Genomic DNA, 57,671 nt, shown 5'->3' with positions numbered 1-57,671 from the left:
TGTCGGGGTCTGCCAAATCACTTGCCGTAATCGTTGCAACATTCAAATATTCATCGACAGTTCCAGTTGGTACATTTACAGTTGCCAATACCACCAAACTTTCTGTGTTTTGGTTGAATATTGTTCCATTGATGCTCCAAAGTCCGGTGTTTGCATCATAAGTCCCTGCGGTTGTTACATGGGATTGATAGGTATATCCTGATGGTAATAAATCGGTTATCACCACTCCTGTGGCATCACTTATTCCATCGTTTGTTATACTTACAGTAAATTCAATTACGTCTCCAACATTTGGAGTGGAATTGTTAACGGTTTTTGTTAATGAAAGATCAGCTAAACCATTAGGTACGGGTACAACAGTGTCTTGGTCATCTTCGGAACTCAAACGGTTATCCGGTGTTGAATCAGGATCAAACGTATCTAATCGAATCAGCTCGGCAGTGTTGCCATATTCTCCAGAAGCGAGTACGGTAGCAGTAATTGTAAGTATTTCAGACATTCCGTTGGCAATTGTTGGAACCGCCCAAGCTCCTGTAATTTGATCATAGGTGCCCGATGTAACCACAGCCGAAACCAAGCTATATCCAGTGGCTAAAGCATCTTCAATCACCAAACCGGTAGCCACATTGGGCCCTGAATTGGTAACTGTTACAGTAAACACGATTTGCTCACCCACTGAAGGGCTTAAGTTATCTGCCGTTTTTGAAACAGAGATATCAGTTACCGATCTTGGTGTAACCGATTGTTCATCTTGATCATCTTCAGAAAGTATATTGTTCCCGGGTGTTGAATCTGGGTCTAACTGGATAGTGGCTATTACTTCAGCTACGTTGTTATAATCCCCGGAGCTATTCACCTGTGCTGTAATATTTAAAATGGCATTACCTCCGCCGGCAATAATGCCAACATTCCAAAGTCCACTTGCATCACTGTACGTTCCACCTGAATCATCCGATAGGTAAATATAACCTGATGGCAATGCGTCTGAAACCACCACATTGGTCGCATCGCTTGGACCGTCGTTGGTCACCGTAATTGTAAAGGTTACGTTGGAGCCTACATCAGGGAATTCGTTATCCACTGTTTTGTCCAACGCCAAATCTGAGGCTGGAATTGGTGTGGTCCCTGCACTATCCTGGTCATTTTCAAATATGTTGTTGTTATTTGGGGTTGAATTGGGATCCAAGTTACTGGATGAGAAAACTTCGGTGACGTTGAAATAATCTCCTGTAGGATTCACCGTTGCCACAATATTCATGGTCTCTGTGGTTCCATTCGGGATTACTCCGTTCAATTCCCAAATACCTGTTCCCGGGTCATAAACCCCAGCTGTTCTATTGTTGGAGACATAGGTATATCCGGAAGGCAATAAATCTAAAACTTCAACTCCAATAACATCGCTTGGTCCATTGTTTGTAATGCTGATATTGAAAATCACATCTTCCCCAACCAATGGACTCAAAATGTTAACTGATTTACGCAATACAAGGTCTGAAACCAGAACAGGGATCGGTTCAATGGTCTGTTGATCGTCCTCAGTATCATCATTATTGGAAGGTTCCGAATCTACATCAGTTTCCGTCAAACCTGTCAATTCTGCAATATTGGTATAGTCTCCATTAGCCAATACATTGGCAGTTATTACAATATTTTCTAAAGCACCATTCGCAAGGTTTCCAACAGTCCATGAGCCATTTAAAGATTCATAAACTCCGGTAGACGGAACTGCACTTACAAATCCGTAGCCCGCTGCCAATACATCGGTAACCACAACATTGGTCGCGTCATTTGGGCCATCATTTTGAACGGTTATCGTAAATTGGATTGGATCACCCACGTTCGGGGTAAGATCATCTGCTGTTTTTGTAACAGAAATGTCTACAAGCGGTGCCGCATTGATTACCACTTGATCCTGGTCATCTTCTCCGACAACTCCATTGTTTGGAGTGGAATCGCTGTCCGTTTCTCCTTGGGCCGTAATTTCTGCAATATTGGTATAGCTTCCGGTTGGATTTACGGTAGCTGTTATGTTCAAGCTAGCGTTCCCTCCATTAATCAATGCTCCAACATTCCAAATGCCGATTGCGTCATCATAATTTCCACCTCCATCATCTGAAACATAGGTGAATCCTGATGGCAATTGGTCCGTGACTTGAATAGCCGTGGCATCACTTGGTCCAGTATTGGAAACGGTCAAGGTAAACACCACGTTTGTATTGACCACTGGGTTTGCATTGTCTACATTTTTGGTCAACGAAAGGTCTACCAAAGCACTCGGGATAATTGTCACCTCGTCTTGGTCATCTTCTGCAGAAACTCCGTTGCTTGGTGTTGAATCAATATCAAAAGCATCTGAAGCTGTAATCTGAGCGGTATTGACATAGTTCCCTGTTGCATTGACCAATACATCAATGATCAAAGTCTCGGAACCTCCTCCGCTAACAGTTCCAACTTGCCACTCCCCAGTGGTGTCATTATAGACTCCAGCTGTTGCGCTATATAAAACGTAATCAAATCCTGTAGGAAGCAAATCCGTCACTATGACATTGGTTGCATCATTTGGCCCTGTGTTTGAAATGGTAATTTCAAAACTTATTTCATCCCCCACATTTGGGGTAAGATCATTATCAACCACAATTTTGGTCAAAGAAAGATCGGCCTGTTCTGGTGCAGATGTGATTGCATCTTCGTCATCCTCACTTTGGTCGCCATCGTCATTATTGGGTGTGCTATCTGAATCAAATTGATTGCTAAATGTTACTTCGGAAATATGGGTGAATTCACCTAAGGCACCTGTAGGAGTTCCCACTGTTGCATTAAATGTCAGTACGGTTGTATTTGTTCCTACAGGAACCGTAAGACCGGTCCATGTAATAATCCCTGATCCAAAATTGAACGTTCCACCATTGTTTATTCCTACGATTGTTCCAAATCCTACGGGCACCAAGTTTTCAACTGAAACTCCGGTTGCAGCATCTGCCCCTGTATTACTCAAGTTAATAGTAAAAGCGACCACATCACCTACATCAGGTGTGGTATTACTGGCTAAAATATCCAATTCAATATCCGTGACTTGTGGGATAACCACAAAGAAGTCTTCATCGTCTTCGTCTTGATCACCATCGTCATTGCCCGGTGAACTATCTGGATCAAATTGATCTACGGAGGCAATCTCAGCTGTATTCAAATACTCATCGGCTGATCCTGTTGGGGCATTCACGGTCACCTCATAGGAAACTGTTGTGGATCCTACTGGTAAAGTGGCAATATTCCATGTGATGAAGGTTCCTGCAATAGCACTTCCGCCATTATTTACCGTTCCCAAGGTGTATCCTGAAGGAACAATATCTTCCAATACTATATTGGTAGCCGTGCTTGGACCTGCATTGGCCACTGTCAATTCGAACACTACAGTATCTCCGACATTTGGTGTAGTTGATGATGCAACATTGATATCCTTTACCAAACTTAAATCGGAAGCTGTTGGGGTTACGATCTGTGCATCTTCATCATCCTCACTTTGATCGCCATCGTCATTATTGGGTGAGCTGTTGGGGTCAAATTGATCTACAGCGGTTATTTGTACAATATTTTCGTATTCCCCTGGTGCTCCCGTAGGTGCATTTACCGTAGCTTGATAAGTCAAAGTTATTCCTGCCAATGGTACTGAAACCAAATTCCAAATAACTTCGGACCCTCCTAAATTGAAGATTCCACCATTGGAAACACTTCCACCAGCTATAGTATAGCCTGATGGAACTGCATCTTCAATAGCCACATTGGAGGCTACATCCGGTCCAGCGTTGTCCACTTGAACTGTAAAGGTTACCGTATCACCAACATCCGGAGTAGCATTGTCAACTGACTTAATTACCGAAAGGTTGGCCGTTTGAGGGGTAATTGTTAAGCTTGTTTCGTCATCATCGGCAATAGCATCCCCTAAATCATCAGCTCCTGGACCAACAGTTGGATCACTGTCCGGGTCCGTTTGATTACTGGCGGTAATCTGAGCACTATTGGTATATTCTCCTGGTGTACCCGTAGGTGCATTTACATTTGCTTGATAGGTCAGCGCGATATTTCCTCCCGACGGAATGAACAATCCTGACCAGCTAGCTGTATTTCCGCCTGCGGTACCTCCACCATTAACTGTGGTAAGAGTAAACCCTGCAGGAAGGACGTCTTCAACAGAAACTCCAGTCGCATCATTAGGGCCAGCATTGGAAAGTACCAACTCAAACGTGAGTGTCTCCCCAACATTTGGAGTTATGGAGCCAACGATTATATTTTTGGCCATACTCAAATCAGCTTCTTCGGCTACCGTTATAGTCACTGAATCTTCATCATCTTCACTTTGATCTCCATCATCATTGTTGGGCGAGCTGTTGGGATCAAACTGGTCCGAGGTAGTTATTTCTGCAGTATTTACATATTCATTGGGTGTTCCTGTTGGGGCATTTACAGTTACTTCGTAGGATACTGTTGTAGCACCTACTGCTAATGATGCAATATTCCAGCTGATAGTACCCCCAGAATTCGTGCCTCCATTATTAATGGTTCCAATGGTAAATCCAGAAGGGACTACATCTTCTACAGTAATGTTGGTAGCGGTAACAGGTCCGGCATTGGTAACTGTGAGTTCAAAAACTACGGTGTCACCCACATTGGGCGTAAGGCTTGATCCGGCGCTAATATCTTTTGCCAGAGTTAAATCTGCAATGGTTACCGTTACCTCAGCGGTATCTTGATCATCTTCTCCGGCCAAACCGTTATTGACTGTAGAATCAATATCAAAAATATCATTTGCAGTTATTTCAGCGGTATTGACATAATTTCCAGATGCGTTTACCGTAGCATCGAACGTTAAACTTTGCGTGTTACCATTGGTAACGGACAGGTTGGACCACGTAATGGACAAATCTCCTGCATTGTAAACACCTCCATTGCTAACTGTTCCCGGAACCAAGGTATATCCTGTAGGGATAACATCCCGGACTGTAACTCCGGTTGCATCCGAAGAAGTTGATGCATCGTTGTTAAAAACATCTATTGTGAACGTGATTGTGTCGCCAGGGTTTGCAGAAGTTGGAAGTACGGATTTTGTCAATTCCAAATCAATTCCAAGTAAGGACACGTCTACCGTATCAAAAACATCAGCACATGTGCCATTGGATATTCTCCACTCAAAAACATAGGTTCCATTGGTTGCGCCGAAAACCTCTGTATTCGGGTCATTTTCGTTTACAAATCCAGCGGTTGTTGGACCTGAAATTTGAGACCAAGTGCCTAGTCCAGCGGTTGCCGGAATAGCAGCTAGGGTTACAGAAGAAAATTGGTCCAAGTTTTGGTCGGGGCCAGCATCTGCACTTCCAGGATCGGCATAATTAACCAATTCCATAATATCAACGAAAGTACAACCACCATTTACAACGGTCCATGTAAATTCGTATGTGCCCGGTTCTAAAGTATCTATAAGTGTCGTTTCGGTATTTGGTGCGACAATATTTGCGGGTGTTCCGGGAGTTCCTCCAACACCAGGACCTGCGGTCTGGGTCCAGGTTCCTGTTCCCACAACAATTGCAGTTGCTGCCATATTGGTCTGTGTAGCGGCACACAATTCTTGATCTGTACCCGCATCTGCACTAGAAGGTGCATCGGCCGGAAAAGTAATATCTATGGTGTCGGATGTTGGATCGCAGGCAGAGGGACTATCCACAAAAGCTACGCCGTTATGTGCTACTGTCCATGTTAGGGTATAGATTCCTGTTGTTGTAATGTTGGATATAGTTGTTGTAGGGGAATTTGGATTGTCAATTACTGCAGCACCTCCAGAAGGGTCAACAGTAAAGGTCCATGTTCCTGTTCCTGAAGTAGGAGGAACTGCATTCATTTGTGCATCCAATTGACAAGCATTTAGCTGATCCGGACCGGCATCTGCGGCGGATGGTGCCTCGTATACTTCTATACGGACTACATCTGATGTGGTAAAACAGAATCCCGATTCAAAATTCCACTCTAAAATATAGGTTCCGGGTACAGTCAATCCAGTTATTGTAGAAAGAGGATCATTTACATTAGTAATTACTGCCGTGCTTCCTGCTGGTTGTTCTGTAAAACTCCATGTAGCTTCATCTACATCATCTGGTGGGGTATTCCCCGCCAAAGTAGTTTGGTTGGGCACTACCAAATCTCCCAAACATAATAATTGGTCTGGTCCTGCATCTGGTAAAACAGTTGGTAATCCACTCGATTCTACCTGTACTTCATCTGAGGTATTTCCACAGCCTGTAGCACCAGGATAATTTGTAGTGAATTGAAATCTGTACACTCTTCCCAATTCAATATTACTTACTTCAGCAACATTGCTATCCACCGGATTTTGGGAAATTGTGGCAGGAGCCCCCGGAAGGCCTCCAACACCAGGACCAAAGGTTTGTACCCAAGTACCGGTTGAACCAAAGGTGGCTTCCAGCAAGAAATTTTGAACTTGACACAACTCTAAATCTGGACCTGCATCCGCTGGAACAAAAACATCTACGGTTTTGTCGGCAAAGCTAACTGGGCAATTGGTATCCCCAGCAATGGTCCATCTAAAGGTATAGGTCCCTGAAACCATTCCTGTAACGGAGGCATTAGGGTCATTTATATCTGAAAAAGTCGGTGTATTTGGTGCTCCCGAAAGAAGCGTCCAGTAACCGGTCTCTATATTGCTGTTAAAAACGTTTCCATCCAACACAATTGAAGTTGAAGAACATATGGTCTCCGCAGGGGTTGTAACAACCGCCGTTGTTGGAGGAATCCCAACATTCAAAGTTACTTGGTCAGTATCTGAGGAACAAGAGCCGTTGTTTGCTGTCCATTCGAAAACATATTGCCCTGAAAAGTTGAATGTAATTTGGGCTGTTTGACTGGTGTTATCATCAATAGTAAATCCACCTGGGCCAGAAATTTGGTTCCAGGCACCACTGCTCCCTACGGATCCGGTCGCATCCATGGTAAAAATAGATTGACAGGCTGTTTGATCGAGTCCCGCATCTGCCACAGCATTTGGGCCAACCGTTATTTCCGCTTCATCGGAAGTAGATTGGCAACCAGGAGCAATTTTAGATATGGTCCAAGTAAGCATGTAGCTCTGTTCTATGGTGATAGTAACATTGGTATCAAATTGATTGGGATCATTGAATGTTATTCCGGTGGCTGGGTCAGCAGTCCATGTTCCAATTTCGTCCACAGCAGGTTGATTTCCAGCCAAAGTTCCAGAGGAAGTACCTGTGGTTAAGCATTGGTCCGGGCCTGCATCGGCCAGTTGAGGTCCTTGCGTTGCATTTGTAGTAATGGTAACGGTATCTGTTCCAGGGTTTGGGCAGGTCGGGTCGCCCGGGTTATCAATTGTCCAAAGGAAAATATAAGTCTCGTTGGGATCGTTTAATCCTGAAACCAAGGTTTTAGGATCATTTGCATCTGCAAAAACGATGGTTGCTCCCACCGGAGCGGTGTCCACTGTCCATGTTCCTTCCAAATTGGTTGATGGTGGTGCGTTGGCATCCAACTGCGTTGGTGCTCCAAAGCAAATATTTTGATCCAACCCTGCATCTGTGGCCACTGGAGCATCTGAAGACACTACAACCTCCACGGTATCCTCCATTGAAGGAGCACAGGCACTTCCTCCGGATACTCCATACTGGAACACATAGGTTCCAGGAATTAAATTGGAAACATTTGTGGTAGTTGTATAGGGTGTTGCAATTGTAGCTGTATTTGGTCCGCTGATCTGCGACCAAAGTGAACTTCCTACAGTTACCGTGTTCCCGGTAATATCCGTACTGGTCACATTACAGGCCAAATTCTGATCCGTACCTGCATTGGATGCCGTCGGGGTCAGAGCAACGGTTACGTTTATGGCATCGGTTGCCACATCGCATCCTGTTTGTATGGTTCCGCTAAGCGCTCTTCTAAATAATATGGTATATGTTCCTTCAACATCAAAATCAATGTTCAAAGGTGTACCTCCAGTATTTGTAAACGTGCCCGGGTTCACCAAAGCTGAACCGCTTGGACCATTAATAATGCTGTATGTATTGGTTCCATTCCCTGTAGTGGTAAATGGAATATCAACACTTGTTACTCCACACGTTGCAACAATATCGCTGCCTCCGTTTGCCGAAATGGAAACAGGGTTGGTAGAATATCGAACGGTTGCCGTTGCGGAATCGTTACAAAGTGTTGTTGAATTTTCTATGGTATAGGTGAAGTTATAGGTACTACTTCCATCTAATCCCGTTATTTGGGTCGTTGGAGAATTAGGGTTTAAAATACTTGCTCCGCCAGGACCGGACGTTTGGGTCCAAGTAACCGTTTCTCCTGTAAACAGAGGTAGTGAACCTTCAAGTGTTACTGTGGTAATGCTTGCATCACAAAAACGAATATTGTCATCTTGGATTGAGGCCGTAGAAATGTCCTGTGTGGCAGCCGCCACATTGATTGTTACTGTATCTTCTCCAGTTGCACATGGTCCACTTACCGACCACCTAAAAACATAAGAACCTTCAACAAGGTTTGAAACGTTGGTGTTATTGTTGTTGGCATTCGAGATTGTAGGAGTATTGGGCCCGCTTACGAATGACCATGTACCTACCTGACCATTAATATTATTACCACCAAAACTGGCAGCCATCGAAGTGGACTGGGTTACTGTATAGCAATTGTCCAGATTCTGGTCTGGGCCGGCATCAATTACCGAAACTCCTCCGTAGTTGGTAACGGTTATCGTGTCGCTTGACTCACAAAATTGTCCAGGAGCATAATCAGGTCCCGTAATTGTCCATTGCAATGTGGTTACTCCTGCATTTCCCTCGACCAATGTCAAACTAGTCGTTGGGGAACTCGGCGAGTTTATGGTAACTCCAGCATTATTATTTCCAACAATGCTCCATTGTCCTGTTTCACCCCCATTGAGTGGTGTATTTGCATTGGTAATGATTGTTCCCGAATTATCTGGACATGAAGCGATATCACTTCCCGCATCGGCAACGGTGATTGGTTGAACGGTAATGTTTACATCTTGAAATTGTGTAGTTCCATCAGTACATACAGCGGTTAATCGAAATGTGTAGGTATTCCCACCAACAAGGCCATTAATTCCAGTTGTAAGGTTGGAAACATCATCTATTATTACCGACGGACCACCCACTTGAGACCAAGTAGGTCCGCTTTGAACCAAACCTGCCGAGGATCCCGATAAATTGAAAATTCCAACATTTTCACACACAGTTTCTGGTATCCCCGCATTAATGGAACAATTTTGGGCATGGCCCATTTGGATCATTCCAAGCAAAAACAAAAAAGACAGCAGAAAATTACTCTTCTTCAGGCGGGTTATCAGTGCAATCATAGTTTAGTAATGAGGTTGTTTTTCCTTGTAGGATTATTCAAACATATCTACAACAATCCGTTAAAAGGAAAATATGTTGTATTTCATCGATCATTTGTTGTGAAACATCGGATAAACGATGAAAGCATTTTCATTACTAGGCCCATTTTTACCAATAAACAGTAAGATTCCTTAATCAGTGTCTATTTATTTTATTTGAAAATAGTTGATTATTAAGGGGTTAACTTAGAAACACAGCAAGCGAAGATTGTTAATATCCACACCTATTCTTAACCTAAAAAATGATGTGAAATATTACAGCTAAAAAAAGTGATGGGAACATTGATCTACTTGTAAGAAAACATGTAAAAACAGATAAAGATCAATTGGATATTGTGCTGTGCTTGCAAGTGAATCTGAAAAGTAAAGTCCTAGGTTTTCATTTTCCCTTATTTGATTCAAAATCCAATAGTTTTTGCTTTAACGACACAATTTCGTTTTCCAGATTTTGAATATGACCTTCTCGTTCTTCATTCATTTTAGAAATATCCTCATAAGTATATCGTGGTGTAATATGCTGGGGGCAATTCCAATCAAAGGCCTTTATATGGAACACAAAAATCCGCTCAGCTTTATAGTTGTAATCTAGTTCCAATGTCTCCGCCAGTTCTTTGTTTTCATCCAGTGAAACAGTTTCAGCTTCGGCATAGATCTTTAATCGCGCACGATTGACATAATCCATAAAAATCAGCGATACTTTATTATGCGTTTGAACATTTCCTGTGGAGATGTATTGTTTGTTACCCGTAAAATCAAGAAACGCCAATGTTTTAACATCGATCATTTTTAAAAAGCCTTTGGGTCCACCCCTATGCTGAATATAGGGAAACCCATTTTCTCCGTAGGAGGCCATATAAAAACTATCCCGCTCTTTGATAAAACTCATCTCCCTAAAAGACAGACCATCAGGCAATTCCATACGTTCCATGCGCTCGTAGGAATGTCTACTGCCCTGTTCTTCTTGAAGTTTTTTAATCGTATCTGTAAAAGCTAATTTTGAATAGTTCATTTTATTCTTCTTCTAAATGAATACTGCGTACCGGCGCACCCCAACCCTTCGGGGCATTTTCAGTTACCAACAGATTATACGTGCTATTTGCACCACCCAATTCCATTGACTTCTCTTTGTAGACCACTGTGCCAATGCCATGAAACCTAATGGCATAACTACACATAACACAGGGCTCCTTGGTGGTATAGAGTGTGGCATTTGACATGTCTTTCCCCAATATTTTCCTTGCCGCCCGGACAACTTCCATTTCGGCATGACAGCTAATATCTTGTTTGGTCGCAACAGCCTCCTCTGCCTCGGCGACAATTTTATTATCAACAACAATCAGACTCCCCACCGCACTGTTTCCTTTAGCCATGGCTTGACTTGCCAGTTCTTCACACCGAGTCATAAAATATTGAGCGTTCTCCATGATATCCCCTTAGCCAATAAAACAGCAAAAACCTTACAAAAATGTCATCCAGATTTAATGGGATCAATAAACGTAAAAACCAATATCATGGATATTGGTTTTTACAGGATTTGAACGCTGAGGCTCATCCAACAAAAAACGATGATGGGTTTCATAACAGCTTGGCTTAGCTCCTTAAAACTAGAGCTTTAATCAGCGCGATAGATATGACTGACAATTGACAAATGGTTTTTAAATAGCTTCAATTTTAGAATTCAAAACTGCAAAATAAGCTATTCGAAAAAAAGTTGTATGTTTGTACTATATGTATAGTACATTAAAACAATGATTACTTTTAAATTAGATCCTAAGACCGGAATACCATTTTATCGCCAAATCATCGATCAGATAAAATTTGGCATTGCTTTCGGAAACCTAAAAACTGGAGAACAATTACCCACGGTAAGGTCTCTGGCGGTTGAGTTGAAAGTAAATCTAAATACGGTTGCCAAGGCCTATAAAGAATTGGAAATTCAAAATATTCTAGAGACACAACAAGGTACCGGAACTTTCATAAATGAAGCAAAAATCCAAATATCGGACAAGGAGAAGAGAAATAAACTAAATGAGATATGTAATGAATTTTCCACTATCGCATTTAGCTATGGATTTTCAGTAAACGACATAATTAATCAACTTAAAACTCAGAATTAAGATGAAAACTTCTATTAAAAAAATTGGGAATCCCATTTCCACAGCTATTATAGTATTTGCGATAGCACTTTGCGCCGGACTGTATTATTTTGATATACTAGATTTGATAGCGGCTTCTCTTTTATTGTTGCTTTCTCTCTTTTTTGCAAAGTCAATCCATATTGCTGACCAATGGGAAAAAGCAGTGGTTCTCAGAATGGGAAAATTCATAGGTTTAAGAGGCCCTGGGATATTTTTAATAATCCCAATAATTGATCAAATAGACAAATATGTCGACCAGCGTGTTCGCGTCACGGATTTTAAAGCAGAGCAAACTTTGACCAGGGATACGGTTCCAGTTAATGTTGATGCCGTGGTGTATTGGACTGTTTGGGATGTGGAGAAAGCAGCTTTAGAAGTACAGGAATACGAGAAGGCCATTTTCTATATCGCACAGACCGGGCTTCGCGATATAATTGGAAAACATGAGTTGGCTGATATTCTTCAAGACAGAGACAAAATAGCCGAAGATCTCCAAAAAGTGCTTGATCACAACACTAATCCTTGGGGCATAACATGCCAAAACGTAGGCATAAAAGACATCATTATCCCACAAGCATTGGCCGATGCAATGAGCAAAGAAGCACAGGCCGAACGGGAACGTAGGGCGAGAGTTATTTTAGGGACAGCCGAAACAGAAATAGCACATAAGTTTTCCGAAGCAAGTGAACAGTATAGTGAAAATCCTGTAGCCTTGCACCTCCGGGGTATGAACATGTTATTTGAAGGTCTAAAAGAAAAAGGATCTATGGTAATCGTTCCAAGTTCAGCCTTGGATTCGATGAATTTAGGAGCAATTGGTGGTTTAGTTTCTCTATCCAAAGCAAATGAATCGACCAAATCATAGCACTAATTCTTAAGATTAGAATCAAACAATTCAAAACTGTTGTGCCAAATAAAAAAGCCGAGACATAAAATCTCGGCTTTTTCTTTAAGTACTCGAGGTGGGAATCGAACCCACACTCCAAAGGAACTGGATTTTGAATCCAGCGCGTCTACCAGTTCCGCCACTCGAGCATTAATTTTCAAAAAGGACTGCAAAGCTAAAAAAATATTTTGTTTACCACCAAAAATACCTTCATTAATCCTTGAGCAACCCGAATTAATTTTTAAATTTGCACCTCTTTTAAGAAAAAGCACTTTAATAAGCTAGTTAACAAGAGATTGCAATGTCATACCAAGTTCCAGAACCTAAAATTTTCGCTTGTACCCAAAGTACAGTGCTTGGTGAGAAAATTGCAGCCTCCTACGGCGCTGACCTAGGAAAGGTAATTTTTTCCAGATATAGTGATGGTGAGTTTCAACCTTCTTTCGAAGAATCAATAAGGGGTACCCGTATTTTTATCATTGGCTCAACCAATCCTAGTTCAGAAAATTTAATGGAAATGTTGTTGATGTTGGATGCTGCCAAAAGAGCTTCTGCAAGACACATTACCGCTGTAATACCCTATTTTGGATGGGCCAGACAGGATAGAAAAGATAAACCACGTGTTCCCATTGCGGCCAAATTGGTAGCAAAAATGTTGGAAACTGCTGGTGCAACTCGAATTATTACCATGGATTTGCATGCAGATCAGATTCAAGGATTTTTTGAAAAACCTGTAGACCATCTTTTTGCCTCAACTTTGTTTTTACCTTACCTAAAGAACCTTAATCTAGACAATCTCTGCATAGCTTCTCCAGATATGGGTGGTTCCAAAAGGGCATATGCATATTCCAAAGCTTTGGAAAGTGACGTGGTCATTTGCTATAAGCAACGTGCCAAGGCCAATGTAATATCCCATATGGAATTGATCGGTGAAGTTAAAGGTAAAAATGTTGTTTTGGTAGATGATATGGTGGATACCGCCGGCACACTAACCAAAGCCGCAGACCTTATGATGGAGCGAGGAGCGCTTAGTGTCCGAGCCATTACCACTCATGGGTTATTGTCTGGGAATGCCTATGAAAGAATAGAAAATTCAAAATTATCAGAGCTTATCGTTACGGATTCTATTCCTGTTGAAGTGGATAAGAAAAAAATTAAGGTATTGGGTTGTGCAGACCTATTTGCAGATGTTATGCACAGGGTTCACCACAATACTTCTATTTCATCAAAATTTTTAATGTAAATCAATTTATATATATAATGAAATCAATTACTATCAAAGGATCTCAAAGAGAAAGCGTGGGCAAGGCATCGACCAAAGCCTTACGTAATGCTGGAAAGGTTCCTTGCGTGTTGTACGGAGGGGATAAACCATTTCACTTTTCAGCTAATGAATTAGCATTCAGAAATTTGGTGTACACTCCTAACGCACACACTGTTGTGATTGAGTTGGAAGATGGCCAAAAGTTGAAAGCGGTATTACAGGATATCCAATTCCATCCTGTAACCGATAAAATTCTTCACATAGATTTTTATCAATTGTTCAACGACAAGCCTGTAACCATGAATATTCCAATCCGTCTCGAAGGAAATTCTCCAGGTGTAAAAAACGGTGGTCGTTTGCTTTTCAGAAAAAGAAAACTTTCCATAAAGGCTTTACCAGATTTATTACCTGATTTTATCACTATTGATATATCTCAACTAAAAATTGGTGGAACCATTCCTGTGGAAACGCTTTTAAATGATGATTATACCATTCTTCACCCAGACAGCACAGCGGTAGTTCAGGTTAAGGCCTCTAGAACATCTGTTGATGATGAGGAAGAAGAAGAGGAAGAAACTGAAGGAGCAGAAGGAACTGAAGCAGCAGCAGAAGGAGCGGCGGCTGAAGGAGGCGCAGAAGCACCAGCAGCAGAAGCCAAAGAATAGTTTCAAAACACTATATCAAAGCATCCCGATTTTACATACGTGTAAAGTTTTGGGATGCTTTTGTATTTTTGAACAAATGGAGATCTTCCCATGTTCCAATTTATCAAAGCACTTTTTGGCAGACCACAGTACATTTTACAAGAAACTGACAGTATGAAAAAATTCCTCATCATCGGACTTGGAAATATTGGATCTGAGTACGAAGAAACAAGACATAATATTGGATTCAAGGTTTTGGATTTTCTTTCCGAAAAGGAAACTGCTTCATTTGAAAGTGCAAAGTTGGGAGCGATCATAACTTTTAAGCATAAAGGAAGAAGTGTGTTGTGCCTAAAACCTTCCACATATATGAACCTAAGCGGTAAAGCAGTTAAATATTGGATGGAGAAAGAGAAAATTCCTTTGGAAAATGTGTTGGTAATTACTGATGACATCAATTTACCCTTTGGAACGCTGCGTCTAAAGACGAAAGGGAGTGATGGGGGTCATAATGGTTTAAAGGATATTCAAAATACACTCCAAACTGTCCAATACAATCGTTTAAGATTTGGAGTGGGGGCAGAATTCTCAAAAGGCAGGCAAATAGATTATGTACTTGGAAAATGGAATGAGGATGAAATTAGCGCTTTGCCGGAACGATTGCAGAAATCCGTGGACCTTATCAGGTCATTTATCTTTTCCGGCGTAAAAAACACCATGAACCAGTTTAACGGCACCTAGTTTTAAAATACCCTAAACTCAAAAACACCCGAATCTGAATTATTCCCTTCGGCATCAGTGGTGATAACTTTCCAATAGTAAATCATTCCAGATTCAACGCCTACGCTTAGTTCCATGGTATTTGCAGCAGTTGTTCCCACAGAAGTAGTTGGCGGGTTGCTTGTTGAAAAGAAAACCTCAAACCCAGTAATATCATTCTCCACATCTGCGCCAAGCCAGACCAACATCACCTCATTATCAATATTTTTTTGCACCGTTGATCCCGAAACCGGACTAACCAATTGTGCAGGAAATGGCGCATAGGTAGTTTGTGAGCCAGCATTGTAAAACAACCATGTTTCACTGGTTGCAACCTGATCTGACTTCGAATTCAAAGAAGTTACCGACCAGGAATAGGGTGCCCCTTTAACAATGGATAAACTAGCAGAATTCGCTGCGGTTGAAATGGTCTGAGGAATATTGGTTTCCAAATTTACAACACTCAAGGTATAGCTATCGGTATTGGCAGAAGTCTGCCATTGAAAAGTGACCTGGCTCAGGGTTTCATTAACGCTGATTCCGGTTGTACATTCCGAATTCTGGTCTGGAAAGACCAAATTGGTTCCTCCTGGTGCCGGTGGTGGATCATCACTACCACAAGACCATAGTATAACAAGTAATCCCAAACTTTGAAAAATCCGCTTCATTCTTTAATCAATTTAAACTCCTCATATATTTCCGAACCTTGAATTCTCATAAAATAAATTCCGGTCTGCAATCCTGAAAAATCCATTTCAAGTTCATTTCCTTCCATCCTTCTTCTCGTTTTCATCACCATTTGTCCATTGGCAGAGAACACTTGAATATCCAAATCTCCAACAAAACCATTGAGAAACACTCTTGTATCTGCACCTACTGGATTTCGATACAAAATTGGTTTGGAAGAAATAAAGAAAGTATCCTCAAAAGAACCTTGACAACTGAGGTTGGTAAACACTTTGAGCGTATTTAATCCTTCTTTTAACTCTAGTTGAATTTCCGAATCTATCGTCTGCGTGACCAATCCATTCAACTCAACATTATATAATGAACCGCCCTCCATGGTCAAGCTCAACACATTCTCGTCAACGGTGGCGAAGGTAGAAAGCAAAGCTGGCTCCTCTATCACAACATTAAAACACACTTCTTGATAGGTAATGGAACCATCGGTGCCGGTGATACAGAGTGAGTAATTTCCCGCATTTAGATTTTGAAAGGTATGCGCATCTGTAAAATCCATGTTCAGGTCAGCACTCCCACCGCTCAAAACCGCAGTATAGGTAATAGAGGTATCCGAAGCAGTTATACCCACCGAACCATCGTTATTGTTTCTGCACGATTCACTTTGGATCTGCACGGTAAAATTATCAGAGGCAAATCTGTTTACGGGACAGCCATTTGTATCAACTTCCACTCCTTTTGGGGTCCCCAAACAAAGATCATCGCCATCGTCAAACACTCCGTCCTCATCATCATCTGGGCGGAAAGCTCCTTCGGCACATACTTCCAGTGAAAAAGCAACCAGCGAACCGCCATCATTTGCAAAAGTATCTCTAATTTCCAATGTCCATTCGCCCAATGTAGTTTCGCCATTTAAAGAGGACAAGGACCCTAGCGGAGCAACAGTCCCTGAAATAGCAGGATTGCCTCCACACACCAAAGCGGTTCCAGCATCATCGAAAACGGCATTCATATTGTTCGCATCTCCACAAGCATTGGAAATCAAGGTGACACGTGTGCCTGATGGTGAGATAAGATCTATGATCAAATCCTCAAGAAAGGTATGGGTAAGTTCAATGCTGACATTGACATCGGAAACTTGTAAATCTTCAAAAATTTGGACAGCAGATGTAACCGTGGGGGTTCCCAAGGCTGTTATTTCCAAAGGAAGACCACTCGGATTCAAATTTTTGCAGTCAACTTGATTGGTCGTAAAACTAAATGGTGTTCCGAATGTACCAGTTCCACAATTGTTGCTAGGTCTTACCCTCCAAAAGTATTCGGTTTCTTCGCTTAGGCTGGTTGTCTGGTAAAAATTAAAAGGTCCAGAGGCAGATTCCACAAGACTTGAAAAGCCAACATCCGTAGCAATTTCAACATCATAATTGGAGTACAACTCATTGTTCTCCCATTGTAACAAAGGGTGAACAGCAGTGTTCGCTTCAGTATCTATAGGTGAAGTAAGTACCACGTCAACAAAATTACCGTCGTTTATCACCAGCGTCAAGGGAACATTTTTTGTGATCGAGGTAGAAGTCGCAGTTACCGTAACTGCATAGGTTCCCGGCGTGGTCGCATTGGTATTTGAAATAGTTAAATTAACCGCGGTATCATCAGTACTTGCCTGAGTAGGCGAAAAAGATTCAGTTACTCCTGCGGGCAATCCTGTAACCGAGAAGGTAGAAGTTTCGCTAAAACCTCCAAAAGTTTCATAAACAAATGGAATAACACTGTTGCTTGGCTGGCAAACTTGATATGATAAATTTTGAAAATTCAGCACAATCGGTGACTCCTGAATTGTAAAGTCCGCAGCATTTACCGAAAAGAAGACATTATCGCTCGCTTTGATCATGATGCGGGCAGTGGTGGTCGCATCACCAGGAATCAATATTTCTTCACTCCCATCGTTCAGGGTGTCATCAGCAAGCGTTATGGGAAAGGTGTTGCCACCATCCAAAGACAATAGTATATCAACATTTTTGGCATCTATTGGCAACAAATTGGTATTGGCAACATCCCAAGTGACCTCTTGCGTGGAACCACCTTCGTAAACCACATTTGTAGCTTGTGATGTTACAGAGAAGGGACCTGCCGATTTCAATACTTGTACATCAAGAATATCCGAAACCACCTGCCCCCCTCCGGCGGCATTGTCCCTTACGGTGAGGGCAAACTTCATATTACGTTCTATATTGGATACGGTTTCCCAAGCATCATTTGTCTGTGGCATCGTTTGGGTAAGATTTCCCTGAACTACCCTTGATAGTCTTGGAAAATATCTTGTTGGGTCTGTTGTTGGAGGCAATGATCTAAAATTAGCCCCACTTGGATTATCTGGCCCAAAATTATTTGTTGTGACCACCCCATCATCGATTTGTTCCCATGCATAGGTAAGCACATCACCTAGGTCACTGTCCGTTGCCGACCCTTCCAGCATAAATGCTGTTCCTTTTGGAATGGTATAATCCCCCATTGGTGTAACTACAGGTGGAATATTGGTCAATGCAGTTGTTTGAGCACATGAAACGGTCTGCAAATAATTCGAAATTTGAACGATGCTGTGATAGTGGAAATAATCGTCCCCGTTGGGAGCCACATTGTTTCCCGGAACAATTCCTGCATAACCCATAATTGTGGTCCCACTTGCAGGTTCAGCTTGTACACCGGTTCCTTCAGATTCGAAGGACCATGTGTGGTTGGCTCCAAATTGGTGACCCAATTCATGTGAAACAAAATCAAGATCAAAAACATCACCCTGTGGCTCAAACGCAGCAGAAAACGCACTCCCTTTTCTATTGTCAACACAAACAGCTCCAATAAAACCAGCATTTCCATTGTTCTGAGCAACCGATGCTACTTTGTTGAAAAGGTGTCCTACATCATAATTGGCTTCTCCAATAGTAGAGGTCAAAGTGCTTTGTACTTGAGCATTTAAGTTTCCATTATATGGATCCGTTGCTGCATTAGTAAAAATAACCTGATCATTGTTTGCGACCAATTCCATAGTCACGCCTAAATCAGTCTCAAAAACCTCATTAATTCTAGTAAGGGTAGCATTTATTGCAGCTAGGGCATCGGCCACAGTACCTCCATGAAATTGGGCATATTCACCGGTTGTTGAAACAGCTATGCGATATTTCCGAAGTAATTGATCCCCAACCAAGGGCACAATGGTCTTTCCCGTACTTTGGTTTAATTTCTTTTCAAGAGTTTGTTGTAGTTTTTCCGTACCACATTCAAATCCAATTTTGGTCTGTTCCTTTTTATTGTAAATAACATAGGTTCCCTTTTTATTTAACAAAGGTTCCATAAATGTAGTTTCACTACCTTCCAAATCCACAATCATACTTTGCAGTCCTTTATGGGAACTACTAAGTTTCACTCTATATTTTCCGTCTAAACTTTGCCCTGTAAAGGATTTTATATTAGGGTATTTCTTGGCAAGTTCTGGATGAAGCACCGATGTCTCCGTTAATTGAAAAGCAATCACTTTGCCGTTACCAGATGGAAGATAGATTGTGTGCATACCTCCTTTAGCGATATTTGAAGCCTTAAGTTCTTTGGAAAAAAGACTGTCATCCAAGGAGAAAACTGCGCCACCCTTATCCATATCCTTGACCGAAATACTCTTGAAATTTGATTTTTTCGGTATAGATTGCCAGTATCCTTGTTGCGCGTATGTACAAAAGCAGGCAAAAAATATGGTTATTGAAAAAACAAGATGTAATTTAGCTTTCATACGCATGGGGCATAAGTCAAATTCAAAAATAGCCTTTTTTATTTTCTTGATTACGTGGTAACAGTCCAAGGCATTTCTCAGTTTTCCGATAGTTCATTTCAAACGGCCGTAACCATAGGCACCTTTGATGGTGTCCATCTTGGTCATGGCAAGATATTGGAACGCCTCATAAATAATGCCAAAAATGATGGGCTAAAGTCCACAGTACTTACTTTTTTTCCGCATCCTAGAATGGTTTTGCAAAAAGACACGGATATCAAACTGTTGAATACACTGGATGAGAAAATTCAAATTTTGGACGAAATGGGATTGGATTATCTAATCATCCATCCATTTACCAAGGACTTTTCTCGACTATCTGCAACAGAATTTGTTCGGGACATTTTGGTCAACAGTTTAAAAACGAAAAAGATTATTATCGGTTATGATCACAGGTTTGGACGAAACCGCAATGCCAACATCCAAGATTTGGTCACGTTTGGAAACGCTCTCGATTTTGAGGTCGAGGAAATCCCGGCACAAGAAATCGACGCGGTGTCCGTAAGCTCCACAAAAATTAGAAATGCCTTATTAGAGGGCGATATTACCACCGCCAACAGCTATCTCACCTACCCCTATATGCTAACAGGAGCCATTAAAAAAGGAAAAGGTCTGGGCAAGCAGTTCGGTTTTCCCACAGCAAATCTTCACATAGCAGAGGATTACAAACTAATTCCTAAGAATGGCGTTTATGTGGTTAAAAGTATAATAAACGGCAAAGAACATCATGGAATGATGAACATCGGATTCAATCCAACGGTTTCGGGCACGGAAAAAAGTATAGAGGTCAACTTTTTTGAGTTTGAGGGAGATCTATACGATAAAAAAATACAGGTGAACATTTTACATCGCATCCGCGATGAGCACAAATTTGATTCGGTAAAAGAACTACAAGAACAACTAAAACAAGATAAGAAACAGTCGCTCTTGTTAATTTCCAAATAGAATGCTCAACCAATTTCTGTTTAAAAAAATTGATAACGCCCAACTCATTGTGTTTCGAGTTTTTTATGGGCTTTTGGTGAGTGCGGAGTGCTATGGTGCCATTGCTACGGGTTGGGTTCGAAAAACCCTTGTTGAACCCAAGTTTACTTTCACTTTCATTGGTTTTGAATGGTTGCAGCCCTTGCCAGGGAACGGAATGTACATCTATTTTGCCATTATGGGCACTTTGGGACTTTTAATCACTGTTGGCTATAAATATCGATATAGTGCTTTTGCCTTTGCCTTTATGTGGACTGCGGTTTATTTGATGCAAAAGACCTCGTACAACAACCATTACTATCTATTGATGTTATTGGCCTACATCATGGCTTTTTTTCCTGCTGGTCGAGATTTTTCTTTGGATGCCAAACAAAACCCTTCCTTTCGGAAGCATTCAATGTCCAATTGGGTTAGATGGACAATCATTGTGCAGCTTTTCATCGTATATACCTATGCCTCTGTTGCAAAGCTTTATGAAGATTGGCTCGATTTCAGCATTATCGAAATCTTGATGAAATCCAAAAGTGACTATTATTTGATTGGTGAATTCCTCCAACAACAATGGGTGCACAAAATAGTGGCAGTATTCGGAATCCTTTTTGATTTGCTCATCGTCCCCGCACTACTTTGGAAACCTACCCGAAAGATAGCCTTCGGATTATCCATATTTTTCCATTTGTTCAACAGTATTGTCTTCCAAATTGGGATTTTTCCGTACCTATCTCTGGCCTTTACGATCTTTTTCTTTCCTCCGAAGACAATACGAAATATCTTTCTTAAGCCGAAGACTGTATCCATAGACAACACATTAATTGAGCCCAAAAACCAAAAATGGGTTGTAGCTACTCTTAGTATTTATTTTGTTGCACAACTACTATTGCCGCTGAGGCACCATACTATTAAAGATGATGTGCTTTGGACCGAAGAAGGGCATCGCATGAGCTGGCGCATGATGCTTCGCAGTCGTTCTGGGACCATCCGTTTTAAAGTAGTCAACAAACAGACCAATAAGGGTCAATACATAGATTTGGATGATTACCTAACCAAAAAACAACGTGGAAAAGTAGCAACCTATCCGGATTTTGTGTGGCAATTTGCGCAACATTTAAAGAAAGAATACACCAAAAAAGGAGAGGACATCCAAGTCTTCGCCTATGGTCAGGCAAGAGTGAACAGTCGAAAATCCCAAGAATTTATAGATCCCAAAGTAGATTTGGCCAGTGTTCCCTGGAAGCATTTCTCGCATAACGAATGGATTAGACCTTCCCAAAAGGAATAATAGTTGGGCAACTATCCAGATTGACTTAAATTTGCGGCTCAAAACAAGGCCATGCTTCAATTACAGACCATTAGGGAAAACAAAGAACGTATCATCACCGCTCTTAAAAAAAGAAACATTGATGCCGAGCCCATTTTGTCCGCCATCCTTGATCTAGATGAAAAAAGACGTTCCATTCAAACTGAGTTGGATGGTACATTGGCCGAATCGAACAAACTTTCCAAGGAAATTGGTATGCTTTTCAAATCTGGAAAGGCAAAAGAAGCCAATACCCTAAAAGCCCAAACAGCAGGTCTTAAAGATGCTTCCAAACAGTTGGGTGAAGAACTGAATGCCACCGCTGAAGCCTTACAAGAACAATTGTACCAGGTTCCCAACATTCCCCATGAATCGGTTCCAACAGGCAGCACAGATGAAGACAATGAGGAAATTTTCCGTGAAGGGGAAATTCCTTCACTTTCCGATGGCGCACTACCCCATTGGGAATTGGCAAAAAAATATGATATCATCGATTTTGAACTTGGTGTAAAGGTCACCGGTGCAGGATTTCCCGTTTATAAAGGGAAAGGTGCTCGATTACAGCGTGCCTTGATTTCATATTTCCTCGATAAAAATACCGAAGCCGGATACACCGAAGTACAGCCCCCACTTATGGTCAATGAAGCTTCGGGTTATGGTACAGGACAGTTGCCCGATAAAGAAGGGCAAATGTATCATGTACAGGCCGATGACTTATACCTGATTCCGACCGCGGAGGTGCCCATTACCAATTTGCATAGGGGCGATATGGTATCCCTAAAAGATTTACCTATCAAATATACTGGATACACCCCTTGTTTTAGAAGAGAAGCTGGAAGTTACGGCGCCCATGTACGAGGATTGAATCGTTTGCATCAGTTTGACAAGGTGGAAGTGGTTCGTATAGAACATCCCGATAATTCCTACCAAGCTTTGGACACAATGGTGGAACACGTCAAAAACATACTTCGTGAATTGAAATTACCTTACCGTGTACTTCGACTTTGTGGTGGAGATTTAGGTTTTACTGCTGCCCTAACATTCGATTTTGAGGTGTTTTCTACGGCTCAGGATAGATGGTTGGAAATCAGTTCCGTTTCCAATTTTGAAACCTTTCAAGCCAATCGATTAAAACTTCGTTTTAAAGATGAAAATGGAAAAAGTCAGTTGGCACATACCTTAAACGGAAGTGCATTGGCACTGCCAAGGGTATTGGCCGGAATTATGGAAAATTATCAAACTCCAAATGGAATCAGAATACCAGAGGTTTTGGTACCATATTGTGGATTTAAGGTGATTGAATAATCCTTGTTGAATCCCTTTATTTGGATTCACTTAACAGAATTCCGCACATTTCTACGTTATATTTGATATAAAACATCACATTGCGGTTTCTCCTATTTCTTATTTCGTTCGTCGTACTTCAGACTTTTGCCTATTCTCAGGAAGACTTTCTGGCCAAACAGTATTATAACGATGGAGACTATGAAAAAGCCGTAGTCTTTTATGAAAAGTTGGTACAGAAGAATCCCAGACGTACCGATTACTCCGAAGGGCTGGTTGCATGTTATCAGCAGCTGGAACGGTATACAGATGCCGAAAGCTTTCTGTTAAAAAAAATTGAGGACACCTATGCATTCCCAACCTTTTTTATTGAGTTGGGGTACAATTACACTTTGCAAAATCTGGCTGACCAATCAAACGTTTATTATGATAAGGCCCTCCAAAAAATAGAAGAAAATCCAAATTTTGGTTATAGTGTGGGGTACCGTTTCCAAAAATATGCTTTGTTGGATTACGCCATACAAGCCTATACCCGGGCCATGGCCTTAAAACCAGATTTGAATTATGATTTTCAGTTGGCTCGAATTTATGGGGAACAAGGTGATATCACAAAAATGTACCAATCCTATCTGAACCTTATTGCCGAAGGCAGAACCTCGCGTTCCAACGTACTAAGGAATATCGATGATTTTATTTCCGAAGACCCTTCCAATGAAAATAACATCCTGCTAAGAAAAGTTCTACTAAAAAATGCGCAACAAAATCCCGATTTGCTGTGGAATGAGTTATTGAGTTGGCTATTTATTCAACAAAAACAATACAAAAGCGCTTTCGGGCAAGAAAAGGCCATCTATAAACGAACAGACCAAAGTTCAATGGACAGGCTCAACAGTTTGGGACAAATTACCTTGGAAGACAAAGAGTATCCCTCCGCAATTTCAATTTTTGAATTTATCGTTGAGAACAGTAATAATCCCGTGGCTAAATTGAATGCCGAGCTTCACCTAATTGACATAGAACTTGTTGATATCAACAGCAAAAAACTGGATGCGGTGGAAAAGAAATTCAATGCACTGGTTTTAGAATACGGAAACCAAAGCAAGACACTGCAATTGCAAATAGCCTACGCCAATTTTCTCACCTTCAAAAAAGAAAGTGCTGCTCCTGCAATTGCAATCCTAAAAGAAAGTTTACGACTTCCTTTGAGTCGTATGGGTGTAGCTTATGTAAAATTGGCCCTTGGCGATATTTTGGTATTCGATCAAAGATTCAATCAAGCGTTGATTTATTTCACACAGGTCCAAAAAAGTTTAAAAAATGACGTGCTGGGGCAAGATGCCCGGTTCAAAGTGGCTCAAACCAGTTTTTACAAAGGGGATTTTGATTGGGCATTGACACAATTAAAAGTGCTACGTAGTTCCACCTCACAATTGATTGCCAATGATGCAATGCAATTAAGTTTGTTGATTTCGGACAATTCTTTGGAAGATTCAACCCAAACGGCTCTTAAAAAATATGCCAGGGCCGATCTACTTGCCTATCAAAACAAAAACAAAGATGCCATTCAAGCGTTGGAAGACATTTTACAAAACCATAAAGGCGAAAAAATTGAGGATGAGGCGCTATTGCGACAGGCCCAGCTTTTGGAAGACCAAAAATCCTATGCCGATGCCGAGTTCAATTATAAAAAGATAGTAGAGTTTTATGCTGATGGAATACTCGCAGATGACGCCCATTTTGCCTTAGGTGAATTATATAGAACTCAATTGAATCAACCCGAAAAAGCAAAGACACACTACGAAAAGATAATTTACAACTATCAGGACAGCTATTACTTTCCGAAGGCCCGAAAGCGTTTTAGAAGACTCAGGGGTGATGCAATCAACTAATTCTTCGTTACTTTTGGGCAATTAAAAAAAGTCAATGCTCATATACAATGTTACCATCAATATAGACAAAAGTGTTCATGACCAATGGCTATCATGGATGAAGGACAAACACGTGCCCGACATGTTGGCCACAGGAAAATTTTCCCATGCAAAAATGACGAAGGTATTGGTGGAAGAAGATATGGGAGGTATTACCTACTCCGTTCAATATACCACCAAAGACCGCACAACCCTTGAATTGTATTATAAGGAAGATGCCGAACGACTTCGAGGCGATGCAATCAAGCTATTTGCCGATAAATTTGTAGCCTTCAGAACCGAATTGGAGGTCATAAGTCAACAGATTCCTTAGTGTTGTGGAGCATCTTTTTACCTATGGCACGCTTCAAGATGTGCAAGTGCAACAATATATTTTCCAGCGTACGTTGGAAGGTCAATCAGATTCTCTTCCTGGTTTCAAACGATTGGAAAATGCAGTTTACGACCGTTATCCTTTGGTCATTCGAACTGGAAATCCACAAGACTTTGTTGAAGGCATGGTTTACAAAGTATCCCAGGAAGAGCTGGGCAAAGCAGATGTTTATGAAACCAATGCCTATAAACGGATAAAAATGTCGTTGATATCGGGTATTTCAGCTTGGGTTTATATTGAAAATTCGCACTAACTTGCAAAAAAAGTCCTGTGTCCAAAAAAAACAAAAAGAAGTTTGTCCATCACAAGACGCAAAAATCTAAAAACAGGAATTTTGAAGGTGCTGTAAAAGCAAAAAAGCATTTAGGGCAACACTTTCTTAAAGATGAATCCATTGCCAAAAAAATTGCCGAAACCCTTTCTCTTAACGGTTATTCAAAAGTCATAGAAATTGGCCCAGGAATGGGTATTCTCACAAAACACCTTTTGCAAAGAGATTTGGATTTGGTTGCCATGGACCTCGATGAGGAGTCCATTATGTATTTGAATCATAGTTTTCGATCGGAGCATCCGGCGATTTTGGAACGAAATAACAGGTTGAATGTAATTGAAGCCGATTTTTTAAAATTCGATTTAAGACAACTATACGGAGATGAACAATTTGCCATAACAGGAAACTTCCCCTATAACATTTCTACACAAATTGTTTTTAAAATGCTGGAAATGAGGCAACAAATTCCAGAATTTTCTGGGATGTTCCAAAAAGAAGTGGCCCAACGGATTTGTGAAAAACCAGGAAATAAAGCCTATGGTATTTTATCAGTGCTTGTTCAAGCGTTTTATGAAGCAGAATATCTGTTCACAGTATCTCCAGATGTCTTTGACCCTCCTCCGAAAGTGCATTCAGGAGTTTTACGTTTGACCCGAAAGGAAAGTATTACCTTACCCTGTGATGAAAATTTGTTTTTCAAAGTGGTCAAAATAGCATTCAACCAAAGACGCAAGACCATCCGCAATAGTCTTAAAACATTTAACCTTTCCCAAAATTTAAAAGAAGATACTATCTTTGACCGGCGCCCGGAGCAGCTAAACGTAGCAGACTTTATTGCGTTAACACAGAAGATAGCCAATGACCCCGTTTAAACTCACAGACGAGCTTATAGCTGACATCAAGCAGTTGATCACCGACAACAAGAATGGTGACCTCCGCTCAACGATGAAGGAATTCCATTATGCCGATATCGCGGAAATTGCTGATGAGTTAACCGTAGACGAAGCTACATATCTAATCAAGCTGCTGGACAGCGAAAAAACCTCGGACATTCTTGCTGAAATGGATGAGGATATCCGTGAAGCAGTACTGAATAACCTTTCGGTAAAGGAGATTGCCGGTGAGCTGGAAGAATTGGACACGGATGATGCTGCCGATATTGTAGGTGAGCTTCCACAAGAAATTGTTCAAAAGGTAATCTCAGAAATTGAGGACAAAGAACACGCCAAGGACATTGTTGACCTTTTGCGTTATGATGAGGATTCCGCTGGTGGTCTTATGGCAAAGGAATTGGTAAAAGTTAAGGAAAACTGGAATGTGCTAACCTGTGTGAAAGAGATGCGGGCCCAGGCTGAAAGTGTTACTAGGGTTCATTCTATTTATGTGGTGGATGATGAGGAAAAACTTAAGGGCAGGCTTTCTCTAAAAGATCTTCTGACCACATCCACAAAAACGCACATAAAAGATGTGTATATCTCCAAAGTGGATTCTGTGAACGTAAATGAAAAAGCAGAAGAAGTCGCCAAGATCATGTCCAAATACGATTTGGAAGCTATTCCCGTGGTAGATGAAATTGGCAGGTTGGTAGGGCGAATCACCATTGATGACATTGTAGATGTTATTAAGGAAGAAGCAGATAAAGATTACCAGTTGGCAGCAGGTATCTCACAAGACGTAGAGGCGGATGATAGCATTTGGGAATTGACCCGAGCTCGTTTGCCTTGGTTAATTTTAGGATTATTTGGGGGGCTTGGTGCCGCGGCCATTATGGGCGGTTTTGAAGAAATAATTGCCAAGCATGCCATTCTCTTTTTCTTTACTCCGCTGATCGCGGCCATGGCCGGAAATGTAGGAGTACAATCCAGTGCCATAATTGTGCAAGGACTTGCCAATGATGATTTAAAGGGTAGCATCAGCAACCGACTTATCAAAGAAATGCTGCTTTCCTTGCTGAACGGACTTATTTTAGCCGCTCTGCTCCTAATCTTCACTTGGATTTGGAAAGGTGATTTCCTGACAGCGCTGGCCATATCCATTTCATTGGTAGTGGTCATTATTGTTGCTGGCATAATAGGCACATTTATTCCTTTATTTTTGGATAAAAGGGGAATTGACCCAGCCATCGCAACCGGTCCTTTTATCACCACTAGCAATGATATTTTCGGAATTCTAATCTACTTTTGGATCGCCAAAGTCATTTTAGGCATATAATTTCTTATTTCATGAAACCTATCAACATAAAACAAAAGCATGCCGAATTCACCAAGCAATGGCATCCACACCAAATAGCAGTGGTAGATGACATGCAGGTACTTTTGGCAAAAATACAAGGTGAATTTGTCTGGCATGCACATGAGCATGAAGATGAACTCTTCCAAGTGATTAAAGGAACTCTTTACATGCAATTCAGAGATAGAACTGAAGTGGTCAAGGAAGGTGAAATCATAATGGTCCCGAAGGGAGTGGAGCATAATCCCATGACCAAAAATGGAGAAGAGGTGCACCTTTTACTTTTTGAAAAACAAAATACGGCCCACACTGGTGATGTAAAACATGAAATGACACAGACCGAATATCCAAAAATATGAAAGTTCTCCACCTTGACACTAACCACCTCCTACTCTTAGAACAGCTTTCCCAATTGGGGTTTGAAAATGATGAAGATTATAAATCTTCCAAGGAAGAAGTGGAAAACAAAATTCATTTATATGACGGAGTAATCATCCGTAGCCGGTTTACATTGGATCGGCAATTTTTGGACAAAGCCACAAACCTAAAATTTATTGGAAGGGTAGGTGCTGGATTGGAAAACATTGACACGGATTATGCCAAGCAAAAGGATGTTTTTTTGGCATCTGCACCGGAAGGCAATAGAAATGCCGTTGGAGAACATACGCTGGGAATGTTACTGTCATTGCTGAACAAAATGACCAAGGCCAATAGACAGGTAAAAAAAGGAAAATGGGACCGTGAAGGCAACCGTGGTGTGGAACTGGATGGAAAAACAGTGGGCATTATCGGTTATGGAAATATGGGAAAAGCATTTGCTAAAAAACTTCAAGGATTTGATGCAGAGGTAATCTGTTATGACATTGTTGGAGGCGTAGATGATGAAAATGCTCGACAGGTTGGTATTATGGAGCTTCAACAAAAATCGGATGTTGTTAGTTTGCATGTCCCGCAGACTGCATTGACCACAGAAATGGTCAATTCAGAATTCATAGACAAGTTTCACAAACCTTTTTGGCTTTTAAATACTGCCCGTGGCAAGTGTGTGGTTACCAAAGATCTTGTCAAAGCCCTAAAATCCAAAAAAATATTGGGGGCCGGATTGGATGTGTTGGAATATGAAAAGAAGTCTTACGAAAACATGTTCGCACAAAAACCCAAAGCATTTAAATACCTTCGGAAAGCTAAAAATGTACTATTGACACCCCATGTAGCAGGATGGACCGTGGAAAGCAAAGAAAAATTAGCGCAGACCATCGTGGATAAAATCCAAGCTAGATTTTCCTAAATTTAATGGGTGAAAAAGACCATTTTTGTTTTTTCTGCACTTATTATCGCACTGTTGGTTCTCTTTCAGTTAAGCAAATATGCTTACGTCTCTGGAGATATTACCATTGAAATAGCCATTGCCATTGCCGCGGTGATTTTTTTTATAATAGGAGTCTTCATCAACAAAAAATCCCTGAGTCAGAAGTCAACAACCGCATCAACCATCGACACAAAAAAGATAAACGAGTTGGGTATTAGCAATAGGGAATATGAAGTGCTTGTTCACATTTCCGAAGGAATGTCCAATAAAGAGATTGCCGATAGATTGTTCATTTCTGAAAGCACCATAAAAACACATGTGTCCAATCTTCTGGTAAAGCTCGATGCCAAGCGAAGGACCCAGGCTATTCAGAAGGCAAAAGAACTTCAAATTCTTTCCCATTAAATGATTTTGGTACTTTAGTATGACTGCCTAACTCACCACGTGATTTACTTTTATGGCAATCATCTAAATAAACGATCATGAAAAAAACAGTAGTTCGATATGGGCTCTATGGAGCAGTCACTATTTGGATTCTATTTCTTATAAGTTTGTTCCTCTTGGACAACTTGTCATTCACCACACAGGAAATTTTAGGCTATGCGTCTATGATTATTTCCTTGGGCTTTGTCTATTTTGGAGTTAAGCATTTCAGGGACAAGGAAAATGAAGGTAGGGTTAGTTTTAAAAACGCGCTGATCATAGGAATTTTAATCAGTCTTATAACCGCTTTGGCCTTTGGGGTCCTAGACACCATTTATGCCAAAATATTGAATCCGGATTTCTTGGTGGACTATTACGACACCATTGTTGAAGGTCTAAGAAATACCCTACCACCAGATGAGTTTGAAAAAAGATTGGCAGAAATAAATGCGGAAAAGGAAATGTTTTCGAATCCAGTAATTTCATTTGCGTTTATGGCCATGACCGTTTTTGTAATCGGTTTTATTATTTCCTTAATTTCAGCATTGATTTTACAACGAAAATAATTTAGCCATGACAATAGACGCCAAAACTCCGGATGAGTACATAAGCAAGCTACCTGAAGATCGTAAAGAAGCCGTTTCCAAATTGTGTGTAACGGTGCGGGAAAATCTACCAAAAGGATTTGAAGAATGTATCAGCTACAAAATGATTGGCTATGTGGTTCCTCATTCACATTACCCAGATGGCTATCATTGCGACCCAAAGCTACCATTGCCTTTTATCAATATTGCTTCGCAAAAGCATTTTGTGGCCCTATACCATTCCGGAATTTATGCCGATAAAAAGCTTTTAGATTGGTTTGTAGGTGAATATCCCAAGCATGTAAAGACCAAATTGGATATGGGCAAAAGCTGTATTCGGTTTAAAAAAGTGGAGACCATTCCATATGATCTTATTGCCGAGCTGTGTCAAAAAATGACGCCAGACTCTTGGATTGCGCTTTATGAAAAGAATGTGAAAAATCGAAAAAAATAGACAAATGAAAAATAGGGTAACAGGATTAGGAGGTTTCTTCTTTAAGACAAAAGACCCCGATGCTATAAAAAAATGGTATAAAGAACGATTAGGCATTCCAACCGATCAATATGGTTGGAGTTTTTGGTGGAAAGATCCCGCAGGTAATGATTGCATGACGCAATGGAGTCCGTTTAAAGACGATACCACCTATTTTCAACCTAGCGAAAAACAGTTTATGATGAACTTCCGGGTTGAAAATTTAGTGGAACTATTGGCAACCCTAAAAGACGAAGGTGTAACCATTATAGGTGACATTGAAGAGTACGATTATGGTAAATTTGGGTGGATTTTAGATCCCGAAGGCAATAAATTAGAGCTTTGGGAGCCTGTTGATAAAGCTTTTCTTTAGGTATTGAATTATTTGCTACATTTAGAATTAGTATTAACCAACAAACAATACCATGTCCGAAGAAGAAAAAGATTTAGGAGACAAAGCCAAAGATGCTGCAAATGAGTTTGCCGAAGAAGCAAAAGAAACAGCTAAAGAATTTAGCGAAGGGGTGAAAGAAACCATCAATGCCGATAACAAAAAGATTCTTGCGGGAATCTTAGCCATTGTTCTCGGAGGTTTTGGAATCCACAAATTCATTTTAGGTTATAACAAAGAAGGCATCATTCTTTTGGTTTGCACCATAATTCTAGGTATAGTTACTTGTGGAATAGCAAACATGATAGTCTGGGTAGTAACTGTTGTCGAAGGAATTATTTACCTCACAAAGTCTGATGAGGAATTTTATAACACATACCAGGTAGGAAAGAAGCCTTGGTTCTAAAAAAACTAAGCCAGGGAAAATCTCCCTGGCTTTTTATTTGTTTATATTATCGTAATATTGCAATATTAAAATATTTATATATATTTGTAGTCAAATGGGAGTTACTAAAACACATATGTTTACATCAAGTCAGAACGAATTGGCACAGGTTGCCAAGGTTTTGGCACATCCGGCCCGAATTGCCATTTTGGATTATATAAGCAAACAACAAGGCTGTATCTGCAACGATCTTGTGGATGTCATAGGGCTGGCCCAACCCACTATCTCCCAACATTTGAATGAAATCAAAAAAATTGGCCTTTTAAAAGGAACTTTTGAAGGCAAAAATCTTTGTTATGGTATAAATGAAGAACGCTGGGAAGAATTACAACAATCTTTTCAAGTGTTCTTTTCTAATATTAACTTTAATTGTTGCTGATTATGAATACATCAGAATTTTTATCACTATTAAAACAACACCAAGACAAAAGTCTATTGTTTGAGTATTCCAATGGTAAATATGTCGGGGCCAATTACCATATAACAGAAGTAAAGAACATCACCATCGATTCTATTGATTGTGGTACCCAGACCGACTTTTGGAAAGAAACCATTGTACAACTTTGGGAAAGTCCGAAGGAAATTGGAAAAACAGAGTACATGTCGGTCTATAAAGCTTTGGCAATTCTAAACAAAGTGGATAAAATAAAACCCATGACCAGAGAGGCCGAAGTCAAAATTGAATATAGCAATGATAACTTTCACACGGCCCAACTTTTTGTGAGCGACTATTCTTTGGATGCAAATTCCTTGATTTTTAAGCTTTCTGTTCAAAAAACCGATTGTAAGGCCAAAGAAACTTGTGGAGTTGAAGAGAAATCCAAAAAAGTAGTGGCGGAAGCCAGTTGTTGTGGTCCAGATACCGGTTGTTGCTAAATAATTGGTTATGTTGATACGGGAAATGAAGGCGTCTGACTGGAGTCAGGTCTCCCAAATTTATCAAGAGGGAATTGCCACAGGTTTTGCTACATTTGAACAGAAAACACCAGATTATCAAGATTGGAGTCAAGTACATGTGGAACAATGTCGTTTGGTGGCTGAAGAAAATGGCAAGGTCACCGGTTGGGCAGCCTTATCACCCGTTTCCAATAGATGCGTTTATGGTGGTGTTGGCGAGGTAAGTGTTTATATCTCTAAAAACAGCAGAGGCAAAGGAATAGGAAACCTTTTGTTGGAACAACTAATTATCGAAAGTGAAAAAGCTGGCTTTTGGACTATCCAATCTGGGATTTTTCCAGAAAACCAAGGAAGTATTCGTTTGCATGAGAAAGTAGGCTTTCGCTTCATCGGAAAACGTGAACGGGTTGGAAAAATTCATGGGGTCTGGAAAGACAATCTATTATTTGAAAAAAGAAGCAAAAACGTTGGAATAGACTAAACAATTAACATGAAAAATGTATTGGTGCTTTGCACTGGAAACTCTTGCCGTAGTCAGATGGCCCATGGATATTTGAACTATTTTCAAAATTCGCTTGCCAACATTTATAGCGCCGGAATAGAAACACACGGACTGAATCCTGGAGCAGTTTCTATAATGCAAGAGGACGGAATTGATATTTCGAACCACACTTCCAATCACGTAGATGAATATAAAGGCATTGATTGGGATTTTATCATCACCGTATGCGATCATGCCAAGGAAAATTGTCCTTTCATCCCATCAGAAAATGCAGAACGCATACACCATAACTTTTTCGACCCGTCCAAGGTTACGGGCACACCGGACGTGAAGCATGCAGCATTTCTAAAAGCCAGGGATGAAATCAAAGAGTTTTGCCATGTTTTTGTGAAGGAGGAATTGGTAAATTAAGTCATAAATTATACTAGTCGCTGATGGCCTGGGCATTCCCTTCCGTCAGTTTTCGCTCCAATTCAGCTTGGAATTCTTCCATAACTGGTTTTACCGTGCTTTCTGGCAAGTCGGCAATCTTGATGTACATTAATCCATCTACAGAATTATTAAATAGCGGATCCACATTAAAAGCAACCATTTTTGCATTTTGCTTAATGTATTTTTTGATAAGCACCGGTAAACGAAGACTTCCTGTTTCTATTTCACTGATCAATTTATCGAACTTGTTTAGATCGGCTTGAGTCTCATCAAATACAAATTCTTTGTCGGCATCTTTCAATTTGACCTTGAATTCTTTTTTTGGTCTTACGTATTGGGCCACATAAGGATCCCAATAGTTAGATTTCATGAATTCAATCATCAATGACTTCGAAAAATTGGAGAATTGGTTGCTGATGCTAACTCCTCCAATTAAAAATTTATGCTCAGGATGCCTCAAGGTAGTATGCACAATACCTTTCCACAATAAAAAGAGCGGCATGGGTTTTTGCTGATATTCTTTCATGATATAGGCTCTCCCCATTTCAATGGATTTTTCCATCATGCCATACAATTCTGGTTCAAAACGAAAAAGGTCTTGCAGGTAAAACCCATCTATACCATATGTTTTGAAAATTTGCGAGCCCAAGCCCATTCGATAGGCCCCCACAATTGCTTTATCATCATTATCCCAAAGAAATAAATGGTGGTAATAGGTATCAAATTGATCCAAATCAATGGAGTTGTTGGTCCCTTCGCCTACTTCACGAAAGGTTATCTCGCGCTGTCGCCCAATTTCGTTCAAAATGAATGGCATGTCGGATTGCTGTGCCAGAAATACTTCATAATTTTTGCTTTGCAGCATTCGACAATCCTTCTCTCTTAATTTATCAATCTCGCCCTGCAACACTTTTGAGCTCACTGCGGTAACAATTTTCTTTGGCGGTTTTGGAATTTTTAAGGTGGTAGGAACTTTGTCAATCAAACGCTCTTTTTCAAAAACGTTCGCCAATAAATATGTTTTTTTGCGCAATAATTCCGTAAAAGACTCTAAAGTGGGCTCTTCTTGCTGCGCTTTAACTGAAATGGGTTGGCCGATTCTCACTTTAATGGGCCTGCTACTCTGTGATGTAAGCTCCGATGGCAATTTGGCCGTTCTAAATACATCGTTGATCTTGGAAAGTCGATAAAAAAGTCTACTGTTTCTGGCATGAAAGTAAATGGGAACCACTGGAACCTCAGCTTTCCTAATTAGTTTTAGCGCAGCTTCTTCCCAAGGCCTGTCCACCACCAATTTGTCATCCTTATAGGTAGATACTTCCCCAGCCGGGAAAATACCCAGCGGATGTCCCTCTTGCAAATGCACAAGTGCTGTTTTGAATCCCATAATGCTGCTTTTGGCATCCTTGTGACTTTCAAAAGGGTTTACAGGCATTATAAATGGCTTAATGGGTTCTATTCTATGCAATAGAAAATTAGCTATAATCTTAAAATCACTTCGCTCTTCGAGCATCAGTTTCAATAATAAAACTCCATCTATACCCCCCAGCGGATGATTACTTATAGTAATATAAGGCCCTGTTTTGGGTAGACGTTTTAAATCTTCTTCAGGAATTTCAAAATCAATTTCGTAATGGTTCAGAATTTCATCCAGAAATTCTCTTCCCGGTAGTGACTTGTTCTTATTATAAAATCGATTAATGGTGGTAATCTTGGTAGCAACCATTAAGAGCCATCCAACAAAGGTGCCCAGAAACCCATATTTGTCAAGATTAATGACCTTTGCAACTTCTTTGGCGGAAACCAGCCCCATAAAAAATAAATTAGGTAAGCGTAAAGATAGAAAAATCCCAACGGTAGAATTCTAGCCCATTGATGAATGTGATCTTTTTTATTTCACCACCAGTTGAACTGTTTCTTTCCCTCGCTGTTCCACCAACACAGACCTCCCATTTTGGAGTGACTTAACGGCTTTGTCATCGAAATGGCGAATAGTATACAATGATACTTCTTCATGACAAACCACCTTGAACTTTCCTTTTAGTTCATTTAGCATAGGTTGAAGTCCATTGAATTTATTGTCAAGGCAAACCGAAAAACTAATAGCAGAGTTTTGAATAAGGTCAACCTTCATGCGATGATCATGGAACAATTTAAAAATATCGCTGATGTTGTTTTCTACAATGAATGAAAAGTCAAGTGATGATAGTTTAAGTAAGACCTGATCCTTTTTTACAATAAAACACGGAATTTTTGGAGAGATATCTTGTCCCTTGCCCACAGTTGTCCCGTTATCTTTTGGGTTTACAAAGGATTTGACATGCAAAGGAATTTCTTTTCGCTGTAAAGGTTGAAGTGTTTTCGGATGAATAACCGAAGCACCATAAAATGCAAGCTCAATAGCTTCACGATATGAAATCTTATCCAATAACTGGGTCTCTTTAAAATTTCTTGGATCGGCATTAAGTACTCCGGGTACATCCTTCCAGATGGTAGCGGATTCTGCGTTCAGGCAATACGCTAAGATAGCTGCCGTATAATCGGAACCTTCTCTTCCCAAAGTGGTCGTAAAATTGTTATCATCACTTCCTAAAAACCCTTGAGAGATATTCAACTTGGACATATCTACATTACTGGCAATTTGACTTTGGGTACGTTCCCAATTCACTGCTGCATCACGATAATTATTATCGGTTTTGATTAAATTTCGAACATCTTGCCATGCATTCGCAATTCCGACTTTGGTTAAATATTCGCTTATTATGGTTGTGGATACCAATTCACCGTAACCAACAACTTGATCATAAACAAATGCATATTTTGGAGATTTATTCCAAGTAAGGAAACCTTTTACCTCTTCAAAAAGCAATTTAACCTTTGCGTAAACGGGGTGATCTTTGTTCTCAAATAACTCTGAAAGAATATTTTCATGATATTCTACCACATCTTGGATTGATGAAATAATAGAAGCCTTATCACTAAAATAAGCATCGACCACCTTTTCCATAGCATTGGTGGTTTTACCCATTGCGGAAACGATCACAAATGTATTCTCGTGTCCAACCTCCTGCAAAACTCTTACCATATTCCTAACTGCCGCCGCATCTTTTACTGACGCACCTCCAAACTTAAAAACTCTCATAAGTTTCTTTTCTATATACCCGTATGGGGTCAATTTATGTTTTCGATATAATTTTTAATGCCACTTTCATCGAGTTGAACAACATCCCAATCTCTTCGAACCAAAGCACCTTTCTTTTCATAAAACGTAATTGCCGGTTCGTTCCAATCTAAAACTTCCCAAGAAATTCTTCTTACACCTAGAGAATGTCCATACTTGACAACTTCGTCCAAAAGTGCAGTACCCAAACCACTACCTCTCATTTTTTCAGTAACAATTAAATCCTCCAAATGAACCATTGCTCCTTTCCATGTTGAGTACCTTGGATAGATCAGTGCAATACCAACAATATCTCCTTCATTTTCCGCTACAAAGCAATGAAACAGTTTCTTATCGCCAAAACCATCCTTAACCAAATCTTCTTTGGTTACTTCGACCGCATTAGGGTCTTTCTCAAATTCTGCCAATTCGTTGATAAGGCTTAAAACTTCTCCCATGTCTTCTTGGCGGGCATCTCTGATTGAAAAATCCATATTGTTATAAATAAAACTCAAAGTTATAAAAATCTATAATTATGTTTTTGCGAAATCGTTATAGTTTAACAAAATACACGATATTTGTCGCCAAATAAAACAGCCTGCATTCATGTTTAATAAGAACAAGACTCTTGGTGAATTTATCATCGAAAACCAGACCGAGTTCCAGTACTCCACTGGGGAGCTTTCTAAATTGATCAATGCCATACGATTGGCTGCTAAAGTAGTTAATCATGAGGTCAACAAAGCAGGTTTGGTGGATATTTTAGGCACTGCTGGTGACACCAACATACAAGGTGAAAATCAACAAAAACTGGATGTGTTGGCCAATGAAAAATTTATCCAAACCTTAAAGAACAGGGAAATTGTTTGCGGAATCGCTTCAGAAGAGGAAGATCATTATATCAGCGTAAACAGTCAGGATGAAAACCATCAGAACAAATACGTTGTGCTCATGGATCCTTTGGATGGGTCTTCTAATATTGACGTAAACGTTTCTGTCGGAACCATTTTTTCCATCTACCATCGGGTTACCCCAGTTGGCACCCCCGTAACTCTTGAGGATTTTCTTCAACCTGGAAAAAATCAAGTGGCAGCTGGTTACATTATTTATGGTACTTCCACCATGTTGGTTTACACTACCGGGCATGGAGTGAATGGTTTTACCTTAAATCCAGCCATTGGAACCTTTTACTTATCCCATCCTAACATGCAATTTCCTGAAACAGGAAAAATCTATTCTGTAAATGAGGGGAACTACATTCATTTTCCGCAAGGGGTTAAGGATTATATTAAATATTGCCAAAAAGAAGAGGAGGATAGACCTTACACTTCAAGATACATTGGCTCTTTAGTTTCCGATTTTCACCGTAATATGATCAAAGGCGGAATTTATATGTATCCGAAAAGCAGTAAGGCTCAAAAAGGGAAATTACGCTTGCTTTATGAATGCAATCCCATGGCATTTTTGGCAGAACAGGCCAACGGTAGAGCAAGTGATGGACACCAACGAATCATGGAAATTGAACCCACGGAATTGCATGAACGCGTTCCTTTTTTCTGTGGCAGTAAAAGAATGGTAGAAAAAGCTGAAGAATTTATGCAGTCCTAAGCCTACTTTTCAAGCAGATATTGGTAATCCTCAAAAGCTATTTTACCGCAAAAGATATAAAAGGACTTTTTGATTATCGCTGCCGCATCTTCAGGTGAATAACCCAAACCAATAGCATATTTTTCAATAAGCTTTTCTTGGTCTTGATCAATGTTCTGGTCCGCAAATGCCATCTTAAAAAAGTCGAACAAGCGCATCAATCGCTTCTCTCCACTATGCGGAGTTTCGATTGGATATTTGTTCTCCTCTTTCATTACCTCTTTGTATTCCGCATCGGTTATGTTCAGTTTGAAGGCAAACTTATCCAGAATTGCCTTTTCTTCTTCAGTTATAATACCGTCTGCGGCGGCCAAAGTGGCCAAAGTAGCAAAATGAGCCAAGTTTTTACGCTGTTCTCCGTGCTCGTATAAATCTAAAATGGGCATGTGCTAAAATTTGTTCGGCAAATATAATTCTTAAAGTAGAAAGGATTGTAAAATTATGACCAAAAGAAATTTGTAATTTTCATTTTGCTATCTAACTTTTCAAAATTGTTCCACTGCGACAATCTGAACTTTTCCATATTGCCGAAAATTGGTTCCATCAACAAGATTGGAAACCCTTCCCATTTCAAAAAGAAACTTGGAAAGCTTTTTTGAATGGTAAGCACGGATTGCTCAATGCGCCTACTGGTAGCGGAAAGACTTATGCACTCTGGTTTCCAATTGTATTAAACTACATCAAAAACAATCCAGACTATAAGACAAAGCACAAAAAAGGCCTCAAAGCAATATGGATAACTCCTTTGCGAGCTCTATCGCAAGAAATTACACAATCTGCAGAACGCATAACCCAAGATTTGGAAATCGAAATGACGGTTGGTATTCGTACAGGAGACACCTCAACAGCCGAAAGGGCAAAACAAAAAAAGAGCATGCCCGATTTGTTGATTACCACACCAGAGAGTCTACAATTATTGCTCTCTTCCAAGGGATACGATAAGGTCTTTAAAAATTGTTCCGCCATAGTGATTGATGAATGGCACGAACTTTTGGGTACTAAGCGGGGTGTACAGATGGAACTTGGTCTTTCCCGATTAAAAACCATTTGCCAAGATTTGCGCATTTGGGGAATCTCAGCCACTATAGGAAATTTGGAACAAGCTCGCGAGGTGTTGTTGGGACCTGCATCAACAGAACTGGAAAATTCAATCTTGGTGAAAGCCAAACTCAACAAAAAAATCACGGTCAAAAGCATAATTCCTAAACAAATGGAAACCTTTCCATGGCGAGGACATTTAGGTTTGAGACTGTTGGAAGATGTAGTCCCCATCATCAATAAAAGTAAAACCACTTTGTTGTTCACAAATACCCGTGGACAATGCGAAATCTGGTTTCAAAAAATACTGGAAAAGCACCCAGAATATGCTGGGGAGATTGCAATGCATCATGGCAGTATAAACAAGGATACCCGACTATGGGTAGAACAGGCCATTCGGAATGAAAGTCTAAAAGCTGTTGTTTGTACTTCTAGTTTAGATTTGGGAGTGGATTTTGCTCCCGTGGAAACCGTTGTTCAAATTGGAGGCCCTAAAGGAGTGGCACGTTTCCTTCAGCGCGCTGGTAGAAGTGGACATCGTCCAGGCAAAGAAAGTGTTATTTATTTTTTGCCCACCCACGCCATGGAGCTCATTGAGGCTTCAGCCATGCAAAAAGCGGTGTTAAATGCTGCAGTTGAAGATAGGATTCCATATCTGAACAGCTATGACGTATTGATTCAATATTTGACCACCCTTGCGGTTTCGGATGGATTTTATCCAGAGGAAATCTATCAGGAAATCAAGAATACTTTCTGTTATCAAGCTCTTACCGAAGAAACTTGGCAATGGCTGTTGAATTTTTTGGTGATGGGTAGTCAAAGTCTAAAGACCTATGACGAGTATAAAAAAGTGGAGGTCGAGCCTGATGGGAAATTCAAGGTTAACCATCTGTCCATTGCCCGCAGGCATCGGTTTCAAATTGGGACTATTGTAGGTGATGCAAGTTTATCCGTTCGCTATCAAAAAGGAGGCTATATAGGTACCATAGAAGAGTCATTTATTTCAAAATTGTCTCCTGGTGATGTTTTTACTTTTGCGGGACGAAATCTTGAATTCATTCGCATTAAGGGCATGACTGCCCAAGTTCGAAATTCGTCTAAACGAAGCAATAAAATTCCATCTTGGATGGGAGGTCGTTTGAGTTTTTCAGCAAAAATGTCGGAACTGTTGAGGCAAGAATTGTATTCTGCAGAACTCGAATCTAAAACTCAATCTCCTGAAATACAGTCCTTAGCCCCACTGTTTTCAAAACAACGTGAGGAGAGCATGGTGCCCCAACCCAATCAATTTTTAATAGAAACTTTCAAAACCAATGACGGCTACCACCATATTTTTTATCCTTTCGAAGGTAGGGCCATCCATGAAGGCATGAGCAGTTTATTGGCCTACCGGATAAGTTTGCTTACACCCATCACTTGTTCCTTGGCTTTTAATGATTATGGGTTTGAACTGCTTTCTGATAAAGCAATTGATATTCAAGAAGTGCTGGACAACAATCTGTTTACCCCCGAATACATGTTGAGTGATCTTCAAAAAAGTTTGAATTCCAACGAAATGGCACGCCGTAAGTTTAGGGATATTGCAGTAATCAGTGGTATGGTTTTTACCGGCTATCCAGAAAAAGGGGTGAAAATGAAACATCTACAGAGCAGCTCACAATTGCTTTTTGATGTATTCAAGGATTTTGAGGATGATAATTTACTCTATCAACAAGCTTTTACCGAAACCTTTGAACACCAACTAGAAGAAGGTCGTCTTCGATTGGCCTTGGAACGCATCGAAAAGCAAGAAATCATCTGGAGAAAATGCCAAAATCCAACTCCCTTTTCATTTCCTATTATAACAGACAGATTAAGGGAAAAATTATCCAACGAAAAATTGGCAGATCGTATCAAACGGATGACCAAGATATTGACTAGATGAGCGAAACCATTATCATACAAAACCAAAATTTTGTACTCCACCCTTTGGGTGGAATCTTTTGGGAAGAAAAATCAATGTTGCTGATTAGTGATGTCCACCTGGGAAAAATCGCTCATTTCAGAAAATTCGGAGCAGCGGTTCCTCAAAAAGCGATGCATAAAAATTATTTATTGCTGGATAAAATAGTGTCAGAATTTAATCCCTTCCAAATCTGTTTTCTAGGAGATTTGTTCCATTCATCCTTAAACAAAGAATGGGAACTCTTTGAAAACTGGGTGGCAAAAACACCCTCTGAAATTATTTTGGTGTCAGGCAACCACGATATCATCTCTCCTCTAAAGTTTGAACAAGTGGGTATTCCTATTTTTCAGGAACTGATTCTGGATGACTTTCTGTTGACCCACCACCCTGAAGAACGGAATGGTCTATTCAATTTCTGCGGTCATATTCACCCTGCTATTAAACTCAAAGGATTCGGGCGTCAAAATCTTCGCCTATCTTGTTTTTTCAAGTCTAAAAACCAACTTATTTTCCCAGCCTTTGGAGAATTTACCGGCACCTATACCCTAAAACCAAAAAAAGGAGACGAGGTTTTTGTAATTGTTGAGAACGAAGTAGTAAAAGTTTAATTTTGACCTTGTCGGCTACTATTCTTCAGTCTATATTTGCCGCAAAGTTTTTGGATTGACCAAAGCATCCATTTTTCAACTTTTTGAACAGTCTCCACAACTTGGGAAACTGAAGGACACTATTGCCAAAACTGAAAAAATCAGCGTTAAAGGACTTACAGGTTCTTCCCTTTCATTTGTGATTTCTTCGCTGTTCAAATCAGAAGAATTACCCTTTTTGGTTTTATTGAACGATAAGGAAGAAGCCGCGTATTATCTGAATGATCTTGAGCAGTTAATTGGGGAGAACGAAGTGCTTTTTTATCCTGGAAGCTATCGCCGACCCTATCAAATTGAAGAGACTGACAATGCCAACGTGTTGCTTCGGGCCGAAGTCTTGAATCGCATCAACTCCAGAAAAAAACCAGCTGTGATTGTTACGTATCCGGATGCCCTTTTTGAAAAAGTGGTCACCCGAAAAGAGCTGGACAAGAACACACTGAAAATTAAGTTGGATGATACGCTCTCACTTGATTTTTTAAATGAAGTTCTTTTCGAATATCAATTCAATCGAGTAGATTTTGTGACGGAACCTGGGGAATTTTCAGTTCGAGGGGGTATTGTTGATGTGTTCTCGTTTTCTCATGACGAACCTTATCGCATCGAGTTTTTTGGAGATGAAGTGGATAGTATCAGGACTTTTGATGTAGAAACCCAACTCTCTACGGAAAAAGTAAAACGAATTACTATCATTCCCAATGTGGAAAACAAATTTCTTAAGGAATCACGGGAGAGTTTTTTAAAATACATTTCACCCAAAACTGTCATCTTTTCCAAAAATCTAGATTTGGTCTATGGTCGAATTGACTCGTTTTTTGTAAAAGCCGAAGAAAGTTTTGCCAAACTTCAAGGCGAACTTAAACATGCACAGCCATCAGCACTTTTTGTGAACTCAACTTTGCTGAAATCGCAATTGGCAGATTTCAAATTAATTGATTTAACTGCTTCCAACAAGTCATCATTCACGCATGAGGTCACATTCAATACAAAACCACAGCCAGCTTTCAACAAAAAATTTGACCTGCTCATTAAAAACCTGAATGAGAACCACAATTCAGGTTTTACCAATTATATTTTCTGTTCGACGGATCAACAAGCCAAGCGACTTACCGACATCTTCGAGGAGATGGAAGATACGGTCCATTACAAAACAATTGTTTTTCCGCTGTATCAAGGATTCACAGATCACGATCTTAAACTGGCTTGTTATACCGATCATCAAATTTTTGAACGCTATCACAAATTTCAATTAAAGAATGGCTATGCAAAAAAACAAGCCATTACCCTTAAGGAACTTAACAAATTGGAAATTGGGGATTATGTGACCCATATAGATCATGGTATTGGAAAGTTCGGTGGACTTCAAAAAATAGATGTAGAAGGGAAAAAACAAGAAGCCATTAAACTGGTCTATGGCGATCGGGATATTTTATACGTTAGCATTCATTCACTCCATAAAATCTCCAAATTCAATGGAAAAGACGGAGCCCCACCCAAAATCTACAAGTTAGGTTCCGCCGCTTGGAAAAAACTAAAGCAAAAAACCAAAAGCCGTGTCAAGAAAATCGCGTTCGACCTTATAAAGGTTTATGCAAAGCGTCGTTTGGAAAAGGGGTTTCAATATGCTCCAGATAGCTACCTACAGCATGAGTTGGAGGCATCTTTCATTTATGAAGACACTCCGGATCAAGAGAAATCGACCCAAGATGTAAAAAGGGACATGGAAAGCGAAAGACCGATGGATCGTTTGATCTGTGGCGACGTTGGTTTTGGTAAAACGGAAGTAGCTATTCGTGCCGCTTTCAAAGCTGTGGACAATGGAAAACAAGTTGCTATATTGGTTCCTACTACAATTTTGGCATTTCAGCATAACAATACTTTTAAAAAACGATTGGGCGAACTTCCTGTGAGCGTGGATTATCTCAACAGATTTAGAACTACCAAAGAGAAGCGAGATATTCTAGAGCGCCTTGCCGAAGGCAAAATTGATATAATTATTGGCACACACCAATTGGTGAACAAAAATGTGCAGTTTAAGGATTTGGGATTATTGATTGTAGACGAAGAACAAAAATTCGGTGTATCTGTCAAGGATAAACTCAAATCTATCAAGGAGAATGTGGACGTGCTTACGTTAACTGCAACTCCGATTCCGAGAACACTACAATTTAGCTTGATGGCGGCCCGTGATCTTTCGGTCATCAATACTCCACCTCCAAATCGTTACCCCATAGAAAGTCAGGTAATCCGATTTAATGAAGAAATCATTCGTGATGCCGTTTCTTATGAAATCCAGCGTGGCGGACAAGTGTTTTTTATCCATAACCGTATTGAAAACATCAAAGAAGTTGCCGGAATGATCCAACGTTTGGTTCCTGATGCTAAAATTGGAATTGGCCATGGGCAAATGGAAGGCAAAAAATTAGAGCGATTGATGTTAGCCTTTATGAATGGGGAATTTGACGTACTTGTTTCCACCACAATTGTGGAAAGTGGGCTGGATGTAACCAATGCCAACACCATCTTTATCCATAATGCCAATAATTTTGGTTTGAGCGACCTGCATCAAATGCGGGGAAGGGTTGGACGAAGCAACAAAAAAGCTTTTTGTTTCTTTATTACCCCGCCTTACGAAGTGATGACCCCAGATGCTCGAAAACGAATCGAAGCCTTAGAACAATTTACAGCATTGGGTAGCGGTTTTAACATTGCCATGAAAGATTTGGAAATTAGAGGTGCCGGAGATTTATTGGGGGGCGAACAAAGCGGATTCATCAATGAGATTGGATTTGAAACCTATCAAAAAATATTGGCAGAGGCAATAGAGGAGCTCAAAGAAAATGAGTTCAAAGAATTGTATGAAGAGGTTGAGGGCCCGCAAGAGAAAATTTATGTAAAGGACACCCAGCTCGATACAGATTTTGAATTGCTCTACCCTGACGATTACATCAATAACATTACAGAGCGTCTTAATTTATACACTCAATTGAATGAGGTTAAAGACGAAGATGGATTACGTAATTATGAGCAGCAATTAACAGATAGATTTGGAGAATTGCCCGCTCCGGCTATTGATCTTCTCAACTCTGTTCGCATTAAATGGATAGCCAATGGCATTGGACTGGAGCGCGTAATATTAAAGAAAGGGAAATTTCTTGGGTATTTTATCGCCGACCAAGAGTCCGCTTTTTATCAAAGTCCAACCTTTACCAAAGTATTGAATTATGTTCAATCCAACCCTAGAACCTGTCAATTAAAAGAAAAGCAGACCCGTAATGGCTTGCGGTTGTTATTGGTTTTTGATGGAGTTGATTCGGTGAAGAAAGCATTAAAGGCTTTGGAACCTTTCTCCACTTTTCACGGAAACAATCTTGAAAAGACCTCAATTAACGATTAAAGATTTGTGATAAAATCAAAAACTCGAATAAGATCATCTTTGGTTTGAAGATTTATATTTTCTTCTTTAATAAAGCTTTTTACAGATTTTTGATTGCTTTTTGAAAAGGTCTGAACAAATCGTTTTATACCTTGAGGGATGTATAACAGCGGCTTTTTTTCGTCCTTCCCAATACGGACATAGAAATGGGGTTTTACTTTTTCAAACCTTGATGGTTTAGCAGCCTGGTAGGCTTCCGCCTTCTGCTTTTTAAAATATTTTATACGCTCTTTAATATAAAGATCATATTTGTTGTTCTTACTAAGAACCTGAAAAAAGGAGTACCCCAATGCCCCTTTGGGATTTTTGTATTTGGCCGATTCATATTGTTTCCGAATTCCATGGGTCAATCTTATTCGATTGGCACTTTCATTGGACAACTCGATAATCTTATTTTCACCAACCCATACTTCAGCACTCCCTTTGTGGGCGTTAATCCGCACTAAATATGTCTTTTTAGAGTCGTTTATTTTAGCAGGTTTAAAATCAACGTTCAAATAAGGAGAGCCTTCTTCACTTTCATATTGTTTTAAGTAAAGCACTGGGTCATAATATACTCCATAGAAGTCCCGCAACTCATTTTGGGCTTTGGTTTGTCCTATCGTCCAAATGGCAAAAACAGAAAAAAAGAATCTTTTGGTTGCGCTTTTCATGTTGGGCTTTAAGAGGTTAGTTTCAAATCTGAATCTACAAAGATTATTCCATTTTTAATCTAGCCAAAGAAACTTATCACAGATGCATGGAAATGGTTAATATAATTTTAGAGGCACTAAATTTACTACACTGTCTGGTGAAATAATTTTCTATGGATAGGGATATTTTATTTCGGCTAGGAGTGATATGTAGCATGCTCTCCGGTTTATTATTGGTAATTGGGTGGACAATCAATATTGGTCGAGATTCCTTGCTTTGAGCTTGTGCCAAGAGTGTGCAATGATTAATCTTATTAAAAGCTTCTGCCTAGGATAGCGGGACTGGCCTTAATAGGTTTTGGTTTGGATTTATAGGTCAAGTCGAAACGGAGGGATGAGATTTCTCACATGCGTTCGAAATGAGGAACATCGTTACGATTGAGAAATCGAAAAAAGTTTGTTCTTAAAAAGCCTCGTAGACCAGCTTTACAAATTCTCCAATTTTTTGAGGTTCCAACCATCGAGAGACCAACATCAACCCGCTTTTTTGATCTATCACTATAAAATTGCCCCCGAAACCGGCAGCATAGAATATATGTTCAGGAACGCCTTCCCAATGCCGTGATCCTTTTTTGTTCAGCCACCACATATAGCCATAATTAAGATTGGGAACCGAAGGTTCTGTTGCTTTTGTAATCCAATCTTTACTAATTATTTGTTGGTCTTTCCATTTTCCATCATTTAAAAAAACCAAACCGAAACGAGCCATGTCCTCTGTGCTAATAAACAATCCCGCTCCTGAATGACCTCCCCCGGTAACCGATTTCATTTGTATGCCATCTATTTCTGTCCAAGCATGGTCGTAACCATGCCAGCGCCAAGTAGTGGATGCATCAATCCTGTCCATAAAATGTTCTTTCAAAACCATGGGTAAGGGTTTACGCCAAAGATGGGTAAGCGAATAGGACAGAACATTGACCCGAACATCATTATATTCCATTACCGTACCTGGCTCATTTAGTTTTCGGAACTTCCAATCGTCCAATCCCCCTTCCCTTGGAGGACGATCCGCCCAATCTTTTAAGCCCCAAAGTTCGCCGGACCAGTCTGAATTTTGTTGGAGCAAATGTTCCCATGTGATTTTTCCATTGTGTTCGCCTTCAAAGGTGCCATCCCAAATGTATTTCCCTACTTTATCATCGATACTGGAAATAAGCCCTTTATTCTCGGCTAACCCCGCAGTGGTTGAAAGAAAACTTTTGGTGACACTAAATGTCATATCCACACGTTCGGTATCTCCCCATGAAACCAAGAGATATCCATTTTTCAAAATCATTCCTGCCGGTCCACCACGTTTTTTGGTTGGTCCCAGAATTTCATGAAAGGGTTCTCGTTGAAATCCTTTTAGGATGGCTTGACGCAAATCCCGTGAACCAGAATACTCATTCTCCATGGCAAAATCAACAGCGATTTGTAGTTTTTTCTGATTGTGGGTAAATCGATTTGAACTTGCTTTCTTCCAAACCTCATTTCGTTGTGGAAAATAAAATTCCTGACTCACCACCGTTTGTAGTGGCATCAATAGACTAAGGAATAATATGATGGGGCAGCTAATAGTTTTCATGGAAGTGCAATTAATTTTGGAAATCAAGTTAGTAATTGCAATCCTAATACTGAAAACTTAATGGAAGAAATCAAGACCACCCATGTAACACCCGGTTTTGTCCTTTAGTGTAAAGGAATAAAAAGGTATATATAGTTTAGGTAAAAGGTTGCTATAAATTTTTCAGGTCCTTAATGGTCTTAAATGCCACATCTACCTGCTCCTCATTCACCAATATGGTAAACTCATTTGTAGTGGATATTACTTCGTAAAGCACTATGCCTTCCCAAGCTAAGCGCTGAAAGATAAAATAATAGATTCCTGGCACAGAGACATTCTCAGCAGGTAATTTCACAGTAATTGATGATAGGTTTTCTGCTTTTTGGGTGCAGCGTTCATGCTTAAAGTATTTTTCGACCACCCCATCCATTACACTGCTTATTACAATATTGATCTCATTTACACCTCTAGAAGAAGTATAAAACACATCCTGGTTCATATTGACTTCTTCCAACAATTTAGCCTGTTGTCCCAAAATGGAATCTGATGCTAAAAAAGTGTAATCGGTCAACGAAGAACGAACAGTAATTTCCCCAATATTTTTTAGAACTTTTACAATTCTATGGGTTGCCCTAAATTCCAAATCATCAGAAAGACGTTTGAGGGCCATAACAATGGCTCCATCTTTTACTTCTTTTCCCAAGGCTTCAGAAATTTCCGGTTTGATCTGCCTGGATAATGAAGTAAGGTTTATTATTCCTTGGGCAAGTGCACTTTGTAAAAAAGGTTTCTTTTTAATGTAATGCTCAACTACTGCTGAAATTGTTTTCATCTTTCTGGTTTGGAATGGTGATACAAAATTAACACATTGTTACAAATAAAACAAATGGTTAAAAATGATAAAAAGCATTTTTGGTATGCTCCACTTCAAATGTTGTTCCTTTTTTAATGATCAAAATGATATCAAAGCGTACTTCAACGTCCAAGTTGTTTTCCTCTACATAATGGTTAGCGGCCATTACAAGGAGGTTAATTTTCTTTTGATTTATGGTTTCGGAAACATCTTCCAAAAACCCTCCTGTCCTTGATTTAACCTCTATTACACAAAGAATACCTTCTTTTTGTGCAATAATATCCACTTCGGCTTTTAGGTAACGATAGTTGGTTTTTTGAATCTTGTAGCCCCTTTTTATTAAAAAATCAACGGCTTTTTGCTCGCCAAGCCTTCCAAATTCATTGTGTTTTCCCATCTATTTTGAAAAATATTAAAAAATAAGTGCAGTTCATCGAAAAATTTGGTCGTTCACGGCGAAAACAGCGTTTAGATTGTAATTTGTCGGTTCAACTGAACCACACCCAACGTTATCTAAACATATAGTTGCCCCAAAACTATAGACCAATTAACGCCAGTCATTGCTATGGAGTACTTTATCAATTGTAATTCCTCAACATTGGCGCCGTACACTGATCCCTTGGATGAGCTACGCGCGGCCCATTTGTACCGGAGGTTAGGCTTTAGCGCCTCGGTACAGACCATTAATGCAGCTGTTGGACAGACTGCTGACACACTTATTGACAATCTTGTAGACCAAGCGCTCGCGCTTGCACCAATAGCACCACCAGCGTGGGCAGATTGGACCAATGATGACTATCCGGCTGATGATGATCTTGCCGGTCAGTTACGAAGAGCTCAACAAGAAGAGTTTGCTACGGCATACGGAAATTCACTTTTAGATAACAATTTACGTGACAGATTGAGCTTCTTTTGGAGCAACCATTTTGTTACAGAGATAGATGTTTATAATTGTAATTCATTTTTATACTATTATATAAACTGTCTACAGCGAAACGCTATAGGAAACTTTCGAACCTTTGTAAGTGAAATTGGATTGACCAGCGCCATGTTATATTATTTGGATGGTGTTAGAAACCGTGGTAACAATCCGAATGAAAACTATGCCAGGGAGCTGTATGAGCTTTTCACCCTTGGTGAAGGCAACAATTACACGGAAGACGATATCATAGAAACGGCAAAAGCAATTTCTGGATATACCGAAAATGGGGAAGTTGGCTGTACTCAGGTCACATTTGACCCCACAGAATTCAATACTGAAAACAAGACCATTTTTGGGCAAACTGGAAATTGGGGTTATGATGATGTCATCAATATCTTATTTACCGAAAGACCCAATGAAATTGCTTGGTTTATCTGTAAAAAACTATATGAGTTCTTTGTTCATCCAGATTCTGATGATGCTGATGGCAATGCCCAGGCCATAATCAATGGGATGGCAGCCACTTTTACATCCAACAACTTTGAACTAGCCCCTGTACTACGTCAATTATTTAAAAGTCAACACTTTTTTGACGAAGACGCTATTGGGGTAATCATAAAAAGTCCTTTCGACCTTTATATGAACTTGATTAAAGAAACTGGTTTCACTTACGATGACAGTACAGTGATCAATGTGATCGATGCATCGAGGTTAATTGGACAAACACTCTTTGATCCATTTGATGTGGCCGGTTGGCAAAGAGATCGACAGTGGATCAATACCAATTTTATCATTGGTCGTTGGTTGACCTCTGAGGTTTTCTTGGAACGTTTCTTCCAGGCCAATCCAGAACAATTTAGAACATTGGCCATGGACGCAGTAGGAGCTGGTGATGCAAATACCAGTAATCCGGAAACTGTTGTGCGTGCTTTAGTGAACAAATTCACGCCAAAAGGTTTATTAACGGATCAAGATTTTGAAAACGCCATGGATGCCTTCAAAATTGATGATGTCCCAGAAAACTACTATTCTCCAGATTACATTGCTGGCGGATTGAGCCTTTGGATACTTTCAGCAAGTTTGGAAGTACCTACCCAAGTATATGTTTTACTAAGACATTTATCCAGAGAACCCGAATTTCAACTAAAATAACCTCACCATGTGCGATACTCATCATACTCACGATACATCACCTCATAAAGGCCTTGAACACGAAGGTCACGATTTAGAACACAAAGCATGGAGCAGACGGTCCTTTATCCAAGCATTGGGTATAGCCGGTTCTGGATCTATGTTCTTGGGAAGCAATTTGGTTTCCGCCGCTGCACCATCACCGCTGTCAGCCGCTATTGCAGATGCTGAGACCGATAACATTTTAATCCTGATCAGATTATCTGGAGGTAACGACGGATTAAGTACTGTTATTCCCATTCAACAATATGATACTTATGCTAACGCAAGACCTAACATTTATATCCCAGAAAGTAAGGTCCTAAAACTTACCGACGATTTCGGTGTGCCTACGTACATGAATTCTCTGGAGCCCTTATGGGGCGATGGACAGTTTAAAGCTGTACATGGAGTAGGTTACGAAGGCCAAAGTCTATCCCACTTTACGGGGTCAGATATTTTTGCCAACACCGATCTCACCACAACCGGTTTCGATGGATTGAATACTGGTTGGATGGGAAGGCATTTTGAAGAATGCTACCCTGATTATTTGATCAATCCACCCGAATCCCCTGCGGCCATCCAGATTGGAAACCTGTCCAATTTGGTTTTCCAAGGTGAAGAAACCAATTATGCTTTTGTGACCAACAATATAGATCAGTTGGAAGAAATTGCACAGACCGGATTCTTTTATGACATTGAAAATGCACCTTTTGACAACTGTATGTACGGTGATCAACTTAGATTCTTAAGAGGTGTTGCCAATACTACCTATGAATATGCCGGTAAAATTCACGAGGCATACGAAAGGGGACAAAACCAGGTTGAATACCAAGACAACGGATTCGCAAGACAATTGGCCTTGTTGGCTCGATTGATCAAAGGTAACTTGGGTACCAAGGTATATATGATTTCCATGGGTGGATTTGACACTCACGGTAATCAGCCACTTGCCCATGAACGTTTGATGACCAATCTCTCCATTGCCATTAACAACTTCTATGAAGATGTTGCCTTTACCCAACAAGATGATAAGGTATTGAGCATGACCTTCTCAGAATTTGGACGTAGGATTTTTGAAAATGGTTCTAACGGAACAGACCATGGGAAAGCAGCCCCTACCCTTTTCTTCGGATCAGGATTGAATGGAAGTGCCTTTATTGGAGACCATCCATCTCTGGATAGTCCCAACAGTAGAGGTAATTTGGAATACACCATGGATTTCCGAAATCTATATGGTACCGTACTTGCCGAATGGCTCTGCGTACCAAGAGCAAAAGTAGAAGAACACTTATTGGGCTATCAATATCAAGCAATTGATCTTGGCTTTAATTGTAGCGGAGAGGTATTTGATGATATCGCTATGGATAGTGATCCACCAACACTACCTGATACTCCTCCGAGTCCAGATGGAATGGATCCAGATCCAGATGCATTGGCAGCAATTGTCCATAGACCATATTATCCAACAGAGCGAGCTCCGCATATTTATTTGGAAATGCCTGTTGCTGCCCATGTTGATATTCAATTGTACAATATCCTCGGGCAAAATGTAGGTACCGTTTTCAATGAAATGATGTTGGAAGGCTCAGCCGAAATTAATATCCGTGAACGAATGCGGGATACGCTTTCTACCGGTAAATACATTTACCGTATCTCCGTAGGAGAAGAAAGAATGAGTAAATCGGTTATGATTATGTAACCAAACATATAAAGTAAAATTCCAGAATCCTCCGATAGTGCATATCCCCACCCCAATTATGGAATGCGCGATTCGGAGGTTTCCTTTTTAAGTCAATTTGGATTTATCCTTATCAGTTTTAAACCCAAGTGCTTTCTTGACCTCATGATTTTTGTCTTTATAGACCTTGGACAATTCCTCTTTCTTTTCCTCCTTTAAAACCTTCTTGAATTTTTCAAGCTTTTTAAATTTTTGCGGGTTTCCTGTGCTCATAGCTAATTAATTGTAAGTTAATTCCTATAAATAACTGATAATCCTTTCTTTTATTTTTAATAATCATAAGTTTTTCTATTCTAACAGCACTTCCAAGAAGCTACAAAAAATGCCAAAATCACTCCAATGAAATTCAGTATTTTTGGGGCTTAATTACAGCATAGCATGTCGAATACCAAAACTCCTTCAAGATATACCATTACTGCAGCCCTTCCGTATACCAATGGCCCCATCCATATAGGCCATTTGGCCGGGGTTTATGTTCCTGCGGATATCTATTCTCGGTATTTGCGATTGAAAGGCAATGATGTTGCGTTCATATGCGGAAGTGATGAACATGGTGTGGCCATTCCAATGAAGGCGAAAAAAGAAGGAGTAAGTCCAAAAGAAATTATTGATAAATACCACGGAATCATCAAAAAATCATTTGTTGATTTTGGGATCACCTTCGACAATTATTCCAGAACCTCAGCAGAAGTCCACCATAAAACAGCATCCGACTTTTTCAAAAAACTCTATGATCAAGGTGATTTTATAGAAGAGGTCACTGAGCAACTTTATGATGAAGAGGCCCAACAATTTTTGGCCGACCGATTTGTTACCGGTACATGCCCCCGATGTGGAAACGAAGAAGCCTATGGCGATCAGTGTGAAAACTGTGGCTCTTCGCTGAATGCTACCGATCTAATTAATCCAAAATCTACTATCACGGGAGGAGTCCCTTCCTTGAAAAGCACCAAACATTGGTTTTTACCCTTGGATCGTTATGAAGATTTCTTAAAAGAATGGATCATAAAAGGACATAAAAATGATTGGAAGCCCAATGTGTATGGCCAATGCAAATCTTGGATTGATGATGGGCTAAAACCCCGCGCCGTTACCCGTGATTTGGACTGGGGAATCCCCGTTCCCGTAGATGGTGGGGAAGGAAAGGTCCTTTATGTTTGGTTTGATGCACCAATAGGATATATTTCATCAACAAAAGAATGGGCAGAACGCGAAGGCAAGGATTGGGAGCCTTATTGGAAAGATAAGAATACCAAATTGCTGCATTTTATTGGGAAGGATAATATTGTTTTCCATTGTATCATTTTCCCAAGTATGCTGAAAGCACATGGTGATTTTGTGCTTCCTGAAAATATTCCCGCTAACGAGTTTTTAAATCTGGAAGGCAACAAACTCTCCACTTCCAAAAACTGGGCGGTTTGGTTACATGAATATTTGGAGGAATTCCCGGATATGCAAGATGTTTTGCGCTACGCATTAACTGCCAATGCACCAGAAACCAAAGACAACGATTTCACCTGGAAAGATTTTCAAGCAAGAAACAACAACGAGTTGGTTGCCATTTTTGGCAATTTCATCAACCGGGTAACTGTGCTCACCCACAAATATTATGATGGGGTTGTCCCGACACCATCCGACTTTACCGATGTTGATAAAAAGACTTTGGAAGCCCTAAAGGGCTTTCCAGAAATTCTCGACAATTCGTTGGACCGCTATCGTTTTAGGGAGGCTAGCCAAGAATTGATGAATTTAGCCCGCCTCGGGAATAAATATCTGGCTGATGAAGAACCATGGAAGTTGATCAAAACAGATGAGGAACGCGTAAAAACTGTAATGTACATAGCGCTTCAAATCGCAACCAGTTTAGCAGTTATTAGCGAACCATTTTTGCCATTCACCTCAGAGAAACTCAAGAGCATCTTAAATATAAAATCAAATGTAGTTGAGACTTCATGGGATGAGTTAAGTACGAAAGAAGCACTACTTCCTTCAGCACATCAAATCAATAAAAGTGAGCTCCTCTTTCGCAAAGTGGAAGACAAAGAAATTGAAGCTCAATTGGCAAAACTAGAAGCCACCAAAAAAGTAAATGAACAAATGGAGAAAGAAGTTACCCCACAAAAAGAGACCATTACTTTTGATGACTTTACCAAATTGGATATGCGTGTTGGCACCATCGTTGAAGCTGAAAAGATGCCCAAAGCCAACAAACTTTTGGTATTGAAAGTAGATACTGGATTAGACACTCGTACCATTGTATCAGGAATTGCTGAAAGCTTTAAACCTGAAGATATTGTAGGCAAAAAAGTGACTGTTTTGGTCAATTTAGCTCCTAGAAAACTGCGTGGTGTGGAAAGCGAGGGCATGATTCTGATGACCGAAAACCAAGAAGGGAAATTAGTTTTTGTCAACCCAGATGAGGATGGGGTTGGGAATGGGGAAGGTATCAGCTAGTCATCTTCTCACTAAAAGTAACTTCATGCAACTCATCCCGTACATCCTTAAGCACACTCAGCTTTCAGAAAAGAGTATTGAAAATACGGTTGCTCTTTTAAACGAAGATTGCACTATCCCATTTATTGCTCGATACCGAAAAGAGCGTACCGGGAATCTGGATGAAGTTGAGATTGGTTCCATTGTAAAGTTCAAAACAGAATTCGAAGCTTTAGAAAAAAGAAAAGCTGCTATTATAAAAGCGGTTGGCGAACAGGGGTTACTTACTCCAGAACTACAATCTAAGTTTCAAAACTGTTCGGATTTGACCAGTTTGGAAGATTTATACCTTCCTTTCAAAAAAAGTAAAAAAACTAAAGCGGAGACCGCCCGCAAAAATGGGCTTGAGCCATTGGCCAAAAATATAATGTCGCAACGAAGCGATGAAATTGAGTTCATTGCCTCCAAATACCTCAACAACCAAATCCAAAATGAGCATGATGCCTTGGAAGGTGCTCGCCATATTATTGCCGAATGGATTAATGAACGTTCAGATATTCGAAATCAACTCCGGAATCAGTTAGAGCGACATGCCATTTTGGTCACCAAGGTCATCAAAACCAAAAAGGATGACGAGAAAGCCCAAAAATATCGAGATTATTTTGATTGGAACGAATTATTAAGCCGTTGTCCCTCGCATCGATTTTTGGCTATTTTACGTGCGGAAAAAGAAGGTTTCATCCGGGTTAAAATCGAAATTGATGAGGGCAAGGCGTTGGACAATATGGAAAGACGGATTATCAAATCCAACAATTCCTGCACGGAACACATTGAATTGGCCATCGCGGATTCATATAAGCGCCTTTTGTTTCCTTCGTTATCCAACGAGCTCTTAAAAAATGCCAAGGAAAGCGCAGATGCCGATGCGATAAAGGTTTTCTCTAAAAATTTAAAACAATTATTGCTCGGAGCTCCTTTAGGGGAAAAACGAATCCTTGCCATCGATCCCGGTTTTAGAACAGGTTGTAAAGTAGTTTGTTTAGATGCCCAGGGTGATTTAAAACACAACGAAACCATTTATCCACATGCTCCACAAAATGATAGCTCTGGTGCCATCAAAAAAATAAGCTCTTTGGTAGATGCCCATAAAATTGAAGCAATTGCCATTGGTAACGGAACGGCTTCCCGGGAAACTGAGCAATTGGTCAAACGAATCCATTTTAAAAATCCAATCGAGGTTTTTGTGGTCAGTGAAGCAGGCGCCTCCATTTATTCTGCCTCCAAGATTGCCCGGGAAGAATTTCCAAATTACGACGTAACCGTTCGAGGTGCGGTTTCCATTGGACGCCGTTTGGCGGATCCGTTGGCCGAGTTGGTTAAAATAGATGCCAAATCCATTGGTGTAGGCCAATATCAGCACGATGTAGATCAAAGCAAACTAAAGACATCCTTGGATACAGTAGTGGAAAGTTGTGTGAATTCTGTTGGAGTGAATATCAATACTGCCAGTGTACCCCTCCTCAGTTATGTATCTGGAATTGGCCCAAAATTAGCCGAGAATATTGTTGCCTATCGAAATGAAAATGGTGCTTTTACCAATCGACAAGAGATCAAAAAAGTACCACGACTTGGTGGGAAAGCTTTTGAGCAGGGCGCTGGTTTTTTGCGCATCAAAGAAGGTGAGAATCCATTGGATGACTCTGCTGTGCATCCTGAAAGTTATGCCATTGTTAAAAAAATGGCCAAGGATAAAGGAGTACCCGTATCAGATATCATCCAAAATAAGTCCGTTTTGCAAAGTATCAACTTAAAAAGTTACTGCACAGATACGATTGGAATGCCAACTTTGAAAGATATTCTGGAAGAATTGGAAAAACCGGGGTTAGATCGAAGGGAAAAAGCCAAAGTATTTACCTTCAACCAAAACATTAAACAAATTACGGATTTACAACAGGGACAATTACTGCCTGGAATCGTCAACAACATTACCAACTTTGGTTGTTTTGTGGATATTGGGATTAAAGAAAGTGGATTGATCCATATTTCCAACCTTTCCGATTCGTTCGTGAAAGATGTCAATGAACATGTAAGTCTTCATCAACAAGTAGTTGTAAAGGTTTTAGACATTGACATTCCCAGAAAACGCATTCAATTGGCATTGCATAAATAAGTTGGGGGGGACAGTAATGTTCGAAAGGGTATACCGTCTCATGTATCTAATATTTGCTCAATAAATTTATTTTTTAACTTTAGTTGATCAACCTTCTGCATTATGAAACCGTTTATTATTATCCTTTTCTTGCTTTTTGCAATTCCGTCAAACGCTCAAGACCTTAATATCAACAAAGACAATCTTTGGAACAATTTCACCTACGACATGGGCAATGTTCTTGGGGGGATTGGACACGCCTATAGTCGCCCTTTTCATTGGCAAGGAAATGACTGGGCCAATTTAGGTTATATGGTAGCTGGTACAGCCGTACTTTTTACTGTTGATGATGAGCTGGATCATTGGGTGGGTGGATTTAGAGAGGATGTCCCTGATTTTTTGGTGGATTATGGAAACGAATATGGAAGTCCGGAGAACAATTATATGTTTACCGGCGGAGTTTACCTGGCAGGTTTATTTACCAAAAATGAAAAATTACGAAGGACCGGGGTGCTTTTGATTGCTTCAGCTACCGCTGGTGGTTTTTTACAACAAGTAAGTAAACGACTCATCGGCCGGGCTAGACCTAAAAGTGGAGAATCTTCCAATGAATTTGACCCTTTTCATGTTAAAAGAGTACTTAATTACGACTCATTCCCATCAGGGCATGCCATGTTGGCCTTTACCAATGCTTATGCAATCGCTAAACAATTTAAAAATCCATGGGTAAAGGCTGGAATTTATACGGTGGGATTGATTCCCGGATTTGCAAGGGTCACAGATCGTTTTCATTGGGTTTCAGATATCGCGTTTAGTACTGTTCTCAGCATATTTATTGTGGAATCCATAGATCGT

Annotated in this window: 47 protein-coding genes and 1 tRNA gene (2 of these 48 only partly in view); 33 read left to right on the top strand and 15 right to left on the bottom strand. The window is 40.2% G+C overall.

The window, feature by feature from the left end; translation table 11 throughout:
* The 3 genes from IAG46_RS12925 to IAG46_RS12915 all read right to left on the bottom strand — a co-directional run.
* Positions 1 to 9,391, bottom strand: partial view of a gliding motility-associated C-terminal domain-containing protein gene (locus IAG46_RS12925; RefSeq protein ID WP_190810762.1) — the 5' portion only. 731 nt of this gene lie to the left of the window's left edge; 9,391 of the gene's 10,122 nt are visible here — the first part of the coding sequence; the start codon lies at positions 9,389 to 9,391; its stop codon lies beyond the left edge, outside the window.
* Between the two features lie 418 nt (positions 9,392 to 9,809).
* Entirely contained in the window at positions 9,810 to 10,439 is a 630-nt protein-coding gene (locus IAG46_RS12920; protein ID WP_190810761.1) for a pyridoxamine 5'-phosphate oxidase family protein, read from the bottom strand.
* Position 10,440: 1 nt separating this feature from the next.
* Entirely contained in the window at positions 10,441 to 10,854 is a 414-nt protein-coding gene (locus IAG46_RS12915; RefSeq protein ID WP_190810760.1) for a nucleoside deaminase, read from the bottom strand.
* Between the two features lie 324 nt (positions 10,855 to 11,178).
* Here IAG46_RS12915 and IAG46_RS12910 point away from each other — a divergent pair, with 324 nt between their 5' ends.
* Both IAG46_RS12910 and IAG46_RS12905 read left to right on the top strand, forming a co-directional pair.
* On the top strand, positions 11,179 to 11,547 hold the full coding sequence (locus IAG46_RS12910) for a GntR family transcriptional regulator (RefSeq protein ID WP_190810759.1): 369 nt from the start codon (positions 11,179 to 11,181) through the stop codon (positions 11,545 to 11,547).
* Between the two features lies 1 nt (position 11,548).
* On the top strand, positions 11,549 to 12,433 hold the full coding sequence (locus IAG46_RS12905) for a slipin family protein (RefSeq protein ID WP_190810758.1): 885 nt from the start codon (positions 11,549 to 11,551) through the stop codon (positions 12,431 to 12,433).
* Between the two features lie 89 nt (positions 12,434 to 12,522).
* Here the strand turns inward: IAG46_RS12905 and IAG46_RS12900 are convergent.
* Positions 12,523 to 12,603, bottom strand: a tRNA-Leu gene (locus IAG46_RS12900).
* A 152-nt stretch (positions 12,604 to 12,755) separates the two neighbouring features.
* Here IAG46_RS12900 and IAG46_RS12895 point away from each other — a divergent pair.
* The 3 genes from IAG46_RS12895 to pth all read left to right on the top strand — a co-directional run bounded on the left by IAG46_RS12895 (position 12,756) and on the right by pth (position 15,103).
* Positions 12,756 to 13,697, top strand: coding sequence for a ribose-phosphate pyrophosphokinase (locus IAG46_RS12895; protein ID WP_190810757.1), 942 nt, complete (start codon positions 12,756 to 12,758; stop codon positions 13,695 to 13,697).
* 17 nt (positions 13,698 to 13,714) lie between these two features.
* On the top strand, positions 13,715 to 14,383 hold the full coding sequence (locus tag IAG46_RS12890) for a 50S ribosomal protein L25/general stress protein Ctc (protein WP_190810756.1): 669 nt from the start codon (positions 13,715 to 13,717) through the stop codon (positions 14,381 to 14,383).
* Positions 14,384 to 14,473: 90 nt separating this feature from the next.
* Positions 14,474 to 15,103, top strand: a complete 630-nt coding sequence (pth, locus tag IAG46_RS12885; RefSeq protein WP_190810755.1) for an aminoacyl-tRNA hydrolase — start codon at positions 14,474 to 14,476, stop codon at positions 15,101 to 15,103.
* 2 nt (positions 15,104 to 15,105) lie between these two features.
* Here the strand turns inward: pth and IAG46_RS12880 are convergent, their stop codons facing one another.
* Both IAG46_RS12880 and IAG46_RS12875 read right to left on the bottom strand, forming a co-directional pair.
* Positions 15,106 to 15,789 carry a hypothetical protein gene (locus IAG46_RS12880; protein WP_190810754.1) on the bottom strand — a complete coding sequence of 228 codons (684 nt, stop codon included), beginning with the start codon at positions 15,787 to 15,789 and terminating at the stop codon, positions 15,106 to 15,108.
* Positions 15,786 to 19,580, bottom strand: a complete 3,795-nt coding sequence (locus tag IAG46_RS12875) for a reprolysin-like metallopeptidase (protein WP_190810753.1) — start codon at positions 19,578 to 19,580, stop codon at positions 15,786 to 15,788. The genes IAG46_RS12880 and IAG46_RS12875 overlap by 4 nt, the downstream gene beginning before the upstream one ends.
* Positions 19,581 to 19,634: 54 nt before the next feature.
* Between IAG46_RS12875 and IAG46_RS12870 the strand changes: the two genes are divergently transcribed.
* The 19 genes from IAG46_RS12870 (at position 19,635) to IAG46_RS12780 (ending at position 33,419) form a co-directional block, all read left to right on the top strand.
* The gene (locus IAG46_RS12870) at positions 19,635 to 20,564 is read left to right on the top strand and encodes a bifunctional riboflavin kinase/FAD synthetase (protein ID WP_190810752.1); all 930 of its coding nucleotides are present in this window, start codon (positions 19,635 to 19,637) and stop codon (positions 20,562 to 20,564) included.
* Position 20,565: 1 nt separating this feature from the next.
* Positions 20,566 to 21,882 carry an HTTM domain-containing protein gene (locus IAG46_RS12865; protein WP_190810751.1) on the top strand — a complete coding sequence of 439 codons (1,317 nt, stop codon included), beginning with the start codon at positions 20,566 to 20,568 and terminating at the stop codon, positions 21,880 to 21,882.
* A gap of 51 nt (positions 21,883 to 21,933) precedes the next feature.
* Positions 21,934 to 23,205, top strand: a complete 1,272-nt coding sequence (serS, locus tag IAG46_RS12860; RefSeq protein ID WP_190810750.1) for a serine--tRNA ligase — start codon at positions 21,934 to 21,936, stop codon at positions 23,203 to 23,205.
* A gap of 80 nt (positions 23,206 to 23,285) precedes the next feature.
* Positions 23,286 to 25,073: a tetratricopeptide repeat protein gene (locus IAG46_RS12855; protein ID WP_190810749.1), complete on the top strand. Its 1,788-nt coding sequence runs from the start codon at positions 23,286 to 23,288 to the stop codon at positions 25,071 to 25,073.
* 34 nt (positions 25,074 to 25,107) lie between these two features.
* Complete coding sequence (locus tag IAG46_RS12850) at positions 25,108 to 25,425, top strand: DUF4286 family protein (RefSeq protein WP_190810748.1); 318 nt, start codon at positions 25,108 to 25,110, stop codon at positions 25,423 to 25,425.
* A gap of 4 nt (positions 25,426 to 25,429) precedes the next feature.
* On the top strand, positions 25,430 to 25,738 hold the full coding sequence (locus IAG46_RS12845) for a gamma-glutamylcyclotransferase family protein (protein WP_190810747.1): 309 nt from the start codon (positions 25,430 to 25,432) through the stop codon (positions 25,736 to 25,738).
* 17 nt (positions 25,739 to 25,755) lie between these two features.
* Positions 25,756 to 26,628 carry a 16S rRNA (adenine(1518)-N(6)/adenine(1519)-N(6))-dimethyltransferase RsmA gene (gene rsmA, locus IAG46_RS12840; protein ID WP_190810746.1) on the top strand — a complete coding sequence of 291 codons (873 nt, stop codon included), beginning with the start codon at positions 25,756 to 25,758 and terminating at the stop codon, positions 26,626 to 26,628.
* Positions 26,615 to 27,967, top strand: coding sequence for a magnesium transporter (mgtE, locus tag IAG46_RS12835; protein WP_190810745.1), 1,353 nt, complete (start codon positions 26,615 to 26,617; stop codon positions 27,965 to 27,967). Before rsmA ends, mgtE begins: the two co-directional genes overlap by 14 nt.
* Before the next feature lie 11 nt (positions 27,968 to 27,978).
* Entirely contained in the window at positions 27,979 to 28,344 is a 366-nt protein-coding gene (locus IAG46_RS12830) for a cupin domain-containing protein (RefSeq protein ID WP_190810744.1), read from the top strand.
* Positions 28,341 to 29,273, top strand: coding sequence for a 2-hydroxyacid dehydrogenase (locus IAG46_RS12825; protein ID WP_190810743.1), 933 nt, complete (start codon positions 28,341 to 28,343; stop codon positions 29,271 to 29,273). The genes IAG46_RS12830 and IAG46_RS12825 overlap by 4 nt, the downstream gene beginning before the upstream one ends.
* Before the next feature lie 9 nt (positions 29,274 to 29,282).
* The gene (locus tag IAG46_RS17775; RefSeq protein WP_190810742.1) at positions 29,283 to 29,699 is read left to right on the top strand and encodes a response regulator transcription factor; all 417 of its coding nucleotides are present in this window, start codon (positions 29,283 to 29,285) and stop codon (positions 29,697 to 29,699) included.
* Positions 29,700 to 29,776: 77 nt separating this feature from the next.
* Positions 29,777 to 30,283, top strand: a complete 507-nt coding sequence (locus tag IAG46_RS12815) for a DUF4199 domain-containing protein (RefSeq protein WP_190810741.1) — start codon at positions 29,777 to 29,779, stop codon at positions 30,281 to 30,283.
* A gap of 7 nt (positions 30,284 to 30,290) precedes the next feature.
* Positions 30,291 to 30,755: a DUF1801 domain-containing protein gene (locus IAG46_RS12810; protein WP_190810740.1), complete on the top strand. Its 465-nt coding sequence runs from the start codon at positions 30,291 to 30,293 to the stop codon at positions 30,753 to 30,755.
* Between the two features lie 4 nt (positions 30,756 to 30,759).
* Complete coding sequence (locus IAG46_RS12805; protein WP_190810739.1) at positions 30,760 to 31,146, top strand: VOC family protein; 387 nt, start codon at positions 30,760 to 30,762, stop codon at positions 31,144 to 31,146.
* Positions 31,147 to 31,198: 52 nt separating this feature from the next.
* Positions 31,199 to 31,570: an NINE protein gene (locus IAG46_RS12800; protein WP_190810738.1), complete on the top strand. Its 372-nt coding sequence runs from the start codon at positions 31,199 to 31,201 to the stop codon at positions 31,568 to 31,570.
* 94 nt (positions 31,571 to 31,664) lie between these two features.
* The gene (locus tag IAG46_RS12795) at positions 31,665 to 31,988 is read left to right on the top strand and encodes a helix-turn-helix transcriptional regulator (RefSeq protein WP_190810737.1); all 324 of its coding nucleotides are present in this window, start codon (positions 31,665 to 31,667) and stop codon (positions 31,986 to 31,988) included.
* A 2-nt stretch (positions 31,989 to 31,990) separates the two neighbouring features.
* Positions 31,991 to 32,485, top strand: coding sequence for a DUF6428 family protein (locus tag IAG46_RS12790; protein WP_190810736.1), 495 nt, complete (start codon positions 31,991 to 31,993; stop codon positions 32,483 to 32,485).
* Between the two features lie 10 nt (positions 32,486 to 32,495).
* Complete coding sequence (locus tag IAG46_RS12785; RefSeq protein WP_190810735.1) at positions 32,496 to 32,987, top strand: GNAT family N-acetyltransferase; 492 nt, start codon at positions 32,496 to 32,498, stop codon at positions 32,985 to 32,987.
* A 9-nt stretch (positions 32,988 to 32,996) separates the two neighbouring features.
* Positions 32,997 to 33,419, top strand: coding sequence for an arsenate reductase ArsC (locus IAG46_RS12780; protein ID WP_190810734.1), 423 nt, complete (start codon positions 32,997 to 32,999; stop codon positions 33,417 to 33,419).
* Between the two features lie 13 nt (positions 33,420 to 33,432).
* Here the strand turns inward: IAG46_RS12780 and IAG46_RS12775 are convergent, their stop codons facing one another.
* The 3 genes from IAG46_RS12775 to IAG46_RS12765 all read right to left on the bottom strand — a co-directional run bounded on the left by IAG46_RS12775 (position 33,433) and on the right by IAG46_RS12765 (position 37,094).
* On the bottom strand, positions 33,433 to 35,253 hold the full coding sequence (locus IAG46_RS12775) for a lysophospholipid acyltransferase family protein (protein ID WP_190810733.1): 1,821 nt from the start codon (positions 35,251 to 35,253) through the stop codon (positions 33,433 to 33,435).
* A gap of 78 nt (positions 35,254 to 35,331) precedes the next feature.
* Positions 35,332 to 36,582, bottom strand: a complete 1,251-nt coding sequence (locus IAG46_RS12770; RefSeq protein ID WP_190810732.1) for an aspartate kinase — start codon at positions 36,580 to 36,582, stop codon at positions 35,332 to 35,334.
* A 29-nt stretch (positions 36,583 to 36,611) separates the two neighbouring features.
* The gene (locus tag IAG46_RS12765; protein ID WP_190810731.1) at positions 36,612 to 37,094 is read right to left on the bottom strand and encodes a GNAT family N-acetyltransferase; all 483 of its coding nucleotides are present in this window, start codon (positions 37,092 to 37,094) and stop codon (positions 36,612 to 36,614) included.
* A gap of 112 nt (positions 37,095 to 37,206) precedes the next feature.
* Between IAG46_RS12765 and fbp the strand changes: the two genes are divergently transcribed.
* Positions 37,207 to 38,208 (top strand): class 1 fructose-bisphosphatase, encoded by a 1,002-nt coding sequence (fbp, locus tag IAG46_RS12760; RefSeq protein ID WP_190810730.1) that lies wholly within the window; start codon positions 37,207 to 37,209, stop codon positions 38,206 to 38,208.
* 2 nt (positions 38,209 to 38,210) lie between these two features.
* Here fbp and IAG46_RS12755 read toward each other — a convergent pair whose 3' ends face one another.
* Positions 38,211 to 38,633, bottom strand: coding sequence for a TerB family tellurite resistance protein (locus IAG46_RS12755; protein WP_190810729.1), 423 nt, complete (start codon positions 38,631 to 38,633; stop codon positions 38,211 to 38,213).
* Between the two features lie 113 nt (positions 38,634 to 38,746).
* On the opposite strand from IAG46_RS12755, the gene IAG46_RS12750 reads away from it, so the two are divergent.
* Genes IAG46_RS12750 through mfd form a run of 3 tightly spaced genes read left to right on the top strand, consistent with a single transcriptional unit; the run spans position 38,747 to position 45,274 of the window.
* A complete protein-coding gene (locus IAG46_RS12750; RefSeq protein ID WP_190810881.1) occupies positions 38,747 to 41,209 on the top strand; it encodes a ligase-associated DNA damage response DEXH box helicase in 2,463 nt (820 codons plus the stop codon).
* On the top strand, positions 41,206 to 41,838 hold the full coding sequence (gene pdeM / locus IAG46_RS12745; protein WP_190810728.1) for a ligase-associated DNA damage response endonuclease PdeM: 633 nt from the start codon (positions 41,206 to 41,208) through the stop codon (positions 41,836 to 41,838). Before IAG46_RS12750 ends, pdeM begins: the two co-directional genes overlap by 4 nt.
* Before the next feature lie 55 nt (positions 41,839 to 41,893).
* Positions 41,894 to 45,274 (top strand): transcription-repair coupling factor, encoded by a 3,381-nt coding sequence (gene mfd / locus IAG46_RS12740; protein WP_190810727.1) that lies wholly within the window; start codon positions 41,894 to 41,896, stop codon positions 45,272 to 45,274.
* Here mfd and IAG46_RS12735 read toward each other — a convergent pair.
* The 4 genes from IAG46_RS12735 to IAG46_RS12720 form a co-directional block, all read right to left on the bottom strand.
* Entirely contained in the window at positions 45,271 to 45,966 is a 696-nt protein-coding gene (locus IAG46_RS12735; RefSeq protein WP_190810726.1) for a hypothetical protein, read from the bottom strand. The two genes, mfd and IAG46_RS12735, sit on opposite strands and share 4 nt — an antisense overlap.
* Positions 45,967 to 46,408: 442 nt before the next feature.
* Complete coding sequence (locus IAG46_RS12730) at positions 46,409 to 47,569, bottom strand: serine hydrolase (protein WP_190810725.1); 1,161 nt, start codon at positions 47,567 to 47,569, stop codon at positions 46,409 to 46,411.
* A 151-nt stretch (positions 47,570 to 47,720) separates the two neighbouring features.
* Entirely contained in the window at positions 47,721 to 48,380 is a 660-nt protein-coding gene (locus tag IAG46_RS12725; protein WP_190810724.1) for an aspartate kinase, read from the bottom strand.
* Between the two features lie 58 nt (positions 48,381 to 48,438).
* Positions 48,439 to 48,798, bottom strand: coding sequence for a YraN family protein (locus IAG46_RS12720; RefSeq protein WP_190810723.1), 360 nt, complete (start codon positions 48,796 to 48,798; stop codon positions 48,439 to 48,441).
* Between the two features lie 168 nt (positions 48,799 to 48,966).
* On the opposite strand from IAG46_RS12720, the gene IAG46_RS12715 reads away from it, so the two are divergent.
* Together IAG46_RS12715 and IAG46_RS12710 are read left to right on the top strand one after the other, a co-directional pair.
* Entirely contained in the window at positions 48,967 to 50,475 is a 1,509-nt protein-coding gene (locus IAG46_RS12715; RefSeq protein ID WP_190810722.1) for a DUF1800 family protein, read from the top strand.
* 7 nt (positions 50,476 to 50,482) lie between these two features.
* Positions 50,483 to 52,195, top strand: coding sequence for a DUF1501 domain-containing protein (locus tag IAG46_RS12710; RefSeq protein WP_190810721.1), 1,713 nt, complete (start codon positions 50,483 to 50,485; stop codon positions 52,193 to 52,195).
* 87 nt (positions 52,196 to 52,282) lie between these two features.
* Here IAG46_RS12710 and IAG46_RS12705 read toward each other — a convergent pair whose 3' ends face one another.
* Positions 52,283 to 52,447, bottom strand: coding sequence for a hypothetical protein (locus IAG46_RS12705; protein ID WP_190810720.1), 165 nt, complete (start codon positions 52,445 to 52,447; stop codon positions 52,283 to 52,285).
* Between the two features lie 165 nt (positions 52,448 to 52,612).
* Here IAG46_RS12705 and metG point away from each other — a divergent pair, with 165 nt between their 5' ends.
* The 3 genes from metG to IAG46_RS12690 form a co-directional block, all read left to right on the top strand.
* Positions 52,613 to 54,688 (top strand): methionine--tRNA ligase, encoded by a 2,076-nt coding sequence (metG, locus tag IAG46_RS12700; protein WP_190810719.1) that lies wholly within the window; start codon positions 52,613 to 52,615, stop codon positions 54,686 to 54,688.
* Positions 54,689 to 54,713: 25 nt separating this feature from the next.
* The gene (locus IAG46_RS12695; protein WP_190810718.1) at positions 54,714 to 56,837 is read left to right on the top strand and encodes a Tex family protein; all 2,124 of its coding nucleotides are present in this window, start codon (positions 54,714 to 54,716) and stop codon (positions 56,835 to 56,837) included.
* A 102-nt stretch (positions 56,838 to 56,939) separates the two neighbouring features.
* On the top strand, positions 56,940 to 57,671 hold the 5' portion of the coding sequence (locus IAG46_RS12690) for a phosphatase PAP2 family protein (protein WP_190810717.1). The gene runs 105 nt beyond the window's last position; only the first 732 of its 837 coding nucleotides appear in the window; it begins with the start codon at positions 56,940 to 56,942; the stop codon falls past the right edge of the window.

The sequence above is a fragment of the Flagellimonas sp. S3867 genome (genome assembly GCF_014698935.1).
Lineage (GTDB): Bacteria > Bacteroidota > Bacteroidia > Flavobacteriales > Flavobacteriaceae > Flagellimonas.
The sequence above is the reverse complement of the archived record's forward strand: the minus strand, read 5'-3'. Positions and strand labels throughout refer to the sequence as shown.

Bases quoted from the DNA above. Each gene is read 5' to 3' on its own strand.
- IAG46_RS12920 (WP_190810761.1), bottom strand. From the start codon at position 10,439: ATGAACTATTCAAAATTAGCTTTTACAGATACGATTAAAAAACTTCAA.
- IAG46_RS12915 (WP_190810760.1), bottom strand. From the start codon at position 10,854: ATGGAGAACGCTCAATATTTTATGACTCGGTGTGAAGAACTGGCAAGT.
- IAG46_RS12910 (WP_190810759.1), top strand. From the start codon at position 11,179: ATGATTACTTTTAAATTAGATCCTAAGACCGGAATACCATTTTATCGC.
- IAG46_RS12905 (WP_190810758.1), top strand. From the start codon at position 11,549: ATGAAAACTTCTATTAAAAAAATTGGGAATCCCATTTCCACAGCTATT.
- IAG46_RS12895 (WP_190810757.1), top strand. From the start codon at position 12,756: ATGTCATACCAAGTTCCAGAACCTAAAATTTTCGCTTGTACCCAAAGT.
- IAG46_RS12890 (WP_190810756.1), top strand. From the start codon at position 13,715: ATGAAATCAATTACTATCAAAGGATCTCAAAGAGAAAGCGTGGGCAAG.
- pth (WP_190810755.1), top strand. From the start codon at position 14,474: ATGTTCCAATTTATCAAAGCACTTTTTGGCAGACCACAGTACATTTTA.
- IAG46_RS12880 (WP_190810754.1), bottom strand. From the start codon at position 15,789: ATGAAGCGGATTTTTCAAAGTTTGGGATTACTTGTTATACTATGGTCT.
- IAG46_RS12875 (WP_190810753.1), bottom strand. From the start codon at position 19,580: ATGAAAGCTAAATTACATCTTGTTTTTTCAATAACCATATTTTTTGCC.
- IAG46_RS12865 (WP_190810751.1), top strand. From the start codon at position 20,566: ATGCTCAACCAATTTCTGTTTAAAAAAATTGATAACGCCCAACTCATT.
- serS (WP_190810750.1), top strand. From the start codon at position 21,934: ATGCTTCAATTACAGACCATTAGGGAAAACAAAGAACGTATCATCACC.
- IAG46_RS12850 (WP_190810748.1), top strand. From the start codon at position 25,108: ATGCTCATATACAATGTTACCATCAATATAGACAAAAGTGTTCATGAC.
- mgtE (WP_190810745.1), top strand. From the start codon at position 26,615: ATGACCCCGTTTAAACTCACAGACGAGCTTATAGCTGACATCAAGCAG.
- IAG46_RS12830 (WP_190810744.1), top strand. From the start codon at position 27,979: ATGAAACCTATCAACATAAAACAAAAGCATGCCGAATTCACCAAGCAA.
- IAG46_RS12825 (WP_190810743.1), top strand. From the start codon at position 28,341: ATGAAAGTTCTCCACCTTGACACTAACCACCTCCTACTCTTAGAACAG.
- IAG46_RS12815 (WP_190810741.1), top strand. From the start codon at position 29,777: ATGAAAAAAACAGTAGTTCGATATGGGCTCTATGGAGCAGTCACTATT.
- IAG46_RS12810 (WP_190810740.1), top strand. From the start codon at position 30,291: ATGACAATAGACGCCAAAACTCCGGATGAGTACATAAGCAAGCTACCT.
- IAG46_RS12805 (WP_190810739.1), top strand. From the start codon at position 30,760: ATGAAAAATAGGGTAACAGGATTAGGAGGTTTCTTCTTTAAGACAAAA.
- IAG46_RS12800 (WP_190810738.1), top strand. From the start codon at position 31,199: ATGTCCGAAGAAGAAAAAGATTTAGGAGACAAAGCCAAAGATGCTGCA.
- IAG46_RS12795 (WP_190810737.1), top strand. From the start codon at position 31,665: ATGGGAGTTACTAAAACACATATGTTTACATCAAGTCAGAACGAATTG.
- IAG46_RS12790 (WP_190810736.1), top strand. From the start codon at position 31,991: ATGAATACATCAGAATTTTTATCACTATTAAAACAACACCAAGACAAA.
- IAG46_RS12785 (WP_190810735.1), top strand. From the start codon at position 32,496: ATGTTGATACGGGAAATGAAGGCGTCTGACTGGAGTCAGGTCTCCCAA.
- IAG46_RS12780 (WP_190810734.1), top strand. From the start codon at position 32,997: ATGAAAAATGTATTGGTGCTTTGCACTGGAAACTCTTGCCGTAGTCAG.
- IAG46_RS12775 (WP_190810733.1), bottom strand. From the start codon at position 35,253: ATGGGGCTGGTTTCCGCCAAAGAAGTTGCAAAGGTCATTAATCTTGAC.
- IAG46_RS12770 (WP_190810732.1), bottom strand. From the start codon at position 36,582: ATGAGAGTTTTTAAGTTTGGAGGTGCGTCAGTAAAAGATGCGGCGGCA.
- IAG46_RS12765 (WP_190810731.1), bottom strand. From the start codon at position 37,094: ATGGATTTTTCAATCAGAGATGCCCGCCAAGAAGACATGGGAGAAGTT.
- fbp (WP_190810730.1), top strand. From the start codon at position 37,207: ATGTTTAATAAGAACAAGACTCTTGGTGAATTTATCATCGAAAACCAG.
- IAG46_RS12755 (WP_190810729.1), bottom strand. From the start codon at position 38,633: ATGCCCATTTTAGATTTATACGAGCACGGAGAACAGCGTAAAAACTTG.
- pdeM (WP_190810728.1), top strand. From the start codon at position 41,206: ATGAGCGAAACCATTATCATACAAAACCAAAATTTTGTACTCCACCCT.
- IAG46_RS12735 (WP_190810726.1), bottom strand. From the start codon at position 45,966: ATGAAAAGCGCAACCAAAAGATTCTTTTTTTCTGTTTTTGCCATTTGG.
- IAG46_RS12730 (WP_190810725.1), bottom strand. From the start codon at position 47,569: ATGAAAACTATTAGCTGCCCCATCATATTATTCCTTAGTCTATTGATG.
- IAG46_RS12725 (WP_190810724.1), bottom strand. From the start codon at position 48,380: ATGAAAACAATTTCAGCAGTAGTTGAGCATTACATTAAAAAGAAACCT.
- IAG46_RS12720 (WP_190810723.1), bottom strand. From the start codon at position 48,798: ATGGGAAAACACAATGAATTTGGAAGGCTTGGCGAGCAAAAAGCCGTT.
- IAG46_RS12715 (WP_190810722.1), top strand. From the start codon at position 48,967: ATGGAGTACTTTATCAATTGTAATTCCTCAACATTGGCGCCGTACACT.
- IAG46_RS12710 (WP_190810721.1), top strand. From the start codon at position 50,483: ATGTGCGATACTCATCATACTCACGATACATCACCTCATAAAGGCCTT.
- IAG46_RS12705 (WP_190810720.1), bottom strand. From the start codon at position 52,447: ATGAGCACAGGAAACCCGCAAAAATTTAAAAAGCTTGAAAAATTCAAG.
- metG (WP_190810719.1), top strand. From the start codon at position 52,613: ATGTCGAATACCAAAACTCCTTCAAGATATACCATTACTGCAGCCCTT.
- IAG46_RS12695 (WP_190810718.1), top strand. From the start codon at position 54,714: ATGCAACTCATCCCGTACATCCTTAAGCACACTCAGCTTTCAGAAAAG.